Source organism: Aliiglaciecola aliphaticivorans, assembly GCF_054782055.1.
Genome location: NZ_BAAGTF010000007.1, coordinates 1 through 57,671 on the forward strand (window position 1 = coordinate 1; position 57,671 = coordinate 57,671).

Consider the following 57,671-nt stretch of genomic DNA (forward strand, 5'->3'; position numbering starts at 1 on the left):
ATATTCAATAATGTCATCTTAGGTGCCTGTTTTGGTGTTTTTTTATTTTTTGGTAGAAACAAAATAACGCAATTACAGGCACTTATCTTCTTTATTTGTGGGGATCCCTCAGCCTTTAGGCCATGGGAAGCCATGGGAGTTCATGAGAGGCCATGGGGCATTTTCTCGGGGCTAAAGCCACCGACTACAGGGTGTCTTTAGGCCCTGGGTTTTTGAGGGGTATCCATCCCTGTAGCATGGCCTTTAGGCCATGAGAGGTCATGAGAGGCCATGGGGCATTTCTCTCGGGGCTGAAGCCGCCGACTACAGGGTGTCTTTAGGCCCTGGATTTTTGAGGGGGTATCCATCCCTGTAGCATGGTCTTTAGGCCATGGGGCCATGAGAGGCCATGGGGTATTTATCTCGGGGCTGAAGCCACCGACTACAGGGTGTTTTGTTGGGGGCTTGGTTCGGGTGTTGAGAGCTTCCCTTTGAGCCATCTAAATGGCAATTTAATATCATCTAAAATCAGGTACATACATGGAATCAGAATCAAGGTCACTATAGTAGCGTACAAAACCGCAAAACCGAGGGCGATGGCCATGGGCACTACCATGCGTGCTTGCATACTGGTTTCAAACATAATTGGCAGTACACCGACGAACGTGGTGATCGAGGTTAATGTGATGGCTCTGAAACGAGCGCAACCAGCATCTAGCACTGCTTGTTTAATATGAACACCGTTCTTGCGCATGGTATTGATAAAATCTGTCATCAACAGGGAGTCGTTAATTACCACCCCAGCAGCGGCAATGAGTCCAAAGGTCGACATGGTGCTTAGGTCAGTACCAAAAACAAAATGCCCCCAAATTGCGCCGGTAAAACTAAATGGGATAACCATCAAAATCATGAAGGGTTGCATGTAGCTTTTCAGCGGCACTGCCAAAAGAATGTACATCATAATTAACCCTGCAATGAAGAACAAAACTTGTTCATCTTGCTGTGCTTGGCTTTCTTCAATTGCCCCACCGAGTTCGGTTTTCACTGACGGGAAGACTTTTTGCAGTTCAGGCAGAAGATCGCTGGCAATTTTTTCCACCACTGCGTTGGGTTCTACCGCTTCTTCGTCTATGTTGCCGTACACATAAACACTGCGGTATCCCCCTTCTCGACGGATATAGCTAATACCAGGAGCCTCTTCTAAGTTCACTACGTCACCCAGCATCACTTCTTTACCCGAAGGTGTGGTTATAACCGCATATTTGAGTTCAGAAAAACGTTCTCTCGTGAGCCTCGGATAGCGAACCATGACTCTAACTTCTTCACCATCACGAATCACCCGTTGGGCTTCACCGCCATAAAAGCTAGTACCGACTTGGTTGGCGACTGACGCAAGATCCAGCCCCAAATCATAAGCAACGGGTAACAAGGTCATTTGGATTTCCTTGCTGGCGGGATCGATAGTGGAACTAATATCGAATAAACCTTCTTCTTGTTGCAACAACTCAATGAACTTGAGGCCCGCTGCGTTGAGGGTTTCAATGTCTGAGCCAAATAATAAGTAGCCGAAATCGCCATCACCATTGCCATCAGCAAAGGGGTCATCTCTAATGGTAAATGATTTCATACCGGGAATGTCGGGGATTTCTGCTCGCCACCTTCTGGTGAGCTCAAAGGTATCAAAGTGACGCTCTTCTTCGGGTACCAGAGCAATCAAAATTCGCCCATCTGTGCGCCCCTGATTATACGAAAGAGTGTCGGTGATTAAGCCTGAACCATATTCATTTTTAATGTCATTTTCCACTTTCTCGATAACTTTTTCGATAATGTGTAAGGCTTCTATGGTCGCCGTATCAGATACGGTTTCATTCATTTCAATGCGAATTGAAGGAAAGTCGTGAGGCACCGGCGGGGTCGGCACCATACGTACAAAATTGCCGGATATTAAGCCAACACTGATCAGTAAAAAGGCCACAAAAGTCGCAAATACCGCCCAACGAAAGCGAGTACAGACTTCGATAAAATTGCGATAAGGTCCGTTAACAAAACCAAAAAAACGGGTATTGAATCTATCTCGCCAACTGCCAGTTTTGATAGGTTTAAAATTAGTATGTGCCAAGTGAGCGGGTAAGATTAACTTAGATTCAACTAAGCTGTAGGCCAAACAGAATATGGCCACACCGGCGATATTCCACATTAATGTGCCTTGAAAACCGCTGCCCTGGGTAAAGGGTAAAAACACCGCTACGGTGGTTAAAACACCAAAGGTCGCAGGAGTGGCGACGCGTTTAGCCCCTCGAACCACACTTTCCACCCCGCCACCGTGCTTTTCAATTTCCGTATAGGCACTTTCACCTATGACAATGGCATCATCCACCACAATACCTAGCACCATAATAAAGGCAAATAGAGACAGCACATTAATGGTGAGACCAAACATACTCATGGTCAAAATCGCGCCTAAGAAACACACGGGGAGACCAATCATAACCCACAAAGCGAGTCTAAATCGCAGGAACAAGGTCAACATAAAAGCAACTAGTATGGAACCTTGAAACAGGTTACTTAGCATCATATTGAGACGCTCTGTAACGTAGGTGGTCATGTCGACTAAAATTTTAAGTTCTAAACCGTCGGAAAGGGTTTCATTGCGTTGTTTGACGTACGCTTTTACCGAATCTGCCACGGCAATCATATTTTGCTCTTTAGTGGCTTTAACCGACATATAAATGGCATTTTGACCAGAAAAACTAAAATAACGCTCACCTTCGGTGAAACCGTCTTGAATAATAGCCACGTCTTCTAGTAATACCTTGGCGCCATTTGTCCCTATTTTGATTGGAATGCGGCGAAATTCGTCACCTTTGTAAAATTGGTTTTCCACCCGTACCGAAATAATACCTGTATCGGTGCGAAGCTGACCGGCTGAATAATTTGCCGAAAAGCGCTGAATTGCGAGGCGAACTTCCTCAAGGGTTAGGTTGTATTTGCGTAACTCGTTAGGTTTTATTTCGACGGCAATTTCGTCTTCCGGCGCTTTTAGCTCGACTAAAGACACATTATTTAACTGTAATAGCTCGGTCTCGATCTCTTTGGCGAGTGGCTTTAATTCTACCGTCGTTGTATTGCCAACTATGGCCATTTCAATAACGTCTTGATTAAATTCTTCTAGGTTAACTGTGACCGGTTCCATGCCTGCCGGAAAGGTAGCGATACCGTCGACTCGCACCTTAACTTTGTCTAATACTTCAGACAATTCCTCATCAGGATCAATTTCTAAACTCACCGTGCCACTGTTTCTAAAGGCCCTTGAAATACTGCGATTAATCTCGGTAACGTCTTTTAAGGCTTCATCTATCTTAATCAGAATACCTTCTTCAATTTCTTGCGGAGAAGCGCCAGGGTAATTGGCTTGGATGGTAATGAAATTGATTTCTAAACTAGGAAACATTTGTCTGGGCAAGGAAAAATAGCTTGCCGCTCCTAGCACCGCAATAAATACCATGAGCAAGTTAGCGGCGACCGAATTATTAGCAAAGTAGGCGATTAGACCCGTTTGTTTGGCTTCTTTAGTCATGATTCTCGACCTACTGTTTAGGTTGCTGGGCGACTAAATCGTCATCGTTCGCTGCGCTAGACAAGCGCACTTCCATATTCTTTTGCGGGTACTCAGGCACTGTTGTGACCACGCGATCTTGTTCGTTCAACCCACGTTTAATAATAAAGTGTGCACCTTCTTCACGAATAATATCGACGGGTTTAGGTTGCAACTTGTTGTTGTCATCCACCACCCAAACGTTTTTGTTGGTTACTAAATCTTGTGGTAATCGATAAACATTCTCCAGTACCTGACCGGAGATATTTACTTCAACATAGCTGCCAAATTTTAATGGGGGGACGTGGCTTTTTAATCCATAGGGATCGTCAATTTGCACAACGATATGGCTCATGCGAGTGGATTGATCGATAACGCCAGTATCACGGACCACTTTGCCAGCTCGAGTAAAGGTGTTAACGCCTTTGCTGATCACGACAGCCTCTTGGTTTTCGAGGTTAGTAGGCAAAAACGCGCTGTCAAAGCCGGCTATTGGGAACAGCACCTCGGCAGACTCAATATTATTTAAGGTACCCACTTTAGCACCGCTACTCACGTACTCACCCAAACCAATGGTGCGCTCAATTACTAAGGCGTCGTAGGGGGAAGTGACTTGGCAATTATCTAAATCACGTTGCGCGATTTTCATTCTTGCCTCGGCCGATTTAACGGCCGCTTGGGCACTCATTATTTGTGGTTTTCGAAGATACAAGTCACTGACCTTAGTGGAAGAGAGGTTTTTGGCCTCTTGCTTGGCGACTTCGCCCTGGGCTTGTTCTTCAATTAACGCGCTTTGTGCTTGAATATATTCCGCTTCCGCTTGCAACAATGCCGCTTCGTATGCGTCTGTTTCAATACTAAATAACACTTCACCCCGTTTGACTAGGCCACCGGCAACGAATTTAGGATTCCAACTGATGATTTCTCCCGAGACTTGGGCCGACAAATTAGTGCTTTCCAGCGGGGTGACTTCACCAAAACTGTGGATCAGTACTTGATAATTAATGGGGTTAGCAGCAAGTATGTCAACCAGGGGGCGGGTATCAACCTTTTCTTGACTGGTTTCGTCTTTACCCGATGCGCTAATTACCATCATAGCGCCTATTCCTAAGCCAACTATTACAACGAATAGAAGCGCTTTAATCCATGTATTGTTCATACTAACTCACATTCTTGTTATTATACTTTATGGGTAACTATTTGTTTTGTATGTCTATTTTGACATTTAAATACAAAGAGTACTACTTCACATCTAAGGTCTTCCCCACAACGCATGTAACCGTTTTGAAGAATGCCTGATTTATTTTTAATCTTACAAAGGTAGGCAATCTTACCTTGTCTGAGTGCAATAAAGAAGATTTTAGGTTAGTCCAATTGTTAAAATATGTGTATTAGTTGTTTTCTGTTTTGATGGAACATGGCAGTTTTAAATATATGCTGGCACCTAATATTGTAAAAAACTTACTCAGAGAATTTGTAAAAGTAGGGTAGAATTTATAGCTAATTAAAAATGGGAGTCGAAAGGTTGAAACAGTTTCTTTTAATGTTAAGTATGTTGCTGTTCTGCGGGTTAGGTGTTTTAAGCCAAAGCATTGCTGCCGAAAATAAAGCTGCAAAGGCCAGCAGTACTGTCACTTCGAGTGACAGCACTGGCAGGTTTACCACTGGACCAGTGATCCGCGATTTTGGTAAGCACGCAAAAGTTCAAGTAGACCAAACCTTTGATCCAAATACTGAATTTAAAGTGGCCTTTGATGTAAGTAAAGTCAGTGGCGAGCAAAAACTCAACCGACATTTTGTCAGTTTGGCGCGGTTTCTAAATATGCTAGTGGCCAATGGCGCTAAACAAGAGAATATCCATTTAGCCTTAGTGGTTCATGGTAGTGCAGGTAATGATCTGCTTAACCCTGTTGCTTATAAAAAACGTTTTGCTGGTAAGAACCCTAACGACCCATTAATTGCAGACTTATTAGAAAACAATGTTGAGGTGTATCTTTGTGGTCAGTCTGCCGCTTTCCACGAGGTTAGCAATTCAGATCTGATTGAGGGTGTCCAAATGTCGCTGTCAGCCATGACGGCCCACGCGTTATTGGATCAACGAGGTTATTCCCTCAATCCATTTTAGCGCAGGGTGCTTGTTTTAAGTGTTTGGCAGAGTTTTGTTCGATGAATTGTTCGAATATCAAAGAAAATATGTTTTCGGATGTCTGTGAGTAGTAAAAGTTTTAGGTTAAGTCTCAATTCAGCTTATTGGGCTATCTGTATTGCGGTTTGTTTCATCGTTACAAATTTTGTGTCTGGGGTGTTAGTAAGTCCTAACTCCCTTACCCATGAAGTGCAGATTAGAGATGTAGGTGCATCCCTTGCCTTACCCATAATAGGTGCGTTTAGCTATATCATTTTACCCTTCGTTATTGGCTTAGGCCATAAAGAGATTTTAGAGAATGGGAAAAATTGTGGTTTGTCCTTTAGTCAGTCAAGCAGCCTTGCCAATAAGGTTAAAAATATTCCTTGTAGCGTCTTACTCGTCAGTGTCCTGACTGGTTTTATCATCATGTTTAGCTATTTGTATAGCGAACAACTCTTCTATGTAGACAGTTTGAGCTTCGAAGACAATCTCAGACGATTTCCTTTGGTGTTACAAGCTTGGTGGATGTGGACAGGTGTTATTCTCGCCATAGCAGTGATTTTACGCAATACGAAAACCATTGATAAGTTTATTGTTGAATATTTAACGGTGGAGTTGTTTCGCAGCCAGCATAAATATCCGTTTGCCAATACTGTGTTTTGGAACGCGCTATTCTTTTCAATTGGGATTTCTTTAGTTCCATTACTGTGGATCGGCGGTGAACCGCAATTTAAAGATTTTTTACTGGCGATGACTGTCTTGTTAATCCTGATCAACTTAACGTTTTATCCACTTATACGCATTAAGCAAATCAAAACCAATACCTTCGAAACCCTCAAAGCGGCCAATCAGTATCAATGGCATGTGTCACAGATGACCCCGCAAGTTAGTTTCGAAAAGCTAACCCCCCATGAGCTTGATTTGATTTTAAGTGATGCCCAGAGCCTGAATCAAACACCGCCGAAAAGGTGGGCTAACTTTTTTCATTTAAGCATCCGAGTATCAATATTAATCGCCATCCCATTTTTCACTTGGCAAGTGTTTAAGCTGGTCAATATGTCGTTATTTTTAGTGCAACTTTAAATGCTAACAGGCTACCAGAAAGCTCTTCGCCAAAATAACTACTCCGGCTTTGCAAAATTCACTTAACATTCGATTAACAGTGCTGGAGAAGTCGAGATTTCTCCGTTACTCTAGGCCTATTGTTTAAACTTACAAAAGCATACGAGCGTTATTACCTCGAGGAGAATCAATGCGAAAAGTAGCCATATTGTCAACCAATGATCTGGAAGATTTTTTCGTTTATGACCACTTATTCTACGAGCCTTTAGAGGAAATGGGCTGGGAAGCCATTGAAGTTTCATGGCGCAGCAAAGATATCGACTGGAATGACTTCGAGGTTGTGATAATTCGCAGTACTTGGGATTATCAAACCAATGCCGATGAGTTCTTAGAAGTGCTACAAAACATTGCCCAAAGTTCGGCCAAATTAGAAAATAGTCTTGAGTTGGTGCAATGGAATATTCGCAAAGATTATTTAAAGTCACTAGAGGTTAAAGGGGTGGGTATAGTGCCTACCATTTGGTGCGACACCTTAGATTTAGAGCTAATGAAAAGTGCATTCGGCCCACTGAATTGTCAGGAAATCGTGGTTAAACCCCTCGTCAGCGCAAATGCAGATCATACTTATCGCCTGTCTTTAGAGTCTGTTATTGAAGAACAGGAAGGCCTGACTGAGGTATTTTCGTCTCGTCCCCATATGATCCAACCATTTCTAAAAAGCGTGATCAATGAAGGTGAATATTCATTATTTTATTTTAACGGTGAGTACAGCCATTGCATTGTGAAAGTGCCAAAACAAAATGATTTTCGCGTGCAAGAAGAGCATGGTGGACAATTAAGAAGTGTGGAAGCCGATGAGCGATTATTATCCAGTGCTCAACAGGTATTAGCGGCGCTACCTGAAATACCTCTGTATGCACGTATTGACTTAGTTAAATATGAAAACGCGTATGTCACCATGGAAGTGGAGCTTATTGAACCTTCCTTGTATTTTAATATGGATGTAGATTCCGCCCAACGTTTTGCCAACGCTTTTGTGACAAAATATGGGCGCGGCAATTAAACGTGAGTCATGAAAAAATTAAAGCATTTTGCTGTAGTGCCCGTTTTGCTTGACTAAACGGGTAGTGATTGCGGTGTTGAAACGCAACACACCGGGCAATTTGCTCAAATCAACTCGTAATAGTTCATCAAAATCCGTTATATCTTTGGCCAATATTTCTAAAACATAATCAAACTCACCGGTAATTGCATGGCAGGAGCGTATCGATCGATGATTGATAATCGCCTGTTCAAATTTTTGGTGCTGGCCAATATCAATCACCACATTCACCAAAGCACGAATATTCAGGCCCATGGCCTGGGGTGACAGAATCGCTGAAAACCCGCTGATGACCTGTTTTTCTTGCAATGCTTTAACTCGATTCCAGCACGGTGTTTTACTCAAACCTATTGACTCACCTAAGGTCGCGAAGGACAGACGGCCGTCTTCTTCGAGTTTAGAAACGATCTGTTTATCTTTTTTATCTAGCATTTATTTTGCTTTCGTTCTTTATATTTAGATATAAGAAGAGCTTTGTTCTAAAAAAGATAAAATTTCAAGTGTTTGAAGAACAATGTTCAATTCACTATCTATTACCATAAAATCCAAGATAACCTTTTGGAACACCCCATGTACCGACAAAAATATAGCTGCCTGTTAGAAAACCCTGAAATCCTTGATTACGGCGCATATTTGCAATGCGATAGTTTATTGCAATGCCAAAAACCCCTAAATAAATTATGCAATTCAGACGAGTTACAGTTTCAGATTGTGCATCAAGTGGAAGAGTTGTGGATGAAGTTGATGATCTTCACACTTATCGATGTTTTGGAGTACATGCAGGCAGAACAAAGTCATCGGGTGGTTTCATTAATGAAGCGGGTGCACATGCTGCAAAAAATGATGATTGAACAAATGGACTTGTTGGAGACAATGTCGCCCAAAGAATACCAACAGATCCGCTTGCAGCTAGGTAATGGCAGCGGCCAAGAATCTCCGGGCTTCCGAACCCTAGTAAAAATACCTGCGGATATGTGGAGCGTATTTAAACAATATTATGTAGAAAATCGTAAAACGACCATAGAGGCCATTTATGACAGCCAATACCAACATGACGATAGCTATGTGATTGCCGAGTGTTTAGTGGAGTTTGATGAGTTGTTACAGAAGTTTCGCTGGCAACATTTATTCTTAATTCAACGTACCATTGGTATGGAGTCTGATTCATTAAAAGGTCGTCCTGTTGACTTGCTTAAATCTGGCGCAAGAAACCAGTTCTTTCCGGAATTGTGGCAGATCCGTAACCAGATGACGGATGCCTGGGGGCAATCTTACGGCAAAGTACGCGACTCAATCGTCAAAAAGCAAGCCAGCAGGAGTTAATTTAAGTGAGTTACGCTGATTTATTCAATCTCCCTGCTAGCCCTTATTTTTTAAGTCATTCAGTGGGTTGTTTAGCAAAAAAATCGGAACTGAGTTTGGCTGAAAACTTTCTAACCCCTTGGAAATTGTCAGGCGGGGATGCTTGGCAGAACTGGTTAAACACGGTGGAGCTGTTTTGCACAGCCTTAGGCCAATTGTTGAATGCTAATTCTGCTGATTTTTGCCCACAAACTAATTTATCTAGCGGCTTAACGAAGTGGTTAATGGCATTGCCAACGCACAGTCATAAAATCCGTAAGCGCAAGGTGCTTATGCATGAAGATGCATTTCCGTCCATGGGCTACGTGGTTAAGGCAATGCAACCCTTAGGTTTTGAACTTGTATTGATACCTGCGGCGGAATCAGCTGCTAACATTCAGACCTGGCAACGGTATGTGCACGGGGATATTCATTGTGTTTTGGCCACCCACGTTCATTCGAATCAGGGCAGGTGTCGCCTATTCAAAGTATTGCTCAGTTGTGTCGACAACAGAGTTGCCATTTCGCAGTGGACGTCGCTCAATCAGCGGGCATTTTGCCCATTGATTTGTCTCTTTGGGACGTGGATGTGGTTTTTGGTTCAAGTGTAAAGTGGTTATGTGGCGGCCCTGGTGCTGGCTTTATGTGGCTAAACCCCCAATCCATTGAACAGCTCACGCCAATGGATGTGGGATGGTTTTCTCACAGTGACCCATTCGCAATGGAGATTACCGATTTCCAATATGCAAATGGCGCGAAGCGGTTTTGGGGAGGAACCCCCAATATTGCACCTTATGCTTTGGCCTTAGGAAGTTTGCAGACCATTTTGAAAATTGGGCTAAAGACGATTTTTGCGCATAATCGTCGATTGATAGAGTTGTTTTTACAGGGAGTAAACGAGGGACTGTTGCATCCTGTTGATTTGGCAAATATGGGGGGGACCTTATGTCTGGAGATGCCTGCAACTCGTAGTGAGGCTATTTGTCAAAGACTAGACAGCCATAACTGTTATTTTGATACCCGTGGCAATGTGATGCGTTTGTCATTTCATATTTATAATTCAGAACAAGAGGTTGCTTTGTTGACAGACGTCTTCAACCAGCAATGAGGGGACTTTATTCCTTGTTAGGCTGGGCTTGCGCAGGTTTACCATGGGCTGATTTACCTTGTAGTGATCGACTGGACAGAGTCAACTTTACTGTGTCAACCGTGCTGAGATATGCCACCTCTGAGTCTAACTTTCCCTTGGTTTCTGCCTTCTGTGAGCCTAGGTGAGGTTTGAATGAAGCGTAGGGCTAAGCATTGCTAAAGTTTCGAAATTTAAAATTTCAGTTCGCTTAGTGCATCTACTCGTGATCTACTTCCCGTGATGCTATTAATGGGTCGATTACGGCTAGATATTCATCCATTTTTTTATGTTGATTGGGAGATAAGGCAATGGAGTCTAATAGGTTTTTGCAGCGTTTTAGACAAGCAAGCTGATCTTCGTTAAATTGAACTTCATCAATTAATTTAACCATCACTTTAAGAATACTCAGAGCCATATTCGGGTTTTTAGGCGCTAGAACAAAGGCTTGAGAAAGCAACTCATATGCTGGCTCATAGCGTTTGTTTTTGTAGTGGGATGATGCCATTTCACCCAGCTCTTTAGGGGAATAGCGGATATCGGTACGTTCCTGAGTTTCCTGATCTAAATATTCATTAATCACCTGACCAACAAAGCTGTCACCTTCTATTTTAGACTTCACCGAGTCGAGCAGGCGAATCGACTCTTCCCAATAGCCCATTTCATGGAAGGCCTTAACTTTATCTAGGCTATCTTCCACTGAGCTACTGGCCCTTGTATCCATGTGCTCTTTGATGATCTGTTCAGCCGCTTTTTTGTCACTTTTCAGATTTAGCATGCGCGCATTAATAATCGCTAATTGCTCTTTTAATTGACTATCGTTTCCGTATTCATTGACGAAAAACGATAAATCTCGTTCTGTTTTGGCAACTAAGCGGGTGGCTTCTTCACCATTTAGTGAGCCTGCCAAGTCAATGGCTGCACGAATAACATTAAGATTTAAGTCTGGCGTATCGTGAATGGAGTTTTTAGCGAATTTGGCCATATTCATGGTCGCGATATACTGGCCTTTTTTATCGTGATTGAGACGAGCTAAATTCCACGATTTCTTGTTTCTATCTAAATTGCGTGGTGCAAGCTTGGTGGCTTCCTGAATGATCTCGTATCCCTTGGCGTAGTCTTCTTTTTCAATGTAATACTCGGCTAATGCATCATAGGTTGTAAACCTAGTATCGTCTCGTTGCAGTAGCTCATCAGTAAGGGTTATGGCCTCTGACAATTTATCTTGTTTTAACAGGCTTCTAGCCAGGTTCACTTGAACCCAACCATATTTATAACGCTGGCTCAATTTTCGATAAAATGCTTCCGCTTGGGAATATTCTTTCAAGTTAATTAAACATTCGCCTATTAAACGATTGATCATTGGGTAATATTTACTTAAAGATTCGTCTTTTAATTGGCGCTCAGCGTAATAAATAGCCGTAGGATATTCAGCTTTATCAATGCAATAAGATAATTTATATAGTTTTTCTTTAATCGCAAATAAGTACTTGAAGCGCTTTTCCATGGTTTTACGATCCAGTGGTTTTACCCAAAAGTCGCTGGGCTGTAATTCAACCACACAGTTAACCAATGACATTGACGTATCCGCGCTTAAGAAAATTACCATGGTGGTTTTCGTGATATGGCCTTTTAGGCGCATTTCTTCGAGTAAATTGAAGCCATCTTTATCACTGCGAATATCAAAGGAAATCAGCACCACATCAAATTTAGTTTGCTCACATAAGCGCAGAGCATAAAACGCGTTTTCGGCGCTTTTACAATTATGAATACCAATCTGAGCCAATGCAGACTTGATGCTATCGTGGACGAGGGCCTGGCCATCAATAACCAAAATATTTAAGCTGCTTAATGGCTTTTGCGGGGGGATTTCAATCAATTCTATATTTCCAACATCTTATTTTTCTGTGGAAGGTCGAATACAACAAGAACCCTAAAAGAAAGACAAATATGCGAGTGATTTGGTTGGAATTGAAGGATGTGTTCGCTGCCTTTTAAAATGGCAAAGCATGCTGAAAGTTAGCATCTTGACACTCATCCATACAAAGTCCAGGCAATGCGTTATACAACTGTAAAACGGGTATTGAGTTGTTATTTTAACCGTTTTATTGCGTCGTGTTGCTATTTGTCATGCCGTTAGGGGTCAAAAAGACCACTTAGCTTTATCATTGCTCAAGACGTGAGGATTAGCAAGAAACTTAATGTTTATCGCAAAAAATCCTGACTCATAACTTGGTTTTAGGTCAGGACTTTTTGCGCGTAAACGAGTGAGCTAAACGAGAGGGGAAACTAGTTGTTAACGCTCTTTTCGCTGCACTTTGTTACTACTTTGTCTATGGACTGTTCTATTGTTCGAACTTCTACTATTCACTTTATTTGACGAATAGTTGCGGCTGCTCCTTTGTGCGCCCTGAGATTGTTTATTTGAGTAACGTTTTACCGAATTACTGTTTGAATTAGTGCGCGAGCGGTTAGCGCTGTTTACGTTATCACGGGAAACATTATTGCTTTGGCGCTGTGCGTTACTTTTATTCGCAGAGACATTATTATTCTGCCTTTTGCTATAAGCCTTATTTTGGCTACTTTGCTGTGTTCCTTTCTGCGAGCGTTGCACAACTGTATTGCGCGATTGGGCAGATACTTGGCGTCTATCCGATTTATCATTGATATTCGAATACTGCTTGGTTTTACTCGATTGCAAACGCTGTTGGGTTTGCTGCGCTTTTTTATTGGTTTTTACGGTCTTGTCATAGTTGCGCACCTTAACCGGTCTTGATTTATCCAATACACGCGTTTTGCCGCCAGTACTGATTACCCGCTTGTTGTCATTTCGATTCTGTTGACGATAGACCACTTTGGGCGTGTGGGCGTCATATCTCACCCCTCTCCTATGAGTAGGGTTGTGTTGCCAGCGCTGATATTCACTTGAAGTCACTCTGCGAACACCATCATCGCGACGTCCGTAACGATGTGGATGATTATTAACCACTATGTAACGACTGCGCCAGTTAAAGCCACCCCAAAATAGATTGTGGCGCACAAATACTCTTGGACTCCAGTATAAACCTGCATGTCGGTAGTAGTGAGCCGGACGATGCCAGAAAATGGGAGGATACTCGTGCCACCACCACGTACCATAAACTATTCTTGTATCGTAGTAAGGGACATAAACTATTTCTGTGGAAGCAGGCTGAATAACAATATTCTCCTCTTCTTCAACCACTTCTATGTATTCATTGTTTTCTAAACTGCCTTGCTCATATGCTTTGTGTCGTAAGTTCTGAACACTGGCCAACACCTGCTCTTCATTAATTAAAAAGGCATCACCTAAATCTTGTAACCAGTTTAAATCTTCGGTTATTTGTTGTAGCAATTGATGGAAAGGGACTAAGGCTTTAACACTGGGATCCCAGTCTTCTTCCGCTATGGCTTCCATCACTTCTTCTTCAGACAAAGATTGGTTCTTCTCACGCCATCTTGCTGCTTGTACAACTTCCAGGGGATAAGTAGAGGCAACTAAAACATGTGATAACACGGTATCTGGATACAATGCGACAGGAGCAAGCATTTGGTCGAGCTCTGCCTGATCAAGTAAATAAGTACTTTGTTGTGCCGCCTCGTCAATATCGGGGTTAGCGTTTGATTCAATAACAATCACATCTTCGGGTTCTTGGGCTTGTGCAAGATTCACTGCCAAAGTCACAATGACTGATATTAACGCTAAGTACACTAACACGTACTTTGTGTTGTTTTTCATAGTATTCTCCTTTATTACAGAATACTTATAGAATGTTTGTCCTTAACCTTAGCTGAACCAAATATGAAAATCTTAACTAAATTGATTCACAGCAAAGGAAATACCATGGGGCTTTCTGCTGATAAATCCCTAGGTCGTTTATGATCTCCAGTAGAGTACATAATTATCACGTCGACGTTTTGCTGGATTAACGTTATTGCTGTGCAGTTATGTTCCGCGACTTAGTCACAACGACCTGACAATGTAGTTAGTGCGGGAAGTCTAGAATGAGTGTTTTAATCTTGGTGAAACCAGCGGTGTTGCGGGTGTTCAAATGCAAAAGTAGAAAGTGTTAAAAAGCGATATATGAAAAATCAAAAAAGAGACTGAGGTCTCTTTTTTGTTGATTCTTAGGGGGCTTAGGGTGAAATAGCTGATGAGCGGTTATTATTTATTAAGCCCCTTTGTGTGGAAGTGCGACTATGACTCGTCTTGTGACTTGTTAGGACCATTGTTGAGTAAGTGTAAATCAAATTGATGACCTAGCTTTTCAGTTTTAGTGCGCAAATAGCGCCTATTGTCTTCCGTTAATCCGTGGTCGATAGGCGTTCTGGAAACCACATTGATACCCATTGCTGATAAAGCACCTTGTTTTTTCGGGTTGTTGGTCATTAAAGCGACATTTTTCACACCCAAGGTATCGAGCATTAATTTACAAATTGAATAGTCTCGTAGATCTGCATCGAAGCCTAAATGTTCATTGGCTTCTACTGTATCAAGGCCGCTATCTTGCAGTTTATATGCACGGATCTTATTTAACAGGCCAATACCTCGGCCTTCTTGACGAAGATACAGCAATACCCCTTTTCCCTGTTCAACAATATTTTGTAGGGCTTTTTCAAGCTGAGAGCCACAATCGCAGCGGGTACTGAAAAGGGCGTCACCGGTTAAGCATTCAGAGTGCACTCGGATGGGAATTGTCTCATTTTCTTGCCATTCACCATAGGATAACGCGACGTGTTCTTGTTGCGTGGCAACTTCAACGAAACCGTGGATAGTAAATAATCCAAATTGGGTAGGAAGGGCAGCTGAACTCACAAATTCAAACTTATTAGTTGGCGTGTTTGTCACCACTTTTGACCTTTCAAAGCTGTAATGTATTTATTAACTCACCAATATGGGCACGATTACTGACTTTACAACCGTTAGTCGATAGTTTTACAGTCAGTAAATTGATTTAAAGGAGCGGGTTTTGCGACGCCATAGCCTTGGGCGAAGTCTACTCCCATCTTACCCAATTCAACCATGATATCTTTTGACTCTACGAATTCTGCAACAGTATGCATGGACATCGCTTTGGCTAAATCTTTCATAGAAACCACCATCGCCATGTCGACGGGGTCGACTAATAGATCTTTAACAAAGCTTCCGTCAATTTTAAGACAGTTTACCGGTAGGTTTTTTAAATAGCTGTAGGATGAAAAACCGCTGCCGAAATCATCTAGTGCAAAGGTACAGCCCTGTTTTTTAAACGCATTAATAAAGCGTAGGGTTTCTTCCATTTTGACGATTGCCATGCTTTCGGTTATTTCAAAACAAATCTTATGATGGGGGATTTGATAGTGCTCAAATGCCTGGGTGACATGTCGTTTAAGATCATTATCGGCTAAAGAATGGCCACTGAGATTAATATTACATTGATGCAGCTGAGAAAGGTGCTCAGGATGCTCAGATAACCATTTAAAGGTGTTTTTAATCACCCACTTATCTATTTCTATGGTTAAGTTGTATCGTTCTGCGGCCGGTAAAAATGCCGCTGGTGGCACTATTTGATCGTTCTCATCAAGCATCCGCAGCAGAATTTCATAATGGTGGCCGTCAGCGACCTTAGATAAAGGGTAATAGTGTTGGTAGTAGAGTTGAAATCGATTTTGTTCGAGGGCCAGGTTTATTTGAGACACCCACTTTAATTCTGACTCATAGCGTTGCATTTTTAAGTCTTCGCTGGAGTAAAGGTGTATTTGACTACGCCCTTGCTCTTTGGCAACGTAACAGGCTGCATCTGCCATGCTCATTAGTTGCTCTGGGGTTTCTATGTGTTCTTGCCATTTTGCCATGCCAATACTGATACCCATGGTAAAAATGCGATTGTCCCAGATGAACCTGAATTCTTTAACCGCATGCAACAACTGATTCGCTAATTCTGGGGCATTTTGGGCGTTTTCTGATTCTAAAATAACACCGAATTCATCTCCCCCTAACCGAGCTAGCAGACCTCTATTTAGCACCACATGATTTAAGGTTTGGGATAATTGTTTAATGAGTGCATCTCCGGCTTTGTGGCCACAGGTATCATTAACTATCTTGAATTGTTCAAGATCCATATAAAGTAGTGTGAGATCTTGTTTTAACTGTTTAGCGCGTCGAATTCCGTCTCGTAGTTTTTGTTCAAACTCTCTTCGATTATAAACACCGGTTAACGAATCGTGCGTGGCTAAATATTCTAAGCTGATGCTCGATTGTTTCTTTTCGGTGACATCAAAAATGGAACCAAAAAAGTATTTTTCATTTTCGGTACCGGTAAGTTGTACTGAAATACAGAACCAAAATTCACTGCCGTCTCTGCGAATGCCTTTAATTTCTTTGCCTAGGGCTTTCCCATTTTGAAAAATTTCTTCCATCAGCAGATCCCGTTCATGGGGATTCGCATAAAGTACAGAAGTGTCTTTAACCTCTGACAACATTTGACTTTCGTCACTGTATCCAAATAGTTGGCACATTGCAGGGTTGGTGGTTACCAACTTTCCATCTTGTGTTGAGGTATAGAGTCCTTCTGCGGAATTACGGAATAGATCATAAAATTGATGGAGGTTTTTAATGGCAGCTTGTTGTTGAACTTGTTTAACAAATGAGAGTGCTTTTTCGTGACTTTCAATGGCAACTGCAATTAGCAAGACGCCGGACATTACAATTAAAGATAATATTAATACGGTGTCGTTCTCTAAGGCTTTTCCAGATAAGTAATAACTTACTTCAGACATTAACGTTGCGCTAATAATTAACCAACCTAGGGCATATAGTCCATTCGGTGTCGCTTGTTTTCTATCATGGTAAATAAGGGCTAATAAAAGGTGGAGCAAAACCGCGGCGGCTGTTAACGCCGAACCTACCAATAATTGTAAGTAACTATTCAGCAGTGGTGCTATAACTAGCATTGAGATAGCCATTAAATAGGAAACATAACGCCAATAAAATGGAATGCGCAGCAGCAAAGCATGACAAACCTTTGCTGCAGAAAAGATGACAATTGCCACAATGACACAACTAATTTGTGACGTATAAGATCCTAGACCAGTGAATTGACTGACAATTCCCTGAATGTTTAAGAACAATAATAATAGGCCGGCATTAGTTACAGAAAACCAGAAGCGGATAGGGCTTCTAAGCAGTATGTAAGTGACTAAGAAGTAAAAAAATAGGATGGCCAGTGCGCCACCGACTACGCCAATAAACGCCAAATTAAATTGTTCTTTGGCAATAAACGCTGAGTCAGTCCACAGATCAATTGTATAAACCGAAGGGCCGTCATCTTGAATGCGTAAGTAAATATTAACACTCTGATTTGCGCCTAAAGATAGGGGGAGAACAAAATTTCTGTGGTTATAAGGGCGAGTGGATAAAGCGCGCTTTGCACCCACTAAATAGGTTTCTAAGAGTCGATTTTTATCGTCCAGAACATAGGCATCTAGATAGTCGATAGAAGGGTTACTAACCACTAACATATATTGTTGATCAATACTGTCTTGATGGACTAATGAAAAGCGCTGCCACAAGGCCTGATTATCAATTAATGGGGTTGTGTCAATGGCATTTGACCAGTCTTCTAATACTTGTACCTGGGATAATTGAGCGCGCCTGTTAGTGCGTTTCAGTTCGGTTTTACCGTTCACTAAAACATGTCCCACTTCTGCATCTAAGATGAGAGTTGGCATGGGATCTGTTTGTTGTGCAAAACCTACGAAGCTTAACAACAGCAAGCATAGGAGACCGACAATTTTCACGTTAAACAACCATACGAACTATTTTACCTTTAATCTGATACTAAAAATGAATGAGATGATTCTAGTATTTGAAACGTTATATTATTGAATTTTATCTAGTTTAGCTAATAGTTTAGACAAACTATCGAATTCAGCAAAGCCAGTAACTTCAATCCATATTGCCTCACAAGTAGCGTCATAACAAAGTAAAAATGTATCTTGTTCCAAAACAAACTGGATTTGTGCGCGGTCTGCCCCTTCGCTAATATCTGAAACTCTGGCGTCAATCTTATCTAACCAACCTTTTGCGTTTTCAATGGCTTCGGCTTGAGTTGGAAAAGATTCGCAAATCAAAATGATAGTTGACTCTGTTAATTGCCAACCATTGTGGTTTAACTTGAGCATGAGATTTCCATAGATTTTCCCCAGTCTGGCGGTGTTTGCGCGTAGTGTTCAAACTCAGGTTGTTCATCAAAGGGGTTAGAAAGCACTTTAAGTAAGCGCTTGCACTCTTCAAAGCTACCGTTTTCCGCCTCATTGATGGCGTTTTGTGCTAAGTAATTTCGCAGAATAAATTTCGGGTTAGCTTCTATCATGGTAACTAAACGTTCGTTTTTCGGTAAGGATTCTTCTGCCAAGCGGGCAATATAAGCCTGATACCAAACTTGGGCTTGTTCGCGGTCTATGAAATGATCTGTTAGTTTGCTTTGGCTTAAGTTTTCATCACAAAGTAAGCGGAAGCTTTGGGTGTAATCGCGCTTGTCTTGAGCAAGTAATGCAAGCCATTGATTAACCAACTTCATGTCATCGTTCGTGACTTTTTTGAATCCGAATTTTGCTCCCATCAATTCAGCATAGTGAATTTGTAAACGTGTTTCGTACTGGGTGAGGGCTTGTTTGATCTGCTCAATGGATAAATAAGGGGTAAACGCATGGGCTAATGCATTTAAATTCCACAATGCAACACCGGGTTGTTGATCAAAGGCATAGCGTCCATTGTGGTCGGAATGATTACAAATATATTCAGGATCAAATGTGTCTAAAAAGGCGTAGGGGCCGAAATCGAAAGTGATCCCGTGGATGGACATATTATCGGTATTCATGACCCCATGACAAAAACCAAAAGCTTGCCATTTGGCGATTAAGTCTGCAGTGCTCAGCACAATCTGTTCTAGCATAGAGTAATGGGGGTTTTCGTGGTTGATACTCCAGGGATAATGTTTCTGTAATGTGTAAGTAAAAAGTTTGTCGAGCTTATCTAGTTGTTTAGTTTGATAAAAGTATTCAAAATGGCCGAAACGAATGTGGCTTTGACAGGCTCTTATTAACATTGCGCCGGTTTCTGGTTGTTCACGATAGACGGTTTCTTTGCTGGCAATTAAACACAGGGCCCGTGAGGTTGGGATGCCTAAACTATGCAGAGCTTCACTTGCTAAATATTCTCGTATTGTTGACCTTAGTACCGCGCGTCCGTCGCCAAACCGTGAATAGGGGGTTTTACCTGCTCCTTTCAAATGTAGATCCCAAGACCCTTGCTTTTGGGTAACCACTTCAGCCAATAACACTCCCCTTCCGTCACCGAGATCTGGATTCCATCCGCCAAATTGATGGCCGCCGTATTTTTGCGCAACTGCGTTGAGATTGAAATAACCATCGGCTTTGAACAGGGCGTCAAATAGGGTCTCAGGTTGAGAAAATTCGTTCTTAAGTTCTATGTCTTCTGCTAATTGCTCGTTATATAATGCTAACACTGGCTCAAGTAACGGTGAAATTCGGACTTGGCTTACCATGTCGGATAGTTTTTGTGCGTATGAATGATCGAAATGCACGTTTGCGCCTTATTAGTATTAAATCAAAGTATAGTTTATCCTGACTATGGGTTATCTTGATACCCTTGTTCTGAAAAACGATTTTGGAACCCATATTCAATTATTGTGAGGTTAGTAACATGAATTTAAAACCTGTAGCACTTCTTGCTATGTTGCTTGCTGGTAGTGCCTTGTGTGCCCCTGCATTTGCTGGAGACGTAGAGAAAGGCAAAGCTAAATCTGCCACTTGCGCTGCGTGTCACGGTTCTAACGGAATTTCTATGATCCCCATGTACCCGAATTTAGCGGGCCAGAAAGAGCAATACTTAGTTTTGCAAATGAAAGCTTTTCGCAGTGGAGAGCGCAATAACATGGTAATGGCGCCCATGGCTAAAGGATTAAGCGATGAAGACATTGCTGATTTATCCGCTTATTTCGCAAGTTTGAACCCCGCAGGCTAGCTTATTGATGCCGCTTCAATGCAGGGGGAATGTTCCTCCTGTTTTATTGACATGGATTCTTCAATATATCGATCTTTTTCAAATACATAACGTATCTATTGAAATTAACCGAATAGAGATTTCTTATGATCGTTGTACATCACCTCAATAATTCCCGCTCCCAACGTATTTTGTGGTTGTTAGAGGAGCTTGAATTAGATTATCAGATTAAGCATTACAAGCGTGATGCGCAGACTAGTCTTGCGCCTTCCACCTTAAAATTAGTTCACCCTTTGGGTAAGTCTCCCATAATAACCGATGGTGACGTGACGGTCGCAGAATCAGGGGCAATTATAGAATATCTAATTGAGCGTTATGGTGCTCACTTGAAACCAAAAGCGGACTCTGAAGCCCTTAGGCAATACCAATATTGGTTACATTTTGCTGAAGGTACTTTGATGCCACCCATGGTTGCCAAACTGGTATTTGATAAGGTTCGCGCTAATGCTAAGCCCTTTTTTGTGAAAATGATTGCCAACAAAATTGCTGATAAGGTGATGGATGGTTATTACATGCCAATAATTTCAGCTAATTTAGAGTATGTGAATACTCACTTGCAAAATAACTTGTGGTTCGCGGGTGATGAGCTTTCCGGAGCTGACTTCCAAATGAGCTTTCCATTGGAAGCCAGTTATTCGAGAGGGGGTGGTAAGCAACACGCAGCCATTACTGCTTATGTGCAAAAAATCCATCGACGTGACGCCTACAAGCGAGCGTTGGACAAAGGTGGAGAGTACGCCTACGCCTAAATGTTGCTTGAATGTCGCTAACTAGCGTTGGTATGTTGGGATATCAGCGCTAAAAATCTTTCCCCATAACGTTCTAGTTTGGTATTCCCGACACCACTTATCTGTAAAAATTGAGATGGATTTTCGGGTAATGATTCCGCCATATCCGCTAAGCTTGCATCACTGAATACTACGAAAGGTGGTACTTCGTCTTGTTCCGCGATGGTTTTGCGTAAATGTTTTAATTTGGCAAACAATGCTCTGTCATAATACCGCTTATCATTTTTACTTGCCTTGGTTCTTTCTAGTGCGAGGCGAGGCACCGCTAGTGTCACTATCACTTCAGACTTTAATATGGGTCTGGCGGCTTCAGTGAGTTTTAAGTTCGCGTTTTGGGTGATATCGATTCTGATCAATCCTTGATGAATGAGTTGGCTTATAACATTATGCCAATAGGCTTCAGATTGATCTTTTCCTATTCCATGGGTCGGTAATTTGTCGTGTTGTTGTTCGACTATTCGTTTATGGCTTTTGCCACGCAACACGTCGATAACGTATTGCGTTGTAACAGTTTGACCTAGTCTAAATATGCATGAGAGTACTTTTTGTGCTTGAATGGTGCCGTCAAATCGTTTCGGTGGATCGATACAGATATCACAGTTGTTGCAATGGGCTCCGCTGTACTCTGAAAAATAATTGAGTAAGACTTGGCGTCGACAGGTTTGTGCGTCGGCAAAGGCTTCCATGGCCGCAAATTTTTGTAACTCCACATCGTGACGTTCAGTATTTTCACCCATACTGATCCATTGACGAATGCGAGCAGCGTCTTTTTCATCGTATAGCAATAAAGCTTCTGCTGGCATGCCATCGCGTCCGGCACGCCCAGTCTCCTGATAGTATGACTCTACACTGCGGGGTAAATCGAAATGCACTACATAACGGACATTGGACTTGTTAATACCCATTCCAAAAGCAACAGTAGCGACTATGACGTCAACATTATCTTGGATGAAATCACGTTGAATTTTATCGCGTATTTCTGGCTCTAAGCCGGCGTGGTATCCGGCACTATTGATGCCTTGTTTGGCTAATTTAAAGCTGAGTTCATCGACTTTCGCTCGACTATTGCAATAAACAATCCCGCTGCCTTCTTGGCTTTTTACATATTGAATGAGCTGTTCTACAGCTTTGTACTTGGAAAGCAGATTGTAGCGTATGTTGGGGCGGTCAAAGCTGCTTCTAAACACGAATGGGTTGTGCAAATTTAATTGTTGAGAGATATCGGCTCGGGTTGCGACGTCGGCAGTTGCGGTTAAGCCCATAACGGTGGTGTTGGGAAAGTGCTTTTTTAATTGACCTAGTAGTCGATAGTCTTGTCTGAAATCGTGTCCCCAGTGAGACACACAATGGGCTTCATCTACTGCAATTAAACTTAAATTTAGGGTGTGCAGGCGGTCGATAAATTCCAGTTGCATAAGTCTTTCGGGGGCAACGTAAAGTAACTTAAATTTACCGTCTTGCAGTTGTCGGTAGATATTAATTAACTGTTCTCGGGGAATAGACGAGTTAATGTAGGTTGCAGCAACGCCTGAGGCGGTCAATGCATCTACTTGGTCTTTCATTAAAGAAATAAGCGGCGATACAACAACGGTTAAGCCGGGCAGAAGCAACGAGGGAATTTGATAGCAAAGTGACTTTCCACCACCTGTGGGCATCAACACTAGGGAGTCACGTCCGTTCAAGACCTGATCGATGATTTGTAGTTGCCCATCCCTGAAATTGTCATAACCGAAAACATCTTTTAGCACTTTTATGGCTGGTGCTTCAAAATCTTGGTTCGTTAATGGGGCGCTAATGGCAGTAGACAAGTATCTTCCTCGTACGAATTAAAAATAGTGTTGAATTGAAATTAATAACGATGATTTTACTTAAAAAGCGCCTTGGGGTATACGCTATATAGATTAAATATAAATAGGTTCTACTATGATGCTGAATAACATAGATAAAACTAAACGTATGAGTACAGAAGCGCTATCTGAATTTGTAATGTACTTGTTTAGTGAGCAAATGCCATTTAATAAGCTACTTGGAATTAAAATAAATAAATTGGGCGTTGATGAAGTTGAGGTAAGGTTACCTTGGAATGATAAATTAATGGGGAATCCAATACACAAAATATTACACGGTGGAGTTACCGCTGCAATATTAGATACTGTGGGCGGTGTGATGGCTGTCTTGTATTCCATCAAGGATTTCGAAGAAATCAGCGTGCAAGAGTTTCAAAACTCGTTTTCTAATCTTGGCACTATCGATATGCGTGTTGATTACTTGCGACCAGGCAAAGGCGAAGAATTCATTGCTACGGCAAAGGTGATCCGCAAAGGCAAAAAAGTCGCAGTATGCCGCATGGAACTACATAATGAGACAGGCACTCATATCGCTTTTGGGACAGCCACTTATATGGTTGGATAGCATATGGGCTAATTTGGGTTTGTTTGAGACAGCCATAAAAGAAGACTGTCTCAAATTACCAAAATAAGACAGCCATTAAAGTGAATAAGATAAAAATCAGTGAAGACAATAATTGATAGATGTTTTTAGCGGTTAATGCAAACAAGGTTTGATTGTTTTTGTCATTGGAGGGAGTTGGTAAAGGTAGCCATTTTTTCAGTAAAAGTAGACTACTAAACTTGATAATTAAACTTATGCTTCTGAAATTGTTCAAGGGGTTATTGCTTTTGCCCCTTTCAATTTGGTGCGCCCTGTATTTCGCCTAAAGCACTCCATAGTCACAGACTCACCCGCAACAACGCCAAAAACATCTTCAAAATTATATGTAAGCTCTAACCAGGATTGTTCGTTAGTTACTAACGTTTTTAGTATTGATGGCGGTGCGGTTTTGCTTTTATTTAAAGATACAAATCTTTGAGCGCTAAAATGAATGAGTTTCAAATAGTCCTTCAAACTATATGGCAGCTCAATTTCTTGATGTTTCGATGGGCGATATTTAAATGGCATTAACGATGGAGGTTGATAGCCATGACGAAATGCACTCATTCGTCTTTTAATACTCGTATAATCTGAAGTTTCGGGGGAAGAGGCTACTTTGGCACGCATAGGATTTAAATCAACGTAAACCATACACGCTGCTAGGGCTTTTTCGTCCAATAGTGCTTGAGACTTAAATCTTCCTTCCCAAAAATGCCCTGTGCAATCGTCCTCTTGATTAGCTTGTCGAGCAATGGGCTCATTGAGCTCGCGCATAAACCAGCTAATATCGTATAAGCGTTTGCGATAGATGGAAATAGTATTAGCGATGGTTTCTAGTTGAAGATCAGAAAAATTGTCTGAATTTTCTAGTGTGAAAAATTGTTGAACGAGTTCTGTCGGCCTATGAATTTTCTGCCACCTTTCGAATACTTCAAAATCTGATAACGTTAATGCCTGGTCTTTAAATACGTGAAGAACCACATGGACATGGTTACTCATGACTGCATAAGCACATACATCAATGCAAAAAGCAGAGGCTAAGAGAAGTAATCTATCTTCTACCCATTGACGACGATGTTCGTAATTTTTTCCCGAATACTTATCTTCACCGCATAAAAACGCACGGCGAACGCAGCGAGATACACAATGGTAATACGGAGTATCTGCTAGACAGATTTGATGCTTCCTAGGCTGTGGCATAACTAGCTCCAAATTTATATATCCTTTTGAAGCATACCTCTCTATGGAATAAACACCAGTCTAGTTTAGGTAGAGTTTTTATGGCTGTCTTAAATTTATGGTGGTTAAACTAAATGGGTTAGTAAGTGCCTGTCCTGTCCACAAGTGCCTGTCCAAAATAGAATTCAACACTCAACGATATATGCCTGTCCAAAATAGAATTTTGTCCAAAATAGAATTTACAACATTAATTAGTAGATAGGTTATTAATCCTTGTTTTCTTCTTCGGATTGATTGGAAGATTTGATTTTTTGCGTTAAATTTTGAATTTGCAGTTTAAGAGAGTCCTTTTGGTTGTCATCAGCTGTTTTTAGTTGTTCGCTTAACTCAATTAACTGCGTTTTCAATTGTTCCAAAAGCTGTTCTTTTTGCTCTGCTTCTTCGGCTTTATCGAAAATCACCTGGTCTACTGAAGAATTATTACTTTCATTGCTAACTTGTTGTTTAGGCGGAATAATTTTGACCTCGTCAGGGATTTTTCGTTGATTCATAAAACTGGGTGACATAATTTCTATTGCGTTTTCATGGAGAACGTTCAAAACCTCACGGTTTAAGCGAGTTCTTGAGCTGATTAAACTCTTAACCTCTTCTAATTTTCCGCTGATTTTGTAAGTTACAGAGAAATCCCCTAACTCAACAATATGCACAAAAGGATCTGATAGTTCACAATTTGTTGCAGCTTGGATTAATAAGGGTTCAATTTTTGAGTTATGAATATCGTAACCAAGAGATAAGCTAGTTGAAATAATCGTTCCAGAAGTTCGGGTAACCGTAATGGGGTTTGTAATCATGAATGTGTTTGGTAATGCAACTAAATCCCTGACTTCTGTTTGGATTTCGGTATCTAACAGCCCTCGCTCAACAACTCTTCCAAAGTAGTCTCCTACTTGAACAAAGTCACCTGTTTTAAAAGGTTTTGTAATTCTTAGCATTATCCCCGCGAGTAAATTGGCAAAAATAGTACTTGAAGAAAAAGCAAAAATACCGGAGATGACTAAGCCAATTAAACCTATGATTTGATTTCGCGAACTTTCACTCACTGGCAAGGCAAATACTGTTGCCAATACAGCTACTAAGGTCAACCCAAGCATAATTAATTGGCTTGAAAAAAGCTTTTCGCTTCCCACATCGGTTTTTTTAACTATTAACAGGTAGTTAGCTAGCCAAAGTATAAGTGTCACAATTGAAAGTGTTATCAAAAGCGGTATAAAAGAGAGTGTTTGTTCTAACAATGAATCTTCTGAAAACATAAATTATTCCAGCATAAAAATAAGAACAGGTTAAATTCTAAACCCTAAATATGGCTCAAACATAGAGCGTAAATCTACCTTCGCTTTGAGTTTCATGGCTAACAAAAATAAACCTCCTAATTTGCGATGTAAAAAAATAGTATCTACAGGAGGCGTATGTACATAGCTTTTATCTAAACTCATTTGCGTGCCGATTGCTCGTAGTCTCTCTAGCAAATCGCTTTTTGCAAAGTCGTAAGTACCTGTTAAATAAAGTGGTTCGCAAGACAAGTAACACATTTCTGTTATATCGCCGCGGGTTTTATCTGACAGGGAAGTTGTCATTAAACCCAGTTCTAGGGCCTGACTTTCTATCCCTTTTTTATCGTTGTGATACCCAGCCTGCATCAATTTTAGATAATTACGGGCCATTGATTTGTTGTATTCTCGAGTTGCACCAAAATCCAGCAAAACAACTTTTTCTTCATGGCTGTCATACAAAAAGTTGGCAAAATTGGGGTCTGTTTGGACGAGTTGAAACTCAAACAATTCTTTGAAAAAAAGTGAGAAAAGAGCACTAGCAATACTATTGCGCAGTGATTGATTTGCGTCACAAAGAGCTTCGATTGGCTCGCCATCTAAAAATGTCATTGCTAGTACTGAATGGCTGCTTAATTCAGGAATCCAGTTAGGAATTAGAAATCGAGTATCACCCTCAATTAGCTTGGCATACCGCTGTAAACGTTGCCCTTCTAAAATGTAATTTGCTTCTTCATGTAATTGCGCTTTAGCTTCGGATAAAAGGGGGGCTATATCTATCCCCTTGGGCAGGAGGCCTGATAGTTTTATTAAACTAGCAACATTATCCACATCGCTGTCGATGCTTTCTTTAATACCTGGGTATTGGACCTTGATGGCCAACCTACGCAAATCGTTGTCAATCGCTTTATGAACTTGACCAATGGAAGCAGACGCTATGGGTTTTATCTGGAACTGAATGAATTTTTCTTGCCAACTACTTCCCCAATGAGATTGCAAGACAGTTATTAATTCTACTTGTGGCATAGATTTGGCGTCTGACCTTAAACGAGCTAGCAAATCTGTTAACTCTTTAGGCAGTACATCGCCAGCATCCATTGAAACTAATTGTCCAACTTTCATAGCTGCGCCACGCATTTGCGCGAGCTGATCAGCAACCCTTTTCATGTTTTTGGGGGTTAGAAGCAAGTCTTTTACTTTTGGTCGATTGCCCTTAGCTAGTTCAGAAACACCTTCTGAAATCATGTTTCCTGCTATTCTTGATGCCAAACTTCCCATCTTAGCGAATCGGGAAGCTCGACTTTTCGGTATTTTTGCTTCGTCTGTGGGGTGTTTCTTTGTCATAAGGGCTAATTTTTAAGACTTGGGTAGCGTTCGGATAACTCAGTTTCGAAGGTTACACAAGCAGGTGTTTGACCGGCATTTTCAATCTCTTCACAACTTAGTTTCGTTATTGAATCGATACATGCTATCGCTGAGTCTTCATACTCTGCGTTCCCTTTTACTGCGTTTACATCCATCATACTTTTACACATATTGTCTACCATGCCATCTACCATCGCGCGCATTTCAGGCGGAACCTCATCTGATGCCACCATTTTTTCTTTCACACAAACTTTTATGTGATCGCATAAACGTATTGAAGCCTCTTCAATATTTTCAGCAAAGGTTACAGAAGGCAGCATAGTTGAAAAAAAAGTTATCAATGTAATTGAACGCAGCATAATAGATCCTTGTTGTTTAACGATATAAGCAAAGCTATTGTAGGACATCCATCGTTGGACAGGCATATTAGTCACCAACTGATTTTGCGATAAACGTAAAACCATGCCTGTCTCAAATATACATCTCAAACATGCCTGTCCAAGATGGAATTAACATGCCTGTCCAAGGTGGAATTTACTACCTCCCACGTTGATGTTTTGGGATGCCTGTCCAAGTTATGAATTCAAAATAGAACAAATTGACGAGAAAGTCAGCAAAGGGTTTCAAATTGCTTGAGATTTAGTTGCAATAACTTGGAGTAACATGGGGTATAATTGTGAAAAGTGTTTTGTTTAGGAGAAGTTATGAGAATTTGTGGTGTTGAACTTAAAGGTAGTGAAGCCAATTTGTGTTTGTTGTCTTTGGAGAATGACGTGTTTCATATTCCAGATTGCCGTGCGCGCAAATTAACCTACTCCAAACAGGATTCAACCGAAGACGTAAGAGAATTTCAATTTGCCTTTAAAAAATTGATGGAAGACTACAAAATCGATGCGGTCGTTATCCGTGAACGTCCTACTAAAGGTAAGTTCGCGGGCAGCGCCACTGGCTTTAAAATGGAAGCGGCAATTCAGTTAATTGACGGATTAAAAGTCGAGGTTTTGACCCCTACATTTATTAAAGAGATTATAAAGCGTAACCCTATTCCAGTACTTTTTTCGGAAACTGGTTTAAAAATGTTTCAAGAAGTGGCGTTTACCACTGCTTTTGCCTACTTGATGAAAGAAAAGTACGGAATGGAACAGCAACCTCCAGCATAAACGTCTTGGATATTTTGCTTGTAATCGAGCAATAGGATTCCCTTTTAGTCAGTTTGTAATGGATATTTGATAGGTTTAGAGAGGATATTAAGGATGCTCTCTTGGTTATGAAATCTTAAAAAGTCACTCTTTCGTTCATATTTTCTGGTTGTTGTCATTTCATGTCTGATAAATCTCTCAAAATAGGCGTCGCTCTTGCTGTCGCAGCATACGCCATGTGGGGCTTTGCCCCTTTATATTTCAAGCTTTTGATGGTGATGCCTGCGGCAGAGATTTTGGTACACAGAGTCGTATGGTCAGCTTTGCTATTAGTTATTTTAGTGTTTGGATTTAAACAGATAGCTAAGGTTAAATCTGCATTGAAGAACCCGAAAGTCATAAAGGTATTGTTATTTTCTGGGGTACTGCTGGCTGGCAATTGGCTGTTATTCATTTGGGCTGTAAATAATGGGCATCTACTCGATGCAAGCTTAGGTTATTATATCAATCCCTTGCTCAATGTTTTTCTGGGTAGAATATTTTTAGCTGAACGATTACGCAGAATGCAAAAAGTTGCTGTGATAATTGCACTTTTGGGTGTATTGATTCTGCTATTTTCCTATGGTGAATTACCCTGGATCGCACTCCTTCTGGCCTCTAGTTTTGGAATTTACGGTCTTCTTCGAAAACAGGTTGCAGTGGATTCCCTGCCTGGTTTATTAATCGAAACTATGATGATGTTGCCATTTGCGTTCTTATATTGGATATTTTTTGCATCACAAATGAGCAATATGTTTAGTAATGAAATGGCCCTAAATGGGTTATTGATTGGCGCTGGAATTATCACCACAGCCCCATTGTTATGCTTTACAGGCGCGGCTCGACGCATACGCTATTCAACTTTAGGTTTTTTTCAGTATATCGGGCCCAGCATCATGTTTATCTTGGCTGTCTATTTGTTTGGAGAGCCTTTGCATGAAGCTCGTATGGTGACTTTTGGGTTTGTTTGGTTAGCTCTAGTAATTTTTAGTTTCGATTCTTATCGAGCCTATCGAAAGTCGTTAAAGTCATTGGGTGTCTAACTTTTATTTTAATTTTGTCGCTGTATCACCAATCACTCTATTCCGTCCTTGGGCTTTAGCGCTATACAGGTGTTCATCTGCTATCGTTAGCATTGATTCTATCTTTTTATTGGCACGACTGGTAACCCCAATGCTGAGGGTACAGGAGTGACTTATCCCTTTGCTTTTGATGATCTTTTTACTCACCGCATCTCTAAATGCATCTAGCAGCTTTATTGCTTGCCCATGATCAACTTCTGCCATAAAAATACAAAACTCTTCACCACCGAAACGTGAATAATGAAAAGGTGAAAAATGTCGAACAATCATCTTCGACACCTCTTTCAAAACCACATCTCCATAGTCATGGCCAAAGGAATCGTTGATTAACTTAAAATTATCTAAGTCTATTAATGCCAATGACATAGGTGCCTGTTCACGTTGTAAGCTATGGCTCACTTTGTTGAAAAAATGACGTCGGTTAGGTAGTCCGGTTAAATAATCCGAATTGGCAGCTCGCCGAATGGCCTCTATTTGCTCTATATGTTCTACGTTTTGAACTATGCGGCAAAAAAACTCTTCATGACAATAGGGTTTGCGCAGAAAGTCATTAGCTCCACTTTTGATAAACTGAGCAAATAAGGATGAACTTGTATTAGTCGATAAACCAATAATGCTCAATTGGTCTTTGTCGTAACGTTTTCTCGCTTCAGAGACTAATTCCAATCCCGACGAATCTGCCAACTCTTCTTCAACTAACATTAATTTTATAAGTGGGTGTCTCATTAGAAGGTCGAGGGCTTGTTTGGCGCTTGAGGTGTCATAGGTGATGAAATTGTGGCGTGCTAATAAGGACGATTGAATTCCACGATTGTGCCTAGATTTATCCACCACCAATACGCCAATTTGTTTGTTTTTTTCTAATCTGATTAATAATCGGCTTAGGTATTCGAACATTTGTGCATTTTGTTTTGGAATATAGTCAACAACCGATTTTGCTAATATATTCTCACGTATATCCTCTTCAACTTCGCTGGTGATGACGATGGTAGGGATGAATGCACTAATGGTATAGTTTATTGCCTGTCCATGGGGGGCGTCGGGAAGACAATAACCAACAACCGCACATAGGTATAATTCTGGAGAGGTGGTTTCGAAAATGACTTTGGCTTGAGCCAAGGTGTTAGCTAACACAACATCTAAGTTTGCTTTACCAATGACGCGCTTAAGTACGCGCACGCTCGACTCATTATCTTCTATTAATAGGACTTTAAATCTCATTGGCCATTCAGCTAGTTTTAAATTTTTTCTAATTTGGCATAAGCCAACATTAGCCACTTTGTGCCTATGTTGTCAAAATTCACTTCAACACGCGCATGTTCGCCACTTCCTTCGTAATTTAATACAGTCCCTTCTTGAAATTTACTGTGTTTTACCCGTTGTCCCAATTGGAAACCTGTGGATTCGAATGCCATATGGGATGTGGCCGGTTGAAAACGGTTTTGGACAGGTCGACTCACCGTTGTGCGCAGACGCACTTCTTCAATGCATTCACTAGGGATTTCTTTGATAAAGCGGGATGGCGTATGGTATTTGTCTTGACCGTATAATCGCCTCGATTCAGCGTAAGTCATGTATAGTTTTTGCATTGCACGGGTCATACCCACGTAACACAATCTGCGTTCCTCTTCCAAGCGACCAGGCTCTTCATGACTCATTTGACTTGGGAACATGCCTTCTTCAACTCCAGCCATAAATACTAAGGGAAACTCCAACCCTTTAGCGGAGTGTATAGTCATCATTTGTACCGCATCTTGGTGAGCGTCAGCTTGTGATTCCCCGGCTTCTAACGACGCATGAGCTAGGAAGGCCGACAGAGGCGTCATATTTTCCGCTTCTTCAGGAGCTTCGAATTGTTTACAAGCCGTCACAAGTTCCTCGAGGTTTTCAATGCGAGCCTGGGCTTTCTCGCCTTTTTCAGCTTGATACATGGCAAATAAACCTGAGTTTTTGATCACGTGATCTGCTTGTTGGTCTAATTCCAACTCTTGCACCTCAACTTGCAACTTCAATATTAGTTCCACGAAACGTTGCAAGGCTGTTGCCGCTCTGCCGGAAAAGCGTTTCTCACGAAGCATATCGTTTGTTGCTTGCCACATAGATAATTCTTCGTTTCTTGCAGTTTCTCGCACTAAACTTAGGGTTTTATCACCAATTCCTCGAGTGGGGGTGTTCACTACTCGTTCATAGGCGGCATCATCTATGGGTTGATTAATCAATCGCAAATACGCCAATGCATCTTTGATCTCTTGTCTTTCGAAGAAACGTAAACCACCATAAATTCGATAGGCCACGGATTCTTGTAACAGTGCTTCTTCCAAAACCCGAGATTGGGCGTTGTTACGGTACAAAATGGCGCAATCAGCTAATGCATCACCTTTGTCGCTCCACTCTTTAATGCGAGCCACAATAAATCGCGCTTCGTCAAGCTCATTGAAACCTGCATACATGGAGATAGCTTCGCCTTCGGCACCGTCAGTCCACAAATCTTTGCCCAAACGTCCTTGGTTATTGTCGATAACTGCATTGGCGGCTTTAAGAATATTGCCAGTAGAGCGGTAATTCTGTTCAAGTCTTATGGTCTTTGCCGAGGGGAAGTCTCGTAAAAAGTGCTGAATATTTTCTACATTCGCGCCACGCCATCCGTATATTGATTGATCGTCATCTCCCACAATCATCATATTGTTATCTGCACTACTTAATAGGCGTAACCATGCGTACTGAATATTGTTGGTATCTTGAAATTCATCCACCAAGATTGTGCGGAAGCGAGTTTGATAATGTTTGAGTACATCTGGGTTATTTAGCCACAATTCGTGGGCGCGTAACAGCAATTCGGCGAAGTCTACTAAACCTGAGCGATCACAAGTTTGCTGATAAGTTTGATAAATATCTTTCATGGTTTGTTTGGTGGGATCACCTTGAGTATCTATGTGCTCTGGACGTAATCCTTCGTCTTTATTACCGTTTATGTACCACTGAATAGATTTTGGTTGCCAATTTTTTTCATCTAAATTCAGAGACTTAATCACACGACGGACTAAACGATATTGGTCATCGGAATCTAGTATTTGGAAGTTTTCTGGTAAACGAGCTTCTTTGAAATGGGTTCTAAGCAATCGATGGGCAAGACCGTGGAATGTGCCAATCCACATGGTGTGCAACCCTGAGCCCATCAGACGTTCAACTCGACCTCGCATTTCTTTGGCCGCTTTATTGGTAAAGGTCACAGCAAGAATGCTAAAAGGCGCCAGTTGTTCAACTTCCATTAACCAAGCGATACGGTGCACAAGCACTCGAGTTTTGCCACTTCCGGCACCGGCAAGGACCAACATATCAGAAGAAGGGGCTGCCACTACTTCACGTTGTTTGTCGTTAAGTTGGTCTAAAAGTCGAGATACATCCATAACAAGCTTATTTTTTGATTTATTGATTAATAATCGAAGTATATCAGCTATACTGTGTTTTTATACAACCAAAGGGCTGGTTTTGTGATTTTTAGCCAGCTTTATGAGAAATGATCTTGTAAATGAACGTTTATGCCCGCACATCCGTTCTTATTATTTAATCAAGCATATAACGACTAACCTGTGGCGATGGGTTAACTCAGGTGAGGAGAACTAAATGCCAATTGACAATTTCTGGAAAAGATTGAAAGCAGAAGCTGAAGAACTAGTGGAAAGTGAGCCTCTCTTAGCCAGTTATGTGCATGCTTGTATTCTTGCTCATCACAACTTCGAAACTTCCCTGAGCTTTATACTTTCGAATAAAATTCAAGATGAGGTGATGCCCGCCCTAGCGATTCGTGAAGTGCTTGATCAGGCCTATTTGTTAAAACCTGAAATCGTTGAATCAGCTATCGAAGATATTGAAGCGGTGTTAACCCGCGACCCCGCAGTGGATAAAATCCTCACAGTTTTGTTGTATTTCAAGGGGTTCCAGGCAATTCAAGGATATCGGTTATCGCACTATTTATGGGCACAAAATCGCAAACAACTTGCCTTGTTTGTGCAAAGTCGAAATTCTGAAGTGTTTGGTGTTGATATTCATCCGGCAGCCGTTATTGGCAAAGGTGTGATGTTTGACCATGCTACGGGCATCGTAATTGGCGAAACCGCGGTAGTGGAAGATCACGTTTCAATCTTACAGTCTGTGACCTTAGGGGGAACAGGAAACGAGTCTGGAGATCGTCATCCGAAAGTGCGTCAAGGGGTAATGGTCGGTGCCGGTGCTAAAATTTTAGGCAATATTGAAATTGGAGCGGGGGCTAAAGTGGGGGCGGGAAGTGTGGTTCTCAAAAACGTTCCCGAGCATGTAACCGTGGCGGGAGTGCCTGCTAAAATTGTTGGCGTACCTTGTTGCCCTAACCCTTGCGAAACGATGAATCAAAATATTTACGAAGATTAAATCTTTATAAATTTAATCTTCGATTAATAAACTTAATTCGGTTAGATCGTCTAATTGAACGTGGGGCAGTACGGTGGTTTTTTCTCCAGGAAGGTGCATTTTACGGTTGTAGGCATACCAGCCACTCTGCATACCCGCATTTATCGCGCCCATAACATCTTTTTCTAAATTATCACCCACATGCAGTACTTCTTTAGGGGTCACTTTTAGTGTGGAACTTGCCAATGCAAACATAGCGCCATGGGGTTTCATAGGGCGTTCTAAATTGGCTTTAAAACAATGACTGAAATACTCACTTAACCCAATTTGTTGCAGGTTAACGTTGCCGTTAGTAATGGCAACTAGCGGTAGTTTGTTCGCCAATTGTGCAAGCAAAGCATGTATTTCCTGATTTACTTGGAAGTTGCTTCTGTGGTGATAAAAGAACTCAAAACAATCGTCTACTGCCGAGCTAAGGTGTTGTTCCTGGTATCCGGCTTTTTGTAGGCCTGTTTGCAGGGTATGTTTACGCAAAGCTCCCATATCAGATGCTAGCTGGGGTTGATTTTGCAAGTGTTCTTGTTTGAACTGTTGCCAATCTTGAAAGGAAAATTGAGCTGTCTTCGGGTAGCTAGACGTCAAATAACTAAGCAGCTTTTTTTCCGCTTCCATAATAAAAGGATAGTTGTCGTACAACGTATCATCTAAATCAAAACTAATGGCTTTTATTGGAGAAAAATTCCGATAAAATTTCATTCGGCAATACCTACTATTTTACCTTTCACTGTTTCTTGTTGGTTATCGTTTAGGATCTCACGTCTATTTATTTTTTGCGAGATCTAGGATGCGTATTGTCGTACACCTTGGCCAAATGCTGGAAATCTAAATGGGTATAGACTTGGGTGGTCGACAGATTTGCATGGCCCAACAGTTCTTGTACGGCGCGCAAATCACCACTAGATTCTAGCATATGCGTGGCATAAGAATGTCGCAATTTATGTGGATTTACTTTTTGATCTACATGTTGTTTATGAGCCCATAATTCCATTCGCTTGGCGATTTGGCGATGGCTTATTCTGCGTTTATGCATGCTCACAAACAGAGCTTGTTCATCTGCCGGAGGCGTCATTTGACTTCGAACTCTAAGCCATTTATTTATCCATGTAGTGGCTGTCTTACCCACCGGAATGATCCGTTCTTTTCGGCCCTTACCTAGTACTCTTATTTGCCCTTTAGTGACGATGTCTTGCATATTTAAGCCAGACAGCTCTGCTAAACGTAAACCACAGCCGTATGTTAATTCCATCATCGCACGGTCTCGGATAGCGAGCACGGATTCAGGATCTATATCTAATAATTGACCTACCTGATCAACATTAAGGTGTTTTGGTAGCGGTCGTCCAAGTTTAGGCGTTTGCACTGCTTTTGCAGGATTGGTTTTAAGAATATTTTCGGCCACTAAAAACTGGCAAAAAGTACGCATAGCTGAAAGTCGTAATGCAATAGATCGGGGGGCCAGATTTTTGCGTCTAGCTTGGCTCAAAATCGACCTTATGTGCTGGGTAGTTAATTCAGACCAGCTTGTAATATTGAGCTGTTCAGTAACCGCCGTGAGTTGGCGATGGTAATTATCTAGTGTTTTTGCAGAAAGGTTTCTTTCGTACTTTAAAAACGAAAAAAATTTTTCCAGCCAGTGCTCTAAGGCTGGAGCATCCATCGCTAATACCCAGCCAAGTTTGGCAATAGTACATTTAAGAATTGTTGCAATTGCGTGATCAGTAAGGTATCCATATCTGGATTGAAATGACTAGGATCTTTGCTACCGATGGCCAATATACCCAATTCGCCTTTTTCTCCTAGCAACATAAGTGCAACAGATTCAACATTTCCATCTTTGAACAGTAATTGTGTTTCATGTTGGCTTAAGCGACCAAAGAAAAAACAGTCTTGTTTGAAGCGTTTTTCGATAAACAATTTACGTTGAATTTCCGGTAACGCATGGGCACCGCTAAACGATTTCAAGGTGACTGCAGATAAGAGCAGTTTTTGGCGCATTACATCTTCAAGTACGTCTTGGACTTCGCTGAAAAAACGGCAGCCTAATAACTGAAGATTAAGATCTGCATAAATACGATAAATTTGTTCGTTTTGCTTAGCGATTGAAATGAGTTGATTGAGTTTGTGGGATAGTTCGCGATTTTTCTTACGCAATTGCTCTGATTGCAACTCAACAAGGGATATACTGCCTTTTTGCTGGTGGGAAATCACTAGCTTTTCAGCCACTTGCGGATTTTTTACAAAAAAGTCAGGATTTTCCAATAAATAGTTTTTAACGTCTTTTTCGCTAACTACCTCTGCGACTTTTTCATAATTAGTCAGCATAGCCCTATCTACTTGTTGTTGTGCTGTATCACTCATATTATTAGGGTTCCATCAAAAATATGTTCTGCAGGGCCAGTCATTTTCAATACATTGTCTTTGCCTTGCCAACGTATTTTCAATGTGCCACCAGGTAGATCAACGCGTACATCTTTGCTTAGTTTACCTTGAATCTGACCAATTGCCACTGCTGCACACGCGCCAGTACCACAGGCTAATGTTTCACCCGCTCCGCGTTCGTGTACACGCAATTTTATATGGTTTTCATTAATGATTTGCATGAATCCAACATTTACATTTTCAGGAAATCTATCGTGGGCTTCAAGTAATGGACCAATAGTTTCTACATCAGCCGTTTGCACATCATCAACTTCAAGCACGCAATGGGGATTGCCCATAGACACAGAGCCAACCATAAAGGTTTTATCTTGTGCTCGAATCAAATAAATTCTTTCTTCTTTATTGGCTTTCAATGGGATTTTTGCAGGCTCGAAAATAGGCCGCCCCATATTTACAGTAACTTGACCGTCTTTTTCAAGATACAGCACTATCTTGCCAGACTTAGTACTGACAACAACCTTGTTACGGTTAGTTAACCCTTTTATTTTTACAAACTTTGCAAAGCACCTTGCGCCATTTCCACACTGCGATACTTCTGAACCATCGGCATTGAAAATTCGATAATGAAAGTCTTGTTCAGGATCGTACGGAGGTTCGACCAACAACAGCTGGTCAAATCCGATCCCAAAATTTCTATCAGCCAATTGCTGAATTTTGTCTTTTGAAAAAAACACATTTTGCGTGACATTATCTATAACGACAAAGTCGTTGCCCAGCCCATGCATTTTAGAAAATTGAATTTGCATTATTAATTCTAAAAGCTACTACTAAAAGTTTTATTACAGTTATATTAACCTACATATGCGGCGACCAAAATAGCTATTTTGCAGTCAATTTCCGACACACACTAAAAAACAATGAAAATCACCTTAGCTCATTCACATGAGTCGGCGATTAAAGAACGTGTTCCCCTTTCCAAAGGTCAGATAACATTTCCCGTTCTCGAGCTAAGTGTAAGCTGTTTTTATCAACGATTATTTCAGCTGGGCGACAGCGACTGTTGTAATTTGATGCCATCACAAAACCGTAAGCACCAGCACTACGTACCACCAATAAGTCATTTGGAACGATTTCTAGTTCACGGTCTTTGCCAATGAAATCCCCTGTTTCACAAATGGGACCCACAATGTCATAGGTTGCTTTTGGCTTTCCAGAGCTGAGCTCTGCAGGAATGATATTTTGCCAAGCAGAGTAAAGGGCTGGACGAATCAAATCATTCATGGCGGCATCAACAATCGCGAAATTCTTCTCTTCACCTTGCTTAATGAATTCTACTTTCGTAATGAGAATCCCCGCGTTTGCCATTATCGCTCGACCAGGTTCAAATATTAATTTCAACTCAGGTCGTTTCTCCATGCGCGTCATTAGCGCTTCAACATAGGCATCCGGATGGGGTGGGGTCTCATCTTTGTATGCAACTCCTAACCCACCGCCTACATCGAGATGACTGATGGTAATACCCAATTCAGCCAGCTCGTCAATCAGCGACAACATTCTATCTAGGGCGTCTACAAAGGGATCAATGTCTGTGAGCTGAGAGCCAATATGACAATCCATGCCTTTCACTTCCAGATGTTGGTAACTTGCCGCGAGTTTATAGGTGGCTACAGCGTTTTCTCTTGGTATTCCAAACTTGTTGGCTTTGAGTCCTGTTGAAATATACGGGTGAGTTTTGGCATCAACATCCGGGTTCACGCGAATTGAAATTGGCGCAACTACATTCAGTTTGGAGGCTACTTTGTTGATTCGCTCTAACTCAGGCTCAGACTCTACATTAAAACACAAAATGTTTTTAGACAGTGCAAATTCAATTTCTTGTTCGGTTTTACCGACCCCTGAAAACACTACTTTAGTTGGGTCGCCACCGGCTTCAATAACGCGAGATAATTCACCGCCTGAAACAATATCGAAACCAGAGCCTAATTTGGCCATTACCGATAGCACCGCTAAATTTGAATTCGCTTTTACCGCATAACAAATTAAGTGTGCATGCTTGCCAGCTGCTTGGTCAAACGCATGCCAATGACGCTCTATTGTTGCTCTGGAATATACATAACAAGGTGTCCCGAATTGTTCAGCTATCTGCTGGACGGGCACATCTTCGGCGTAAAGGGTAGAATCTTGATACTGAAAGTAATCCAACTACGATTGCTCCTCTGAGTCATCTATGTTTTGGTCTGTGGCTGGTGAGTTTTGCTCTGTTGGATGAATTAGATCACCCTTTACTCCACAACTGGAAATGATAAAAATGACCGCCAATAAGGAAAGTGCGCGCATGGCACAACGCAGATTTTTGAACACTGTAATCACCCAACCGTTACGAAAGTCTATATCATCCCATCAAAAGCAAAAAAAACAAGCATTGCTACTACCTGATTTGGGATAAGACATACAATAAATTACTAATTGTAGAGGTTTTTAGTAAGACCTTGTTTGAGACACCCATCGACTTTGTAATTGAGACACCCACCTAAAAGTTATCAAGACACCCATCCAAAAAGGAAATAGAGCCCGTGTAACTGAGACACCCATCGACGTTGTAATTGAGACATCCATCGAAATTGCCTATTTTGAGCCCTACCCAAAGTTGTTAGGACACCCACCCACTTTGTTTTCCGGATGGTAGGTGTTATCTGGACAGTCATGAATAAAATTACGTAGACAGGCACTTAATTTTTAGTCGTAGAGAGCGACTTTGTAATTGAGACACCCATCGAAATTGCCTATGCCATATTTGGGACATCCATGGGACAGCTATTTTAAGACACCCACCTGAAAAAGAGTGCCTAATAGGACAGCCATAGCCGTCACCTTGAGACACCCATCGACGTTGTAATTGAGACACCCACCCAAAAAGGAAATAGAGCCCACCGTAAAACAGGGGAGGTAGGCGTTTCGGGCTAAATAGCTTAAGTCTGGTTTGCGAGTGCCGAGCGTACTGAATCTGGAAAGTGGGTGTTTTTCCAGAGCTGCTCGCATAGGGTTTTTGTATCCAGATAGTCTCCTTCCATTAACCAGTCAATGAGTATGTCTGGCGAGTTGGGGTAGCTAATTGGTTCGGGCGAGTCTTTGCTTAGCCATTTGGATACGATTTGGGGATCTAGGCTGTCCATGCTTTCGCAGCGATTCATGCGTTCTAAGGTGATGCGATTTGAAGTTTGTTCGTATTGATTTTTAAGTGGCTTGACTAAGATTTTCTTACCCAGTTGCAAGCATTCGCTAGATAATTCAAATCCGCCATTGGCGATGACTCCGGCACATTCAAATAAAGCCTGTTGGAAGGTTTGTTTTGATAGTGGGCGCCACAGGCTATTGTCATTGGCGAAAGGGGCTTCTATGTCGGGGTGGTAACAAAGAAATTTTTCGTTGGGGAATTTTTCCAACAGTGATTTGATAGCCGCTATATTTTCAAATGGCAAATAGACCAATATATGTTCACCTGAAGTGGCTTTGCTGTAAGGCTCTTCAATAAAAGGCGGCATGATAGGAAAACCAAAGTGGTACCAATGCACCCCTAAATTAATATCGCAGGGAGCGAATGTACGCATCAGCAATCTATCGAGCCAGGTTTCACCTTGTTTGGGGACTTTGTGTTTAAACGCGGCCTGATGACTAATCGCAATGGAGGATAAGTCATTCATTTTGGCAGCCCAAGCCGTTACTGGTTCGAAGTCATTGAGAAGAACATGGTACTTTGCCACATTTAACTGTTTTACGTCTCTTATGAATTGCTTTACTTCGGCTTGTTTTAAGGTTTTCCAGCGGTCCACTTGGCCATTTTCGGTAATAAAGGTTAACCCCTTCACAGTGCGGTAATTTCCAAATACTTCCATGTCGAAATAGCGAGAGGGATCGCGACCGCTAAATATAAAGTCAACTTCAATGTCATCGCGTTTTGCAAATGCTTTAGCCATGATTCGTGCTCGAGCAATGTGGCCATTGCCCGTGCCTTGCACGCCATACAATATTTTCATTAATACTACTTAAACAAGGATAGAAAGACTCAACATTGAAATAATGATACCTAAAAAAGCACCGGCAACAATGTCACTTGGATAATGGACACCGAGCATTACTCTGGATAGTCCAATTAAACTTGCCCAGATGTATACTAAAACTGCTACGCTAGGGTAGAAGTGTGCCAATAGTGAAGCCATTAAGAAGGCCGCTGCAGTATGACCTGAGGGTAAACTAAATTTATCAGATGGCGTAATGTGAGATCGAAAATTATAGATTAAGTCGCAAGGCCGTTGGCGCTTAAAAAGTTTTTTCAAAATCACGTAGATGGGTAACTCTAGGGCGTACGCTAGTAAAGATGTATACAGGAAAATTGCCCCATCTTCGGGATCAAATGCACACAGAAGTACACCTAACAGCAAATAAACGTGTCCATCACCGCTTTTGGATATGTATTTAATGATTCGGCAATCGCGACCCGCGGTTACACCGAAAATCCAGCGGAATATGTGTGTATCAGCTCTGCCAAATGCATTCATCTCTAGGTACTCTTTCTATGTGTACTCATTGAGAATAAAAATAACCATTGAGTGTGAAGGCTAGTTGACAGAAAAACGAAACCTTTGTGACAAATATAAGTCATATTTATGACAATGAAGAAAACTCATCTAAGGTTTTACAAACTCGTTGCTAACAATTAACCTAGGGCTTTAATGCTGAAGTTGGACTCGCTGATGGAATACAACACCTCTGAATTGTGTGATTTATTTGCTGATAGTGTAGACGTTGTCGACCCTTTATTCGTAAATTATGGGGGTAGGCTTTCTTACGGTGGTGAGATTACAACCATTAAATGCCACGAAGATAAAGGCCTAATTGATAAAGTATTGTCTCAACCAGGAAAAGGCAAGGTGCTACTCATCGATGGCGGCGGATCGACTCGCCGTGCACTCATTGACGTAAACACTGCGCAAATTGCCATTGAAAATGACTGGGAAGGCATTGTTTGCTATGGCAGCGTGCGTGAAGTCGACCAACTTGAAGAACTTGATATTGGCATTCATGGGGTGGCGTCGATTCCCGTCAATGCTGCGTTTGAGCAAATAGGCGAGGTGGACGTTGCGGTAAATTTCGCGGGTGTTACTTTTTTGCCTGAAGATCATTTATACGCTGATAGTACTGGCATTATTTTATCGCCTGAACCTTTAGATATTGAATGAGGCTTGTGGGTTCCGCCGCAAGGTCGAGCATTTTTAACAGACATTGATTAACCTGGCTGTTCTTTAAATTGAACAGCCTGGTTGTCCCTTCTTTGTCGTCACGGTTTGCCCGCTGCATTCTGCATTGAGGCAGTTAAACAACTGAATTGTTTATTTTATAAAATTGAATTTAGATACGCCGCGATGCGAACGCCTGCCATCTGCAATCGTTGTTTAATCTCAGGCAAATGCTGATGTTGATATTGCCAACTGAGTTTTTCTTCTGAGGGGTAAGCTTGCTCACGCAACTGAATACTTTCCTTAATCCATACTTTGGGATCTGTTGTCTGCCACTGTTTAGCCATCTCTGGGGTAATTTTGCGACTTAGCCAATCTGTCCACTCAGTATAAGATAACTTTTTGTTGTCAATAATGCCGCTATCCCACACTCTGTGAAGATTCGATTCCTGCCAAAAGAACTCTACTTTGACATCATTTCCACCCCGATCCGTTCCATTACCGGCGTGCAATGGTTGATGTAAATCGCCAATAATATGCACAATAAAATGCAATGCTAATTGTCGGTCTTGTAAGGTTGCTTTTGGGTTTTTCAGGGTTGCAGAAAACGATACTAAGGCCGTATAAGCGTCCCCATGGGAAGGGGCGTGTTTGGAAGAATGATACTCAGAACCTTCGTCCACACTCACGTAATGCCAAGGTGGCGATGTCTTTTGCCAAAACTCCGATGGATCTGAGCGCATTTCGTCGGCTAAGGTGGATATTTCCGCCAATGACTGTGTTGGGTACAAAGCGTCGATTTTCGCTTTTGCATCATCGCTTAAATACTTTTCTGCGATGCTTGCTGTTACTCGGTGGCCAGTTTGACCCCAAGCCACTGCTTTAGAAGTTTGCAATAAACAAAGTGCAGCGATTGCAAATTGCGATAATTTTAAAACGCGAGAATTCAGGAACATGGTTTGCTTACTCTTACTTATTTCTGATAGCCCCAGCGAGGCATTAATTTTTGATCGATATTTAAATGGTCGAGAATTCTCGCCACTACAAAGTCAACTAAGTCTTCAATTCGTTTAGGTTGATGATAAAAGCCGGGGGCCGCGGGCATTATGGTTACACCCATTTGTGACAATTTCAGCATATTTTCAAGGTGAATGGTCGACAACGGCATCTCTCGGGGAACAAGGATCAACTGTCCCCGTTCTTTTATCACTACATCAGCCGCCCGCTCAATTAGGTTATCACTTTTACCTGTAGTAATGGCACTCAATGAGCCTGTTGAACAAGGGCAAACTACCATTTGTTTCGGTGCAGCAGAGCCTGAAGCTACAGGAGAGAACCACTCATCTTTACCGAAGACTTTGATTTGTTCAGGCTTAGCAGCAAAACGCTGAGTAAAAAATTCGCTACAGGTTTTTGGGTTGGCAGGTATCTTCAAGTCTTCTTCGGTCGCTAACACCACTCGAGCCGCCGAAGAGATCAGTAAATACACTTGATAATTAGCTGCCACTAGGGTTTCAAGTAGACGCAACCCGTAAGGAGCGCCAGACGCGCCAGTAAAAGCCAGTGTTATTTTTTTATCAAAATTCATGTTTGCTCAGTTGCTCTAGTAAACGTGCATGAATGCCGCTAAAACCACCATTACTCATGACCAAAATATGGTCTCCAAGAGCAACATTTTGCAACAGCGCAGCAATAATGTCGTCTACATTATCATATACTTTTGCAGGAACGTCTGAACCTGCGATGAGTTGTGCCAAAGACCAGTCTAAATTGCTGGGTTGAAACAATAATACCTGATCGGCATGTCCCCAAGATTTAGCTAAGGTGTGTTTATGTACCCCCATTTTCATGGTGGCTGAACGGGGCTCCAAAACTGCAAAGATCCGCGCATCTTTGACTTTATGTCTGAGGCCTTCGAGGGTGGTCGCGATGGCCGTGGGATGGTGGGCGAAATCATCGTAAACCGTGATGTTATTAACTACCCCACGGGTTTCCATTCGCCTTTTGGCATTCACGAATTGACCTAAGGCTTCAATTGCTAAGTCGGGTTTTACACCGGCATGACGGGCTGCCGCTATAGCCATTATTCCATTGTGAACATTGTGTTGGCCAATCAGTGGCCAATTCACCCGCCCCAACTTGGTTTTATCCAACAACACATCAAATTCACTGCCATCATCAGACTGGTTTTCTGCTTGCCAGTCAGTGCCGATATATTGGATGGGTGTCCAACAACCTTGTTTCAAAACCTGTGCGATATTTTCATCCGCAGCGGGGGCGAGAGCCAATCCATTGCCGGGCAAAATACGCATTAGGTGGTGAAACTGCTTTTGAATAGCGGCTAAGTTTTCGAAAATATCTGCATGGTCGAACTCTAAGTTGTTTAGCACTAAAGTGCGTGGATGATAGTGCACAAATTTGGAGCGTTTATCAAAAAATGCACTGTCGTATTCGTCAGCTTCAATAACGAAAAAAGGAGATTCTCCTAAGCGAGCTGAAATGCCAAAATTTTCTGGGACCCCGCCAATTAAAAATCCAGGTTGCAAGCCCGCATATTCAAGGATCCATGCAATCATACTGGCAGTGGTGGTTTTACCATGGGTTCCAGAGGCTGCGATGACCCACCTTTGTTTTAATACGTTTTCCGACAACCATTGGGGGCCACTGGTGTACGTTAAGTTGCGATTTAGTACCTCTTCTACACATGGATTACCCCGTGACATGGCATTGCCAATTATCACCATATCCGGCTCTGGTCTGAGTTGTGAAGGGTCAAATCCTTGGGTTAATGGAATTCCTAAGGACTCTAATTGCGTGCTCATTGGCGGGTAAACATTGGCATCAGAACCACTTACATGGTGTCCCATTGACTTGGCAATGGCGGCAATCCCCCCCATAAAGGTGCCGCAAATTCCGAGAATATGAATATGCATAACTTCGATTGTATCAATAAAATTTGGCTAAGATTAACAGAGATTGGAATGCCAACAAATGGATATTCACTTAACTTGTTGTTTTTTGTGCTGAGTTTTGTGTTTAATAAAGGTACACTTTATTAATGTGTTCTATGATTAGTAATGATTACTGTCAAAACCATGTCTTTTATAAATTCTAAAATAGGCTTTCACAAGAATGAAACGACTCAATTCACAATTGCAAGAAGATGGCGCTCCAATGGAGCTAATATTGTTGATCCGCACTTTATTAGCAGGTTGCAAGGAAATTTCTTTTAGGGTTAGTCAAGGTGCATTAGCAGGCGTGCTAGGTTCTTTGTTAAGTGAAAATGTTCAAGGCGAAACGCAGAAGAAGCTTGACGTTATTTCTAACCAGATTCTAAAAGATATTTTGAAAGAATCTGGCTATGTGAAGGCCATTTCTTCAGAAGAAGAGGATGATGTTGTAGGTTGTCATCCTGAAGGTAAATATTTAGTGAGCTTCGATCCACTTGATGGCTCATCAAATACCGATATCAATAGTTTGATTGGTACTATTTTTTCGATTACCCACGCGCCACAATGGATGGAGCCGGATGACCCTTCTGCGTTTTTGCAGCCAGGTACGCAAATTGTTGCAGCAGGCTATGTGCTTTATGGTCCTTCTACAATGTTGGCAATGAGTACCGGACGAGGAACTCATATCTATACCCTTGATAAAACTCACGGTGGTTTCCTGTTAACCGAAGCGAATGTTGAAGTACCTGCGCAAACTAAAGAGTTTTCCATCAACAGCTCAAACCAGCGCCACTGGGAAGAGCCTATGCAGAACTACATAAACGATTTATTGGCGGGGGATGAAGGTCCTAGAGGCAAAAACTTCAATATGCGCTGGGTTGGTGCCATGGTTGGTGACATCCACCGTATACTTTCTCGTGGTGGACTGTTTGCCTATCCATTTGATAAACGTAATCCGAAAATTGCGGGTAAATTGCGTTTGTTGTATGAAGCTAACCCTATGTCATTTCTAATCGAACAGGCTGGTGGCGCTGCAACAACGGGGGACAGACGAATTTTGGAAGTTATGCCGGAAGAAATTCATCAACGAGTTCCGGTTATCATGGGCTCAAAAGAAGAAGTAGAGACTTGCGTCACCTATTACGCAAAAAAATAGTCTGATTTTAAACTGACATTAATGAATTGAGGGCGTCGGATTAGTACTTGCGCCCTTTTTTGTGGAGTTTTTTTGACGACTCACGGCACAAATTCATAATAATCCGTGAGTGAATGACACATAATACTTTAAAACAACCAGAATAAGACCAAGGTAGTGATTTCATCTTGCACTGGAAGTCTTTATAATTACGCTAATTTACGTTAAATCACAACTTAAAGGTATCAATCAATGAGCTTAAATGCTGTTCCAGCCGGTAAAAACTTGCCAGATGAAGTGAATGTCATCATCGAAATCCCAGCCCACGCTGACCCAGTAAAATATGAAGTAGATAAAGATACTGGTGCTATATTTGTTGATCGTTTCATGGCAACTTGTATGCACTACCCAACTAACTACGGCTATGTACCTCAGACACTTTCTTTAGACGGTGACCCTGTTGATGTTTTAGTGATGACTCCGTTCCCTTTGTTGGCCGGTTCAGTCATTAAATGTAGACCAGTGGGTGTTTTGAAAATGACCGATGAGTCAGGGGAAGATGCTAAAGTTTTAGCTGTGCCAATTGATAAACTGTCTACTATCTATCGTGAAGTAAAAGAAATCGATCAGGTTCCAGAGCTAACTAAGCAACAAATTGAACATTTCTTCGCTCATTATAAAGATTTAGAGCCTAACAAATGGGTGAAAATCGAAGGTTGGGGAAATTGTGAAGACGCTAAAGCCGAAATTGTTGATAGTGTAAAGCGCTACGAAGCAGAATAATCCCTTAGTTTTGACCGCACTACTAAAAAGGCTAACCTCGGGTTAGCCTTTTTTTTGAATTTTTGGCGAGCCAAGTATTTTTCGACAAAATCCTGTAAACTTACCTTTCTTTATTAATACCTGTTTATGATGATTTTCATATTCGTCCCTCAAATGGCTCGACAATAGAAACATGAAGCTAAATTCGATTCGAACTAATCCCCAGTTGTTGTTATTGGCCATGGCGTTTGTGATGCCCTTGGTGTTTTCTGTTTGGAATGCGCTATTAAACAACTTTGTGGTGGAAAAAGCGCAATTTAGCGGTGCTGAAATAGGTATGCTGCAAAGTCTACGAGAAGTACCTGGTTTTCTAGCATTTACAGCCGTTTTTTTACTTTTGGTGATTAAAGAGCAAACCTTTGCAATGCTCTCTCTTGCACTTATGTGTGTTGGAGTGGCAATGACTGGTTTCTTTCCATTTGAAATCGGCTTGTACTGCACAACAGTGATTATGTCCGTTGGTTTTCATTATTTTGAAACCATCAACCAATCATTAACCTTGCAGTGGTTAGGAAAAGACAAAACGGCCCACTTTATGGGGCAGCAATTGGCGGTGAAAAGTTTCGCTTCTTTATTTGCGTACGGCAGTATTTGGTTATTGATGGAATATGTGGGAATAAGTTATCAAACCATGTACATGCTTGCTGGTGGCCTAGGTTTAATGATAGTCATATTTTTGTGGGGCTTGTTCGCGCAATTTAAACAACCTTCTACCCAACATAAACATATGTTTTTGCGAAAACGTTATTGGTTATATTATTGCCTGACGTTCTTCAGTGGTGCCCGCCGTCAAATATTTATGGTTTTTGCCTCATTTATGATGGTTGAAAAATTTGGTTATAGTGTAGGGGAAATCAGTCTACTTTTTATTATTAACTATGTATTTAACTTGTTTTTCGCTGGCAAAATTGGTAGCTGGATTGCCAAAGTAGGTGAGCGGCGAGCACTAACAGTAGAATACCTTGGTCTAATCGTTATTTTTGTCAGTTATGCATTGGTAACCAGTTCCCAGTGGGCGGCTGTTTTATATGTGCTCGATCATCTTTTTTTCGCAATGGCTATCGCCATGAAAACCTACTTTCAAAAAATAGCTGATCCTCGAGATATTGCCTCTACAGCTGGGGTAAGCTTTACTATTAATCATATTGCTGCTGTGGTGATCCCTGCATTATTAGGTATCGTTTGGTTAACTTCGCCGTTATTGGTATTTTTCATTGGTGCTAGCTTTGCTGTATGTTCTTTATTGTTAGCATTGAATATACCCGACTCTCCAGATGCCGGTAATGAAGTGAGAAAGAACCCATTAGGTTGGGCTAATCAAACCATACAAGAGGCTGGCAAGGGCAGCGTAACGGCAATACCTGAAGAATCAACAACTATTAAGCCCATTGTATAAGGATGAACTAAAATGATGCGTGCTCTTAGACTGAGTTTGTTATTTGCTTTGTTAGTTAATACTAACTTTGCTTTTGCTGAGCCTACGGAAGTGTTTTGGGAAGATTTAGTACCTAAAAACTATGTTGCGCCGCCTGTCGACATTGACCACGCTATATCCACCGGTCAGCAAAACCTATCCGCTCCTGTAGTGACCAAATTCAACAATATGGAAGTGAAGATACCGGGGTTTGTTGTTCCTCTCGAGGGAAATCAAGACAACATTACGGAGTTTTTACTGGTTCCATTTTTTGGGGCCTGTATTCATGTACCCCCGCCACCGCCTAATCAAATTGTTTATGTGAAAATTCCAAAGGGGGTGCCAGCAATGGCTTTGACCGATGTGGTTTGGGTAGTTGGCACTTTGACGACGGAAAGTTGGAGCGGTGAAATTGCTACAGTAGGGTACACCTTGCAAGGACAAGAAGTATTGCCCTATGACGGTTAACTGAGGTTAGGGTTTCTTATTTAGCCCTAACCGGTATAAATGCGTTCAGCCTGATTAAACAAGACCCAAGAGGTTAGAATGTATTTGTCGTTGGAAACCGGCACACAACCTCTGTGGGTATGGGTAAAATAGGCTGGCGCAATGACCATTCTGCCCGCTTTGGGTTGCACTGACTTATCTTGATAATAAAAATCTGTACTGCCACCTTCATCTACGTCATTTAAATAAAACATAAATAATAAAATGCGATGAAGTGCATCGTTATTGCCCGCTTGGGGATAAACTTCAGAGTGCCAATAGGGATATCCGCCTTTTTGCTTCTGATATTTCTGGGCGTTAATATCACCGATACGAAATAGATATTGCACTAAATTTTGTAAATTGGGTTTGCCCACAGTCTCGAAGTTTTCTTGGGTCAATTTAACCGGCAGGCCGGTGTTGGGATCTTTTACGGTTAATCCAATCGGCCCAATTAATGCAAAAAAGTACTTTTCAAAATAGGCCATCAATTGTTGGGATAACAAGGGGAGCAACGCCTGATATTCGGCTTGAAACTCAGCATTCTGGACGATGGATACGTCTTTACTTAGTTTTTTGTCAGTATCGACACCGCCACCGGTTCGGCCTTGCTGTGTATTTTTACTGTTTTCAAAACGTTGGATGAATCCGTCACACAACTTTTGCGGCACCACGTTATCGATGACTTCAATAAAATCCTTCATTACTCAGCTTCCACCTGAGGATAAATATGCTCGTGAAGTTGGGATTTGATGCTTTCATCTATTGGCACTGCTTTATTGGCTTTAAAATCAAAGCGCACTAGGGTAGTCGTACCTGAGGCTACTTTCTGATCTTGTTGCCAAATCTCTTGATATGTATCGAAAGAACTATTGCCAATTCTGCTCACATAAGTGCGCACTTCCACTGGTTTGCCGTAAAATATCTGTAAATGAAAATCGATTTTGTAACTGGCCAAAATCAGTGGCCAGTTTTTCAAATCTAGATCTGGAGTGAAAAATTTGAAGATGGGCTCTCTACCGCATTCAAACCAGCCAGCAACCACAGTGTTGCTGACATGGGCTAAACCATCTGTTTCATAAAATCTAACGTTAAACTTTTCGCTAAACATACTCTATCTGTATTCCATTATGCCTGTCTGGCGTCGTCTAATATTGGTTTAAGGAAATGAGCTGTATGAGAGCCTTTCACCTTGCTAACCTCTTCTGGCGTGCCTTGAGCGATAATATTACCGCCGCCTGAACCCCCTTCAGGCCCCAAATCGACTATCCAATCTGCGGTTTTTATCACATCCAGATTGTGTTCAATAACCACTACGGTATTACCGTGATCCCGAAGCCTATGCAACACTTCCAATAATTGTTTTATATCGTGGAAATGCAATCCTGTTGTGGGTTCATCCAAAATATACAGGGTTTGGCCGGTATCACGTTTGGATAGTTCTTTGGCAAGTTTCACCCGTTGGGCTTCCCCGCCAGAAAGGGTTGTCGCAGACTGTCCTAAACGAATGTATGACAAACCTACGTCCATTAGGGTTTGCAGTTTACGGGCAATCGCTGGAATGGCATCGAAGAATTCACGGGCTTCTTCCACCGTCATATCGAGCACTTGATTAATATCTTTGCCCTTGTAGGTTACTTCTAACGTTTCGCGGTTATAACGTTTGCTTTTGCACACGTCACAAGGCACATACACATCGGGTAAAAAGTGCATTTCCACTTTAATTAGACCATCTCCCTGACAAGCTTCACAACGTCCGCCTTTGACGTTAAAACTAAATCGTCCTGGCTTGTAACCGCGAGAGCGTGCCTCTTGGGTAGCAGCAAACATTTCTCGAATGGGAGTGAATATACCTGCGTAAGTTGCAGGATTTGAACGCGGTGTGCGGCCGATTGGACTCTGGTCGATATCAACCACTTTATCTAGTTGATCTAGGCCTGTTATGTCTTTGTAAGGAGCAGCTTCACCTGTGGTCGCACCGTTTAAGGCGTGATGTGCTAACTTATAAAATGTATCGTTGACCAAGGTCGATTTGCCAGAGCCAGAGACGCCGGTTACACAGGTCATGAGTCCAATTGGGATATGTAAATCTACTTGCTGAAGGTTATTTCCCGTTGCACCAGTTAATTTCACCCATTTATCGTCTTTGACTTTATTACGTTCTTTAGGGATTTCTATTCGCTCTCTACCGGAAAGGTATTTCCCTGTAAGTGAGTCTTCACTTTTTAATATGTCTTCGAGGCTACCTTCAGCAACAATTTGGCCGCCGTGTACGCCCGCTCCTGGTCCGATATCAACAATATAGTCGGCTTCTTTGATGGCATCTTCATCATGCTCTACAACGATAACCGTGTTACCTAAATCCCGAAGGTGTCTAAGGGTTTTTAACAAGCGTTCGTTGTCGCGTTGATGCAAGCCGATTGAGGGTTCATCTAAAACGTACATAACCCCTACTAAGCCTGCACCAATTTGACTGGCTAAGCGGATGCGCTGGGCCTCGCCACCGGATAAGGTATCGGCACTTCTTGACATAGAAAGGTAGTTCAAACCCACGTTAACCAGAAAACTTAAGCGGTCGTTAATTTCTTTTAGAATCTTTTCCGCGATCTGTGCACGCTGTCCGCTTAAATCTAATTGGTCAAAAAATTCCAGAGCATCAGAGATGGACATCTCGGTAATGCTTGGTAGTGCTGTTTCACCAATAAATACGTTTCTAGCTTCTAATCGCAAGCGGGCTCCGCCACAACTATTACAGTGTTGTTGGCTAAGGTATTTAGACAGCTCTTCACGCACAGCATTAGATTCTGTCTCTTTATAGCGGCGGTCCATATTTGGAATAATGCCTTCAAATGGATGCTTGCGCTCCATGATGTCGCCGCGATCGTTAATGTACTTAAACTTAATTGCGGTTCCTTTGCTGCCGAACAAAATAACATCTTTATGTTTGCTATCAAGTTCTTCAAAGGGAACCGTAAGGCTGAATCCGTAATGATCAGCAACGGCTTGTAACATCTGAAAATAATAGTAACTGCGTTTGTCCCAGCCGCGAATCGCGCCCCCAGACAAACTTAATTCTTGGTTACTAACAATTTTTCCAGGATCGAAAAACTGTTTGTTTCCTAAACCGTCACAGGTAGGACAGGCACCTGCAGGGTTATTAAAGGAAAATAACCTAGGCTCGAGTTCAGCCATGCTGTAACCACAGTGGGGACACGCAAAGTTGGCTGAAAATACCAATTCGTCTTTCGCTAAGTCATCCATAAAGGCGACCTTGGCGGCACCTGCGGATAACTGCAATGCAGTTTCAAAAGACTCAGATAACCTTAACGCTAAATCGTCACGCACTTTGAAACGGTCGACCACCACTTCAATGGTGTGCTTTTTATGTAGGTCGAGCTGAGGCGGATCGGAAAGGTCACAGACCTCACCATCAATGCGTGCGCGTATGTAACCTTGTGCAGCTAAACCCTCAAGGGTTTTTATGTGCTCGCCTTTGCGCTCTTGCACAACAGGTGCAAGTAACATTAACTTGGTGCCTTCTTCCATCTCTAGCACTCGGTCGACCATTTGACTTACCGTTTGTGCCGCTAAGGGAACATGGTGAGTAGGGCATCGAGGCTCACCTACGCGGGCATATAACAAGCGCAGGTAATCGTAAATTTCAGTGATGGTGCCCACCGTAGAGCGTGGGTTATGAGACGTTGACTTTTGCTCGATGGAGATAGCCGGTGATAAACCTTCAATATGGTCAACATCGGGCTTTTCCATCATCGACAAAAATTGTCTGGCATAGGCGGAAAGGGATTCTACATAACGCCGTTGCCCTTCAGCATATAAAGTATCAAAAGCTAAAGAAGATTTACCCGAACCCGACAGGCCTGTAATAACAATTAGCTTGTCACGGGGAAGCGTTATATTGACGTTTTTCAGATTGTGGGTGCGCGCACCCCTAACTTCAATTTTATCCATGGATCCAAAATGTTGCCCGACCAAAAGATCAGTATTACATAATTGCAAATCATGCTCTATTCAGAACGGGCTATTATTCCAAAAAAAGCGTAAATTTTTTATTTAAAACGTGTTTTTAACCATCTATCGCCTATTTTAATGCTGTGATAAACTTCGCGGCCAATATTTAGTATTCACTTCTTAATCAATTTAATGGGCAAAAGATTTTTGTAATCCATGTTGTTGATTCAGGAAGACGTCAATTAGCTTTATTTTAAACCATAGTGATTTGTTTTGAACGCAACTGAATTACGTGCCGCCTTATCTCTTGCCTTTATCTATGTCCTAAGAATGTTGGGACTATTTATGGTGATGCCAGTTTTAGCCATATTAGCCCAAGACTACCCTGATTACTCTGTTCTAATGGTGGGAATTGCCATTGGTGGATATGGTTTAACCCAAGCTATATTGCAAATTCCCATGGGAATGTTTTCAGACAAATTTGGCCGCAAACCTATCATTATTGTGGGCTTGTTGCTGTTTTCGTTAGGCAGTTTAATTGCAGGTTTTGCTGACAGTATGTGGATGCTAGTGTTAGGGCGCATACTGCAAGGTACAGGGGCCATCGCAGGGGCTATTATGGCATTAGCTGCGGACGTTAGTCGCGAAAATCAGCGACCTAAAGTGATGGCGATTATTGGTATTGCCATCGGCTTTTCATTTTACTTAGCACTCATGATTGGGCCAATGATTTCTAATCTGTGGGGGTTATCTGGGATATTTTTTGTCACCGCGGTATTAGCTATTTTATGTATATTTATAGTTGGTTTTGTGGTCCCTTCACAGCACAAAAGTGCACCTTCAGGAGATACCTTACCCACCTGGAAAGATGTGGCTAATTTGTTTGGTGATAAACAAATTCAAAAGTTAAACATCAGTGTTTGTTTATTGCATATGATGATCACTCTGTTTTTCATGCAGTTGCCGGTAATGCTTCAACAAATGGGGTTAATGGTTGAAGTGCAATGGAAGCTCTATTTGCCGGTATTGTTAAGTTCTATTGTTGGTTTAACGGTGCTGATAGGGCTAAATCGCAAAGTTTCACAGAAAGTGCTGATGTTAGTGTCGATTTTACTGCTAATGATTGCCTGTGCTGGATTATCTTTATCAACAACTTTATTCGCTGTAGCCGCTTTCGCGGTGGTCTTTTTTAGTGGTTTTAATTATTTAGAAGCAAACTTACCTGCATGGGTTTCGAGCATCGCACCGGCTGGCAAAAAAGGCTCTGCCATGGGGATGTATGCCAGTTTTCAGTTCTTTGGTGCGTTTTTAGGGGGAATGTTAGCCGGAGTTCTCAATCAATATTTCTCCCCTTCAGAAGTACTAATGTGTGCCATTGGCATTTTGCTTGTTTGGACAGGCATCGTATTTAATTTGAAAAGCGTGGGTAAATATCGACGCTATACTTTAAGTGGAGTGAGCCGGGCTGCAGATTTAGAGCGTCTAAAAAAGCAGCTGTTGGCTATGCCTGGGGTAGTTGATCTTGCCTTGGTGGCCCACGAAAATAGTGTTTATGTGAAAGCCACTGCAGAATTTAATCTTCGACAAGCGCAACAAATCGTCCTCGATACTGCATCCGGTCAAGCGTAAGCCGGCACTTAATGTCTTCGAAGGATGGATTGTATTAAGTTAAACTTAATGCCAATTTTGGTGAGAATATAAATGACTAATTTAATCCCTTGGCGCTCGTTATTGTTTCTACCTGCTAATAATCAAAAATTTATTGAAAAAGCCCATACTCGTGGCGCTGATGGTTATATTCTAGATTTAGAAGATAGTATTCCTCCTGACCACAAAACCACTGCACGGGCGAATATTGTAACTGCTGCTAAAGTCGTGGCGAAAGACGGCGCTGATACCTTAGTTAGAATAAACTCCGGACTGCGACTCGCAATAAGAGATTTAGAAGCGGTAATTGATCCTCAGGTTTGCGCCATAGTTATCCCGAAAGTCAGCAGTGCGGCCCATATCCAATTAATTGCTGAGACAATCGATGAACTGGAACATGAAAAGCAAATGCCCCCGGGGTATACGCGACTGATTGCGCAAATTGAACACGTTGATGTGATGTCTAAATTAGACGAAATCGCTAATAGCTCTCGCCGCTTAGTGGCCATGACTATGGGCACGGAAGATTTGTCTTTGTCCATTGGCATGGAACCCATCACTGAAGCACTTGTTGGCCCTTGTCAGCAATTAATTATGGCGTGTCGGCGGGCAAATATCATACCTATGGGGTTTCCTGCTTCCATCGCGGATTTTAGCGATACTGACAAGTTTCAGGTCGTTGCCGAGCTTGCCAGCAAAATAGGGTTTTCTGGTGCGCCTTGTGTACACCCAATGCAAGTTAAAGTATTGAATCAAGTCTTTATGCCCTCTGAACAACAAGTAAAACAGGCCAATGACATAATTCGGTCTTTCCAGCAACAATATGAGCAGGGGACAGGGGCCACTAATTTTGCCAATAAAATGATTGATTTACCTGTGGTGAAACGAGCAGAAAATCTTTTGAAAAGGCTAAATCGGTAAAACTAGACTAGCTCAATGAGTAAATTGATTTATATTAATGGTAAGTAATTTAAACTGAATTTAGTTCTGATTTTATTGAGATAAAACTAACTATTCGGGTTACAATACTGCGGATAAATACGAACAATGATGCCAAGTTTTTTAACTAAATTGGCAGCGAACATACCTTTTCTACATAAATATTTAGGTAAGTTTCTGAATTTAATAACCAATTTAGAAATATCTGCTTGGATGCTAAATAAGTATGTCTTGAGACATACAAGAAATGGGAAAGACAACTTGTTTAGCAACGAATAATAGGAGTAAACATGGCAACTAAAGGTGTCAACAAAGTCATTTTAGTGGGTAATATTGGACAAGATCCAGAAGTTAGATACATGCCCAACGGTAATGCAGTAGCAAATTTAAGTTTGGCTACCAGTGAAAGTTGGAAAGACCAAAGTGGGCAGATGCAAGAGCGCACCGAATGGCATAGATTGACCATGTATCGTCGTTTAGCTGAAATTGCCGGTGAATATTTGCGTAAAGGGTCGCAAATTTATGTAGAAGGCAAACTGCAAACGCGTAAATGGCAAGATCAAAGTGGTCAAGACAAATACACTACTGAGATTATTGTTGATCAAATGCAGATGTTAGGAGGTCGTGGAGGCCAATCTGACAATCAGCAAGGTGGCTATTCGAATCAAGGTCAAGGCGGTGGTCAATATAACCAAGCGCCACAAAAGCCTGCACAAGCACCACAGCAGAATTACGCTAAACCACCACAACAAGGCGGTGGACAGCAATACGGCAACGCACCTCAACAGAATCCAGGTGCGAATCAACAAAATCCAGGGAATAAGCCGCCTATGGCTGAGCCTGACTTTGATTTTGATGATGATATTCCGTTCTAACCAAAGACAAAACTGGAAATGTTGAAAAACACCCTAGAAAGCCGCTATTAAGCGGCTTTTTTATGGCAACCTTTACGCTTTAATTAATAATTGTATTTAACTTAATTCAATTTCAACGGAGGGCTAACATTATAACTTAGTGGTCTGCTTTTATACTCGGTTGATTCTGTTATTGTACTTTCCCTAAATTGTCATCAATATGTTAATGTTACGAGTTAATGATTGATCGCAACTATTTGCAATACGGTTTTTGAAAAAAGGAACTCAAGCTTAATGAACCTAAAAAAGTTCTCTGTTACTTTGCTATCCATTGGGATTAGTATTTCGTCTTTCGCCCTCAGTGCAAAAGAACACCCAAATCTTATTCTGACCGAGCCCGGTGTGGAAAGAATTAGAGCGAATTTAGGCCAAGTTCCTTTATTTGATGAGTCTCTTGCTCGCATAAAACGAGAAGTTGATGTAGAGATTGCAACCGGTATCGATACCCCAATTCCAAAGGATTTTTCTGGCGGTTATACCCACCAACGTCACAAATTAAACTTCTTTACTGCGCAAAAAGCTGGTGTGCTGTACCAAGTTTTAGAAGACGAAAAGTATGCCAAATATATCCGTGATATGTTGTTTCAGTATGAAGCAATGTACAAAGATCTACCGCTTCATCCACAAGAGCGCTCTTATGCCAGAGGAAAGCTATTTTGGCAGTGTCTAAACGACAGTAACTGGTTGGTTTACATGAGCCAGGCTTATGATGCCATTTACGATTACTTGAGTGAGAGTGAGCGCGACAAGCTTGAAACAAATTTATTTCGCCCTTTTGCTGACTTTATTTCATTAGAAAACCCACAGTTTTTCAACCGCGTACATAACCACAGTACATGGGGGATCACGGCTGTAGGTATGATTGGTTTGGTAATGGATGACGAAGAACTTATTCAACGTGCACTTTATGGCATTGAAGATGACGGTTTAGAAGTCGGTGGTAAAGACAACGACGGCGGAACAATTAAAGTCGAAGGGCAACGCAAAGGTTTCTTTGCCAACCTAGAAGAACCTTTCTCACCTGACGGTTATTATACTGAAGGACCTTATTATCAGCGTTATGCCATGTACCCATTCTTAATATTGGCACTGGCAATGGAAAATAACCGCCCAGAAATGAAAGTGTTACAGCATAAAAATAACGTGTTACTCAAAGGGGTTAACGCGTTACTGAATTTGTCTGATGCTGATGGTGAATTTTTCCCAATTAACGATGGCCAAAAAGGCATGTCCTATTACACCAGTTCTTTAGTTTCAGCGGTTAATCTGGCGTATTTTTATGGCGATAAAAACCCTGAGCTACTCAGTATCGTTGAAAAACAAGGGCAGGTACTTATTGATGAGTCTGGCTTAGCGGCGGCAATAGGTGTACGCGACGGCGAAGCTAAACCATTCACCAAAAAATCAATTAATCTAAGTGATGGTATTGATGGTAAACAAGGGGGAATCGGCATATTGCGTTATGGCAATGAAGATCTCACTTTAGTCTTTAAATATGCGGCTCAGGGCCTGAGCCATGGTCACTACGATAAGCTTTCTTATTCTTTGTATGAAAAAGGTGATGAAGT

51 protein-coding genes and 1 pseudogene (1 of these 52 running past the window's edge) are annotated in these 57,671 nt (G+C 41.7%); 22 read left to right on the forward strand and 30 right to left on the reverse strand.

Going from position 1 to position 57,671, the window contains the following annotated elements:
- Positions 1–201 (forward strand): hypothetical protein (locus ACYVIL_RS04305; protein ID WP_460311695.1); only part of this gene is annotated, 201 nt, incomplete at its 5' end.
- 220 nt (positions 202–421) lie between these two features.
- On the opposite strand, the gene ACYVIL_RS04310 is transcribed toward ACYVIL_RS04305, so the two are convergent.
- Positions 422–3,556 carry an efflux RND transporter permease subunit gene (locus ACYVIL_RS04310; RefSeq protein WP_460311696.1) on the reverse strand — a complete coding sequence of 1,045 codons (3,135 nt, stop codon included), beginning with the start codon at positions 3,554–3,556 and terminating at the stop codon, positions 422–424.
- Between the two features lie 10 nt (positions 3,557–3,566).
- Positions 3,567–4,733, reverse strand: coding sequence for an efflux RND transporter periplasmic adaptor subunit (locus tag ACYVIL_RS04315; protein WP_460311697.1), 1,167 nt, complete (start codon positions 4,731–4,733; stop codon positions 3,567–3,569).
- A 366-nt stretch (positions 4,734–5,099) separates the two neighbouring features.
- Here ACYVIL_RS04315 and ACYVIL_RS04320 point away from each other — a divergent pair, with 366 nt between their 5' ends.
- From ACYVIL_RS04320 to ACYVIL_RS04330, 3 genes are all read left to right on the forward strand, one after another.
- Positions 5,100–5,699, forward strand: coding sequence for a DsrE family protein (locus ACYVIL_RS04320; protein ID WP_460311698.1), 600 nt, complete (start codon positions 5,100–5,102; stop codon positions 5,697–5,699).
- A gap of 84 nt (positions 5,700–5,783) precedes the next feature.
- Positions 5,784–6,785, forward strand: a complete 1,002-nt coding sequence (locus ACYVIL_RS04325) for a hypothetical protein (RefSeq protein ID WP_460311699.1) — start codon at positions 5,784–5,786, stop codon at positions 6,783–6,785.
- Between the two features lie 169 nt (positions 6,786–6,954).
- Positions 6,955–7,827, forward strand: coding sequence for an ATP-grasp domain-containing protein (locus tag ACYVIL_RS04330; RefSeq protein ID WP_460311700.1), 873 nt, complete (start codon positions 6,955–6,957; stop codon positions 7,825–7,827).
- A gap of 18 nt (positions 7,828–7,845) precedes the next feature.
- Here ACYVIL_RS04330 and ACYVIL_RS04335 read toward each other — a convergent pair whose 3' ends face one another.
- On the reverse strand, positions 7,846–8,298 hold the full coding sequence (locus tag ACYVIL_RS04335) for an Lrp/AsnC family transcriptional regulator (RefSeq protein WP_460311701.1): 453 nt from the start codon (positions 8,296–8,298) through the stop codon (positions 7,846–7,848).
- A gap of 138 nt (positions 8,299–8,436) precedes the next feature.
- Here ACYVIL_RS04335 and ACYVIL_RS04340 point away from each other — a divergent pair, with 138 nt between their 5' ends.
- From ACYVIL_RS04340 to ACYVIL_RS04350, 3 genes are read left to right on the forward strand one after another with little or no spacing between them, the layout of a single operon-like run.
- Positions 8,437–9,189 (forward strand): tryptophan 2,3-dioxygenase family protein, encoded by a 753-nt coding sequence (locus ACYVIL_RS04340; protein ID WP_460311703.1) that lies wholly within the window; start codon positions 8,437–8,439, stop codon positions 9,187–9,189.
- A 5-nt stretch (positions 9,190–9,194) separates the two neighbouring features.
- Positions 9,195–9,818, forward strand: a complete 624-nt coding sequence (locus ACYVIL_RS04345; protein ID WP_460311704.1) for a hypothetical protein — start codon at positions 9,195–9,197, stop codon at positions 9,816–9,818.
- Positions 9,707–10,315, forward strand: a complete 609-nt coding sequence (locus ACYVIL_RS04350; protein ID WP_460311794.1) for an aminotransferase class V-fold PLP-dependent enzyme — start codon at positions 9,707–9,709, stop codon at positions 10,313–10,315. The genes ACYVIL_RS04345 and ACYVIL_RS04350 overlap by 112 nt, the downstream gene beginning before the upstream one ends.
- 238 nt (positions 10,316–10,553) lie before the next feature.
- Here ACYVIL_RS04350 and ACYVIL_RS04355 read toward each other — a convergent pair whose 3' ends face one another.
- From ACYVIL_RS04355 to ACYVIL_RS04380, 6 genes are all read right to left on the reverse strand, one after another.
- Positions 10,554–12,212: a response regulator gene (locus ACYVIL_RS04355; protein ID WP_460311705.1), complete on the reverse strand. Its 1,659-nt coding sequence runs from the start codon at positions 12,210–12,212 to the stop codon at positions 10,554–10,556.
- Between the two features lie 417 nt (positions 12,213–12,629).
- Positions 12,630–14,090 (reverse strand): DUF3300 domain-containing protein, encoded by a 1,461-nt coding sequence (locus ACYVIL_RS04360; RefSeq protein WP_460311706.1) that lies wholly within the window; start codon positions 14,088–14,090, stop codon positions 12,630–12,632.
- A gap of 459 nt (positions 14,091–14,549) precedes the next feature.
- Positions 14,550–15,203 carry a GTP cyclohydrolase II gene (gene ribA, locus ACYVIL_RS04365; RefSeq protein ID WP_460311707.1) on the reverse strand — a complete coding sequence of 218 codons (654 nt, stop codon included), beginning with the start codon at positions 15,201–15,203 and terminating at the stop codon, positions 14,550–14,552.
- Between the two features lie 71 nt (positions 15,204–15,274).
- A complete protein-coding gene (locus tag ACYVIL_RS04370) occupies positions 15,275–18,130 on the reverse strand; it encodes an EAL domain-containing protein (protein WP_460311708.1) in 2,856 nt (951 codons plus the stop codon).
- Positions 18,131–18,211: 81 nt separating this feature from the next.
- Entirely contained in the window at positions 18,212–18,514 is a 303-nt protein-coding gene (locus ACYVIL_RS04375) for a DUF3630 family protein (protein ID WP_460311709.1), read from the reverse strand.
- Positions 18,502–19,938: a protein adenylyltransferase SelO gene (locus ACYVIL_RS04380; protein WP_460311711.1), complete on the reverse strand. Its 1,437-nt coding sequence runs from the start codon at positions 19,936–19,938 to the stop codon at positions 18,502–18,504. Before ACYVIL_RS04380 ends, ACYVIL_RS04375 begins: the two co-directional genes overlap by 13 nt.
- 149 nt (positions 19,939–20,087) lie before the next feature.
- Here ACYVIL_RS04380 and ACYVIL_RS04385 point away from each other — a divergent pair, with 149 nt between their 5' ends.
- Together ACYVIL_RS04385 and ACYVIL_RS04390 are read left to right on the forward strand one after the other, a co-directional pair.
- Positions 20,088–20,378, forward strand: a complete 291-nt coding sequence (locus ACYVIL_RS04385; protein WP_460311795.1) for a c-type cytochrome — start codon at positions 20,088–20,090, stop codon at positions 20,376–20,378.
- A gap of 125 nt (positions 20,379–20,503) precedes the next feature.
- Positions 20,504–21,166 carry a glutathione S-transferase gene (locus ACYVIL_RS04390; RefSeq protein ID WP_460311712.1) on the forward strand — a complete coding sequence of 221 codons (663 nt, stop codon included), beginning with the start codon at positions 20,504–20,506 and terminating at the stop codon, positions 21,164–21,166.
- A 17-nt stretch (positions 21,167–21,183) separates the two neighbouring features.
- Here ACYVIL_RS04390 and recQ read toward each other — a convergent pair whose 3' ends face one another.
- Positions 21,184–23,013, reverse strand: a complete 1,830-nt coding sequence (recQ, locus tag ACYVIL_RS04395; protein ID WP_460311713.1) for a DNA helicase RecQ — start codon at positions 23,011–23,013, stop codon at positions 21,184–21,186.
- A gap of 115 nt (positions 23,014–23,128) precedes the next feature.
- On the opposite strand from recQ, the gene ACYVIL_RS04400 reads away from it, so the two are divergent.
- A complete protein-coding gene (locus tag ACYVIL_RS04400; protein WP_460311714.1) occupies positions 23,129–23,617 on the forward strand; it encodes a thioesterase family protein in 489 nt (162 codons plus the stop codon).
- 249 nt (positions 23,618–23,866) lie between these two features.
- Here the strand turns inward: ACYVIL_RS04400 and ACYVIL_RS04405 are convergent, their stop codons facing one another.
- From ACYVIL_RS04405 to ACYVIL_RS04420, 4 genes are all read right to left on the reverse strand, one after another.
- Positions 23,867–24,835, reverse strand: coding sequence for a transposase (locus ACYVIL_RS04405; RefSeq protein WP_460311715.1), 969 nt, complete (start codon positions 24,833–24,835; stop codon positions 23,867–23,869).
- Between the two features lie 245 nt (positions 24,836–25,080).
- On the reverse strand, positions 25,081–26,124 hold the full coding sequence (locus tag ACYVIL_RS04410) for a mechanosensitive ion channel family protein (RefSeq protein ID WP_460311716.1): 1,044 nt from the start codon (positions 26,122–26,124) through the stop codon (positions 25,081–25,083).
- Positions 26,125–26,154: 30 nt separating this feature from the next.
- Entirely contained in the window at positions 26,155–27,486 is a 1,332-nt protein-coding gene (locus ACYVIL_RS04415; protein ID WP_460311717.1) for an ABC1 kinase family protein, read from the reverse strand.
- 5 nt (positions 27,487–27,491) lie between these two features.
- Positions 27,492–27,932: a hypothetical protein gene (locus ACYVIL_RS04420; RefSeq protein ID WP_460311718.1), complete on the reverse strand. Its 441-nt coding sequence runs from the start codon at positions 27,930–27,932 to the stop codon at positions 27,492–27,494.
- Between the two features lie 279 nt (positions 27,933–28,211).
- Between ACYVIL_RS04420 and ACYVIL_RS04425 the strand changes: the two genes are divergently transcribed.
- Positions 28,212–28,667, forward strand: a complete 456-nt coding sequence (locus ACYVIL_RS04425) for a DUF3010 family protein (RefSeq protein WP_460311719.1) — start codon at positions 28,212–28,214, stop codon at positions 28,665–28,667.
- Between the two features lie 161 nt (positions 28,668–28,828).
- Positions 28,829–29,728 carry an EamA family transporter RarD gene (gene rarD, locus ACYVIL_RS04430; RefSeq protein ID WP_460311720.1) on the forward strand — a complete coding sequence of 300 codons (900 nt, stop codon included), beginning with the start codon at positions 28,829–28,831 and terminating at the stop codon, positions 29,726–29,728.
- A 3-nt stretch (positions 29,729–29,731) separates the two neighbouring features.
- Here rarD and ACYVIL_RS04435 read toward each other — a convergent pair whose 3' ends face one another.
- Positions 29,732–30,988, reverse strand: coding sequence for a GGDEF domain-containing response regulator (locus ACYVIL_RS04435; RefSeq protein WP_460311721.1), 1,257 nt, complete (start codon positions 30,986–30,988; stop codon positions 29,732–29,734).
- A 17-nt stretch (positions 30,989–31,005) separates the two neighbouring features.
- Positions 31,006–33,174: a DNA helicase II gene (uvrD, locus tag ACYVIL_RS04440; protein WP_460311722.1), complete on the reverse strand. Its 2,169-nt coding sequence runs from the start codon at positions 33,172–33,174 to the stop codon at positions 31,006–31,008.
- A 217-nt stretch (positions 33,175–33,391) separates the two neighbouring features.
- Between uvrD and cysE the strand changes: the two genes are divergently transcribed.
- On the forward strand, positions 33,392–34,174 hold the full coding sequence (cysE, locus tag ACYVIL_RS04445) for a serine O-acetyltransferase (protein WP_303476817.1): 783 nt from the start codon (positions 33,392–33,394) through the stop codon (positions 34,172–34,174).
- 12 nt (positions 34,175–34,186) lie between these two features.
- Here the strand turns inward: cysE and ACYVIL_RS04450 are convergent, their stop codons facing one another.
- From ACYVIL_RS04450 to ACYVIL_RS04485, 8 genes are all read right to left on the reverse strand, one after another.
- Positions 34,187–34,909 carry an HAD-IA family hydrolase gene (locus tag ACYVIL_RS04450; RefSeq protein ID WP_460311723.1) on the reverse strand — a complete coding sequence of 241 codons (723 nt, stop codon included), beginning with the start codon at positions 34,907–34,909 and terminating at the stop codon, positions 34,187–34,189.
- Positions 34,910–34,976: 67 nt separating this feature from the next.
- The gene (gene xerC / locus ACYVIL_RS04455; RefSeq protein WP_303476819.1) at positions 34,977–35,870 is read right to left on the reverse strand and encodes a tyrosine recombinase XerC; all 894 of its coding nucleotides are present in this window, start codon (positions 35,868–35,870) and stop codon (positions 34,977–34,979) included.
- 2 nt (positions 35,871–35,872) lie between these two features.
- Positions 35,873–36,571 carry a DUF484 family protein gene (locus ACYVIL_RS04460; RefSeq protein WP_460311724.1) on the reverse strand — a complete coding sequence of 233 codons (699 nt, stop codon included), beginning with the start codon at positions 36,569–36,571 and terminating at the stop codon, positions 35,873–35,875.
- Positions 36,568–37,398, reverse strand: coding sequence for a diaminopimelate epimerase (dapF, locus tag ACYVIL_RS04465; RefSeq protein ID WP_460311725.1), 831 nt, complete (start codon positions 37,396–37,398; stop codon positions 36,568–36,570). The genes ACYVIL_RS04460 and dapF overlap by 4 nt, the downstream gene beginning before the upstream one ends.
- 148 nt (positions 37,399–37,546) lie before the next feature.
- Positions 37,547–38,794 (reverse strand): diaminopimelate decarboxylase, encoded by a 1,248-nt coding sequence (lysA, locus tag ACYVIL_RS04470; RefSeq protein ID WP_303476825.1) that lies wholly within the window; start codon positions 38,792–38,794, stop codon positions 37,547–37,549.
- Positions 38,795–38,953, reverse strand: coding sequence for an LptM family lipoprotein (locus ACYVIL_RS04475; protein ID WP_460311726.1), 159 nt, complete (start codon positions 38,951–38,953; stop codon positions 38,795–38,797). It lies immediately after the preceding gene.
- Positions 38,954–39,561: 608 nt separating this feature from the next.
- Positions 39,562–40,626 carry an MJ1255/VC2487 family glycosyltransferase gene (locus ACYVIL_RS04480; RefSeq protein WP_460311727.1) on the reverse strand — a complete coding sequence of 355 codons (1,065 nt, stop codon included), beginning with the start codon at positions 40,624–40,626 and terminating at the stop codon, positions 39,562–39,564.
- A gap of 9 nt (positions 40,627–40,635) precedes the next feature.
- Positions 40,636–41,148, reverse strand: coding sequence for a phosphatase PAP2 family protein (locus tag ACYVIL_RS04485; RefSeq protein WP_303476834.1), 513 nt, complete (start codon positions 41,146–41,148; stop codon positions 40,636–40,638).
- 195 nt (positions 41,149–41,343) lie between these two features.
- On the opposite strand from ACYVIL_RS04485, the gene rraA reads away from it, so the two are divergent.
- The gene (gene rraA, locus ACYVIL_RS04490; RefSeq protein WP_303476936.1) at positions 41,344–41,829 is read left to right on the forward strand and encodes a ribonuclease E activity regulator RraA; all 486 of its coding nucleotides are present in this window, start codon (positions 41,344–41,346) and stop codon (positions 41,827–41,829) included.
- Between the two features lie 155 nt (positions 41,830–41,984).
- Here rraA and ACYVIL_RS04495 read toward each other — a convergent pair whose 3' ends face one another.
- From ACYVIL_RS04495 to mpl, 3 genes are read right to left on the reverse strand one after another with little or no spacing between them, the layout of a single operon-like run.
- Complete coding sequence (locus ACYVIL_RS04495; RefSeq protein WP_460311728.1) at positions 41,985–42,782, reverse strand: S1/P1 nuclease; 798 nt, start codon at positions 42,780–42,782, stop codon at positions 41,985–41,987.
- Between the two features lie 17 nt (positions 42,783–42,799).
- On the reverse strand, positions 42,800–43,414 hold the full coding sequence (locus tag ACYVIL_RS04500; protein ID WP_460311729.1) for a flavin prenyltransferase UbiX: 615 nt from the start codon (positions 43,412–43,414) through the stop codon (positions 42,800–42,802).
- Entirely contained in the window at positions 43,404–44,759 is a 1,356-nt protein-coding gene (mpl, locus tag ACYVIL_RS04505) for a UDP-N-acetylmuramate:L-alanyl-gamma-D-glutamyl-meso-diaminopimelate ligase (protein WP_460311730.1), read from the reverse strand. The genes ACYVIL_RS04500 and mpl overlap by 11 nt, the downstream gene beginning before the upstream one ends.
- Before the next feature lie 199 nt (positions 44,760–44,958).
- Between mpl and ACYVIL_RS04510 the strand changes: the two genes are divergently transcribed.
- From ACYVIL_RS04510 to ACYVIL_RS04525, 4 genes are all read left to right on the forward strand, one after another.
- Positions 44,959–45,933, forward strand: a complete 975-nt coding sequence (locus ACYVIL_RS04510; RefSeq protein WP_303476843.1) for a class 1 fructose-bisphosphatase — start codon at positions 44,959–44,961, stop codon at positions 45,931–45,933.
- Between the two features lie 231 nt (positions 45,934–46,164).
- Positions 46,165–46,695: an inorganic diphosphatase gene (gene ppa / locus ACYVIL_RS04515; protein WP_303476844.1), complete on the forward strand. Its 531-nt coding sequence runs from the start codon at positions 46,165–46,167 to the stop codon at positions 46,693–46,695.
- 172 nt (positions 46,696–46,867) lie between these two features.
- Positions 46,868–48,130 (forward strand): MFS transporter, encoded by a 1,263-nt coding sequence (locus ACYVIL_RS04520; protein ID WP_303476846.1) that lies wholly within the window; start codon positions 46,868–46,870, stop codon positions 48,128–48,130.
- 12 nt (positions 48,131–48,142) lie between these two features.
- Positions 48,143–48,616: a DUF3299 domain-containing protein gene (locus ACYVIL_RS04525; protein ID WP_303476848.1), complete on the forward strand. Its 474-nt coding sequence runs from the start codon at positions 48,143–48,145 to the stop codon at positions 48,614–48,616.
- Between the two features lie 26 nt (positions 48,617–48,642).
- Here ACYVIL_RS04525 and ACYVIL_RS04530 read toward each other — a convergent pair whose 3' ends face one another.
- From ACYVIL_RS04530 to uvrA, 3 genes are read right to left on the reverse strand one after another with little or no spacing between them, the layout of a single operon-like run.
- Positions 48,643–49,338, reverse strand: a complete 696-nt coding sequence (locus ACYVIL_RS04530) for a 2OG-Fe(II) oxygenase (protein WP_460311731.1) — start codon at positions 49,336–49,338, stop codon at positions 48,643–48,645.
- Positions 49,338–49,745, reverse strand: coding sequence for an acyl-CoA thioesterase (locus ACYVIL_RS04535; protein ID WP_303476853.1), 408 nt, complete (start codon positions 49,743–49,745; stop codon positions 49,338–49,340). The genes ACYVIL_RS04530 and ACYVIL_RS04535 overlap by 1 nt, the downstream gene beginning before the upstream one ends.
- 17 nt (positions 49,746–49,762) lie before the next feature.
- Entirely contained in the window at positions 49,763–52,603 is a 2,841-nt protein-coding gene (gene uvrA, locus ACYVIL_RS04540; protein ID WP_460311796.1) for an excinuclease ABC subunit UvrA, read from the reverse strand.
- 273 nt (positions 52,604–52,876) lie between these two features.
- On the opposite strand from uvrA, the gene ACYVIL_RS04545 reads away from it, so the two are divergent.
- The 4 genes and pseudogenes from ACYVIL_RS04545 to ACYVIL_RS04560 form a co-directional block, all read left to right on the forward strand.
- The gene (locus ACYVIL_RS04545) at positions 52,877–54,232 is read left to right on the forward strand and encodes an MFS transporter (RefSeq protein WP_460311732.1); all 1,356 of its coding nucleotides are present in this window, start codon (positions 52,877–52,879) and stop codon (positions 54,230–54,232) included.
- A gap of 72 nt (positions 54,233–54,304) precedes the next feature.
- Complete coding sequence (locus ACYVIL_RS04550; protein WP_460311733.1) at positions 54,305–55,171, forward strand: HpcH/HpaI aldolase/citrate lyase family protein; 867 nt, start codon at positions 54,305–54,307, stop codon at positions 55,169–55,171.
- A 308-nt stretch (positions 55,172–55,479) separates the two neighbouring features.
- Positions 55,480–56,064 carry a single-stranded DNA-binding protein gene (ssb, locus tag ACYVIL_RS04555; protein WP_303476861.1) on the forward strand — a complete coding sequence of 195 codons (585 nt, stop codon included), beginning with the start codon at positions 55,480–55,482 and terminating at the stop codon, positions 56,062–56,064.
- Between the two features lie 273 nt (positions 56,065–56,337).
- A pseudogene (locus ACYVIL_RS04560) lies at positions 56,338–57,671 on the forward strand (alginate lyase family protein); it runs 864 nt beyond the window's last position.

Bases quoted from the DNA above. Each gene is read 5' to 3' on its own strand.
- ppa (WP_303476844.1), top strand. From the start codon at position 46,165: ATGAGCTTAAATGCTGTTCCAGCCGGTAAAAACTTGCCAGATGAAGTG.
- ACYVIL_RS04410 (WP_460311716.1), bottom strand. From the start codon at position 26,124: ATGTTTTCAGAAGATTCATTGTTAGAACAAACACTCTCTTTTATACCG.
- ACYVIL_RS04450 (WP_460311723.1), bottom strand. From the start codon at position 34,909: ATGAAATTTTATCGGAATTTTTCTCCAATAAAAGCCATTAGTTTTGAT.
- uvrA (WP_460311796.1), bottom strand. From the start codon at position 52,603: ATGGATAAAATTGAAGTTAGGGGTGCGCGCACCCACAATCTGAAAAAC.
- uvrD (WP_460311722.1), bottom strand. From the start codon at position 33,174: ATGGATGTATCTCGACTTTTAGACCAACTTAACGACAAACAACGTGAA.
- ACYVIL_RS04535 (WP_303476853.1), bottom strand. From the start codon at position 49,745: ATGTTTAGCGAAAAGTTTAACGTTAGATTTTATGAAACAGATGGTTTA.
- ACYVIL_RS04550 (WP_460311733.1), top strand. From the start codon at position 54,305: ATGACTAATTTAATCCCTTGGCGCTCGTTATTGTTTCTACCTGCTAAT.
- ACYVIL_RS04310 (WP_460311696.1), bottom strand. From the start codon at position 3,556: ATGACTAAAGAAGCCAAACAAACGGGTCTAATCGCCTACTTTGCTAAT.
- ACYVIL_RS04480 (WP_460311727.1), bottom strand. From the start codon at position 40,626: ATGAAAATATTGTATGGCGTGCAAGGCACGGGCAATGGCCACATTGCT.
- ACYVIL_RS04425 (WP_460311719.1), top strand. From the start codon at position 28,212: ATGAGAATTTGTGGTGTTGAACTTAAAGGTAGTGAAGCCAATTTGTGT.
- ACYVIL_RS04435 (WP_460311721.1), bottom strand. From the start codon at position 30,988: ATGAGATTTAAAGTCCTATTAATAGAAGATAATGAGTCGAGCGTGCGC.
- ACYVIL_RS04530 (WP_460311731.1), bottom strand. From the start codon at position 49,338: ATGAAGGATTTTATTGAAGTCATCGATAACGTGGTGCCGCAAAAGTTG.
- ACYVIL_RS04525 (WP_303476848.1), top strand. From the start codon at position 48,143: ATGATGCGTGCTCTTAGACTGAGTTTGTTATTTGCTTTGTTAGTTAAT.
- ACYVIL_RS04360 (WP_460311706.1), bottom strand. From the start codon at position 14,090: ATGAAAAACAACACAAAGTACGTGTTAGTGTACTTAGCGTTAATATCA.
- ACYVIL_RS04335 (WP_460311701.1), bottom strand. From the start codon at position 8,298: ATGCTAGATAAAAAAGATAAACAGATCGTTTCTAAACTCGAAGAAGAC.
- mpl (WP_460311730.1), bottom strand. From the start codon at position 44,759: ATGCATATTCATATTCTCGGAATTTGCGGCACCTTTATGGGGGGGATT.
- ACYVIL_RS04405 (WP_460311715.1), bottom strand. From the start codon at position 24,835: ATGCCACAGCCTAGGAAGCATCAAATCTGTCTAGCAGATACTCCGTAT.
- rraA (WP_303476936.1), top strand. From the start codon at position 41,344: ATGGAATACAACACCTCTGAATTGTGTGATTTATTTGCTGATAGTGTA.
- ACYVIL_RS04375 (WP_460311709.1), bottom strand. From the start codon at position 18,514: ATGCTCAAGTTAAACCACAATGGTTGGCAATTAACAGAGTCAACTATC.
- cysE (WP_303476817.1), top strand. From the start codon at position 33,392: ATGCCAATTGACAATTTCTGGAAAAGATTGAAAGCAGAAGCTGAAGAA.
- ACYVIL_RS04510 (WP_303476843.1), top strand. From the start codon at position 44,959: ATGAAACGACTCAATTCACAATTGCAAGAAGATGGCGCTCCAATGGAG.
- ACYVIL_RS04460 (WP_460311724.1), bottom strand. From the start codon at position 36,571: ATGAGTGATACAGCACAACAACAAGTAGATAGGGCTATGCTGACTAAT.
- ACYVIL_RS04495 (WP_460311728.1), bottom strand. From the start codon at position 42,782: ATGTTCCTGAATTCTCGCGTTTTAAAATTATCGCAATTTGCAATCGCT.
- ACYVIL_RS04340 (WP_460311703.1), top strand. From the start codon at position 8,437: ATGTACCGACAAAAATATAGCTGCCTGTTAGAAAACCCTGAAATCCTT.
- ACYVIL_RS04415 (WP_460311717.1), bottom strand. From the start codon at position 27,486: ATGACAAAGAAACACCCCACAGACGAAGCAAAAATACCGAAAAGTCGA.
- ACYVIL_RS04330 (WP_460311700.1), top strand. From the start codon at position 6,955: ATGCGAAAAGTAGCCATATTGTCAACCAATGATCTGGAAGATTTTTTC.
- ACYVIL_RS04500 (WP_460311729.1), bottom strand. From the start codon at position 43,414: ATGAATTTTGATAAAAAAATAACACTGGCTTTTACTGGCGCGTCTGGC.
- xerC (WP_303476819.1), bottom strand. From the start codon at position 35,870: ATGGATGCTCCAGCCTTAGAGCACTGGCTGGAAAAATTTTTTTCGTTT.
- ACYVIL_RS04385 (WP_460311795.1), top strand. From the start codon at position 20,088: ATGTTGCTTGCTGGTAGTGCCTTGTGTGCCCCTGCATTTGCTGGAGAC.
- ACYVIL_RS04520 (WP_303476846.1), top strand. From the start codon at position 46,868: ATGAAGCTAAATTCGATTCGAACTAATCCCCAGTTGTTGTTATTGGCC.
- dapF (WP_460311725.1), bottom strand. From the start codon at position 37,398: ATGCAAATTCAATTTTCTAAAATGCATGGGCTGGGCAACGACTTTGTC.
- ssb (WP_303476861.1), top strand. From the start codon at position 55,480: ATGGCAACTAAAGGTGTCAACAAAGTCATTTTAGTGGGTAATATTGGA.
- ACYVIL_RS04400 (WP_460311714.1), top strand. From the start codon at position 23,129: ATGATGCTGAATAACATAGATAAAACTAAACGTATGAGTACAGAAGCG.
- ACYVIL_RS04420 (WP_460311718.1), bottom strand. From the start codon at position 27,932: ATGCCTGTCCAACGATGGATGTCCTACAATAGCTTTGCTTATATCGTT.
- ACYVIL_RS04485 (WP_303476834.1), bottom strand. From the start codon at position 41,148: ATGAATGCATTTGGCAGAGCTGATACACACATATTCCGCTGGATTTTC.
- rarD (WP_460311720.1), top strand. From the start codon at position 28,829: ATGTCTGATAAATCTCTCAAAATAGGCGTCGCTCTTGCTGTCGCAGCA.
- ACYVIL_RS04315 (WP_460311697.1), bottom strand. From the start codon at position 4,733: ATGAACAATACATGGATTAAAGCGCTTCTATTCGTTGTAATAGTTGGC.
- ACYVIL_RS04390 (WP_460311712.1), top strand. From the start codon at position 20,504: ATGATCGTTGTACATCACCTCAATAATTCCCGCTCCCAACGTATTTTG.